The sequence below is a fragment of the Gordonia sp. NPDC127522 genome (assembly GCF_042672305.1).
GTDB lineage: Bacteria > Actinomycetota > Actinomycetes > Mycobacteriales > Mycobacteriaceae > Gordonia > Gordonia hongkongensis.
The window spans coordinates 1-55,962 of sequence record NZ_JBHXVK010000008.1; the positions used below are offsets into that span (position 1 = coordinate 1).

The 55,962-nt window shown below is 67.8% G+C and carries 54 protein-coding genes and 3 pseudogenes (1 of these 57 only partly in view); 33 read left to right on the top strand and 24 right to left on the bottom strand.

Going from position 1 to position 55,962, the window contains the following annotated elements; genetic code table 11:
- Positions 1-752 (bottom strand): annotated as a pseudogene (locus ACFVHY_RS14510) (Fe-S oxidoreductase); the annotation flags it as partial.
- Positions 753-981: 229 nt separating this feature from the next.
- Positions 982-2,355, bottom strand: a complete 1,374-nt coding sequence (locus ACFVHY_RS14515) for a wax ester/triacylglycerol synthase family O-acyltransferase (protein WP_390272884.1) — start codon at positions 2,353-2,355, stop codon at positions 982-984.
- A gap of 213 nt (positions 2,356-2,568) precedes the next feature.
- Between ACFVHY_RS14515 and ACFVHY_RS14520 the strand changes: the two genes are divergently transcribed.
- The gene (locus tag ACFVHY_RS14520) at positions 2,569-3,096 is read left to right on the top strand and encodes a vancomycin high temperature exclusion protein (protein ID WP_390273234.1); all 528 of its coding nucleotides are present in this window, start codon (positions 2,569-2,571) and stop codon (positions 3,094-3,096) included.
- A 62-nt stretch (positions 3,097-3,158) separates the two neighbouring features.
- Here ACFVHY_RS14520 and ACFVHY_RS14525 read toward each other — a convergent pair whose 3' ends face one another.
- Positions 3,159-5,390, bottom strand: coding sequence for an acyltransferase family protein (locus ACFVHY_RS14525; RefSeq protein WP_390272887.1), 2,232 nt, complete (start codon positions 5,388-5,390; stop codon positions 3,159-3,161).
- A 139-nt stretch (positions 5,391-5,529) separates the two neighbouring features.
- Here ACFVHY_RS14525 and ACFVHY_RS14530 point away from each other — a divergent pair, with 139 nt between their 5' ends.
- From ACFVHY_RS14530 to ACFVHY_RS14540, 3 genes are all read left to right on the top strand, one after another.
- Positions 5,530-6,090, top strand: coding sequence for a dihydrofolate reductase family protein (locus ACFVHY_RS14530; RefSeq protein ID WP_390272890.1), 561 nt, complete (start codon positions 5,530-5,532; stop codon positions 6,088-6,090).
- Positions 6,091-6,220: 130 nt separating this feature from the next.
- Positions 6,221-7,579, top strand: coding sequence for a styrene monooxygenase/indole monooxygenase family protein (locus tag ACFVHY_RS14535; protein ID WP_390272892.1), 1,359 nt, complete (start codon positions 6,221-6,223; stop codon positions 7,577-7,579).
- Positions 7,580-7,649: 70 nt separating this feature from the next.
- Positions 7,650-8,582 carry an oxidoreductase gene (locus ACFVHY_RS14540; protein WP_390272895.1) on the top strand — a complete coding sequence of 311 codons (933 nt, stop codon included), beginning with the start codon at positions 7,650-7,652 and terminating at the stop codon, positions 8,580-8,582.
- A gap of 188 nt (positions 8,583-8,770) precedes the next feature.
- Here ACFVHY_RS14540 and ACFVHY_RS14545 read toward each other — a convergent pair whose 3' ends face one another.
- The 4 genes from ACFVHY_RS14545 to ACFVHY_RS14560 form a co-directional block, all read right to left on the bottom strand.
- Entirely contained in the window at positions 8,771-9,856 is a 1,086-nt protein-coding gene (locus ACFVHY_RS14545; protein WP_390272897.1) for a dihydrodipicolinate reductase, read from the bottom strand.
- 27 nt (positions 9,857-9,883) lie between these two features.
- Positions 9,884-10,981, bottom strand: coding sequence for a Rieske 2Fe-2S domain-containing protein (locus tag ACFVHY_RS14550; protein ID WP_390272899.1), 1,098 nt, complete (start codon positions 10,979-10,981; stop codon positions 9,884-9,886).
- Between the two features lie 64 nt (positions 10,982-11,045).
- Positions 11,046-12,074: an alpha/beta fold hydrolase gene (locus tag ACFVHY_RS14555; protein ID WP_390272902.1), complete on the bottom strand. Its 1,029-nt coding sequence runs from the start codon at positions 12,072-12,074 to the stop codon at positions 11,046-11,048.
- Between the two features lie 73 nt (positions 12,075-12,147).
- Positions 12,148-12,315, bottom strand: a complete 168-nt coding sequence (locus tag ACFVHY_RS14560; protein WP_390272905.1) for a hypothetical protein — start codon at positions 12,313-12,315, stop codon at positions 12,148-12,150.
- A 33-nt stretch (positions 12,316-12,348) separates the two neighbouring features.
- On the opposite strand from ACFVHY_RS14560, the gene ACFVHY_RS14565 reads away from it, so the two are divergent.
- Complete coding sequence (locus ACFVHY_RS14565; protein WP_390272907.1) at positions 12,349-13,023, top strand: TetR/AcrR family transcriptional regulator; 675 nt, start codon at positions 12,349-12,351, stop codon at positions 13,021-13,023.
- A gap of 33 nt (positions 13,024-13,056) precedes the next feature.
- Here ACFVHY_RS14565 and ACFVHY_RS14570 read toward each other — a convergent pair whose 3' ends face one another.
- Entirely contained in the window at positions 13,057-13,212 is a 156-nt protein-coding gene (locus tag ACFVHY_RS14570) for a hypothetical protein (RefSeq protein WP_390272910.1), read from the bottom strand.
- 195 nt (positions 13,213-13,407) lie between these two features.
- On the opposite strand from ACFVHY_RS14570, the gene ACFVHY_RS14575 reads away from it, so the two are divergent.
- The 6 genes from ACFVHY_RS14575 to ACFVHY_RS14600 all read left to right on the top strand — a co-directional run bounded on the left by ACFVHY_RS14575 (position 13,408) and on the right by ACFVHY_RS14600 (position 17,809).
- On the top strand, positions 13,408-13,899 hold the full coding sequence (locus ACFVHY_RS14575; RefSeq protein ID WP_390272912.1) for a hypothetical protein: 492 nt from the start codon (positions 13,408-13,410) through the stop codon (positions 13,897-13,899).
- Between the two features lie 3 nt (positions 13,900-13,902).
- Positions 13,903-15,132: an Nramp family divalent metal transporter gene (locus ACFVHY_RS14580; protein WP_390272915.1), complete on the top strand. Its 1,230-nt coding sequence runs from the start codon at positions 13,903-13,905 to the stop codon at positions 15,130-15,132.
- A complete protein-coding gene (locus ACFVHY_RS14585) occupies positions 15,129-15,500 on the top strand; it encodes a PRC-barrel domain-containing protein (RefSeq protein ID WP_390272917.1) in 372 nt (123 codons plus the stop codon). The genes ACFVHY_RS14580 and ACFVHY_RS14585 overlap by 4 nt, the downstream gene beginning before the upstream one ends.
- A complete protein-coding gene (locus ACFVHY_RS14590) occupies positions 15,497-15,835 on the top strand; it encodes a PRC-barrel domain-containing protein (RefSeq protein WP_390272920.1) in 339 nt (112 codons plus the stop codon). Before ACFVHY_RS14585 ends, ACFVHY_RS14590 begins: the two co-directional genes overlap by 4 nt.
- A 168-nt stretch (positions 15,836-16,003) precedes the next feature.
- A complete protein-coding gene (locus ACFVHY_RS14595) occupies positions 16,004-17,365 on the top strand; it encodes a cytochrome P450 (RefSeq protein ID WP_390272922.1) in 1,362 nt (453 codons plus the stop codon).
- 162 nt (positions 17,366-17,527) lie between these two features.
- Entirely contained in the window at positions 17,528-17,809 is a 282-nt protein-coding gene (locus ACFVHY_RS14600; protein ID WP_390272925.1) for a hypothetical protein, read from the top strand.
- Between the two features lie 7 nt (positions 17,810-17,816).
- Here ACFVHY_RS14600 and ACFVHY_RS14605 read toward each other — a convergent pair whose 3' ends face one another.
- Positions 17,817-18,539 carry a cutinase family protein gene (locus ACFVHY_RS14605; RefSeq protein ID WP_390273235.1) on the bottom strand — a complete coding sequence of 241 codons (723 nt, stop codon included), beginning with the start codon at positions 18,537-18,539 and terminating at the stop codon, positions 17,817-17,819.
- Between the two features lie 168 nt (positions 18,540-18,707).
- Between ACFVHY_RS14605 and ACFVHY_RS14610 the strand changes: the two genes are divergently transcribed.
- The 3 genes from ACFVHY_RS14610 to ACFVHY_RS14620 are packed head-to-tail and all read left to right on the top strand — an operon-like array spanning position 18,708 to position 20,684.
- Complete coding sequence (locus tag ACFVHY_RS14610) at positions 18,708-19,433, top strand: GAF and ANTAR domain-containing protein (protein ID WP_390272927.1); 726 nt, start codon at positions 18,708-18,710, stop codon at positions 19,431-19,433.
- A gap of 38 nt (positions 19,434-19,471) precedes the next feature.
- Positions 19,472-20,266 carry a CPBP family intramembrane glutamic endopeptidase gene (locus ACFVHY_RS14615; protein ID WP_390272929.1) on the top strand — a complete coding sequence of 265 codons (795 nt, stop codon included), beginning with the start codon at positions 19,472-19,474 and terminating at the stop codon, positions 20,264-20,266.
- Positions 20,267-20,282: 16 nt separating this feature from the next.
- Positions 20,283-20,684 carry an SRPBCC family protein gene (locus ACFVHY_RS14620; RefSeq protein ID WP_390272932.1) on the top strand — a complete coding sequence of 134 codons (402 nt, stop codon included), beginning with the start codon at positions 20,283-20,285 and terminating at the stop codon, positions 20,682-20,684.
- Between the two features lie 27 nt (positions 20,685-20,711).
- On the opposite strand, the gene ACFVHY_RS14625 is transcribed toward ACFVHY_RS14620, so the two are convergent.
- Entirely contained in the window at positions 20,712-21,617 is a 906-nt protein-coding gene (locus ACFVHY_RS14625; protein WP_390272934.1) for an alpha/beta hydrolase family protein, read from the bottom strand.
- A 98-nt stretch (positions 21,618-21,715) separates the two neighbouring features.
- Here ACFVHY_RS14625 and ACFVHY_RS14630 point away from each other — a divergent pair, with 98 nt between their 5' ends.
- The 3 genes from ACFVHY_RS14630 to ACFVHY_RS14640 are packed head-to-tail and all read left to right on the top strand — an operon-like array spanning position 21,716 to position 24,296.
- Complete coding sequence (locus ACFVHY_RS14630) at positions 21,716-22,303, top strand: TetR/AcrR family transcriptional regulator (protein WP_390272937.1); 588 nt, start codon at positions 21,716-21,718, stop codon at positions 22,301-22,303.
- Positions 22,300-22,827, top strand: a complete 528-nt coding sequence (locus ACFVHY_RS14635; RefSeq protein WP_390272940.1) for an alpha/beta hydrolase — start codon at positions 22,300-22,302, stop codon at positions 22,825-22,827. The genes ACFVHY_RS14630 and ACFVHY_RS14635 overlap by 4 nt, the downstream gene beginning before the upstream one ends.
- On the top strand, positions 22,824-24,296 hold the full coding sequence (locus ACFVHY_RS14640) for an MFS transporter (RefSeq protein WP_390272943.1): 1,473 nt from the start codon (positions 22,824-22,826) through the stop codon (positions 24,294-24,296). The genes ACFVHY_RS14635 and ACFVHY_RS14640 overlap by 4 nt, the downstream gene beginning before the upstream one ends.
- Here ACFVHY_RS14640 and ACFVHY_RS14645 read toward each other — a convergent pair.
- Positions 24,293-24,712 carry a MauE/DoxX family redox-associated membrane protein gene (locus ACFVHY_RS14645; RefSeq protein WP_390272946.1) on the bottom strand — a complete coding sequence of 140 codons (420 nt, stop codon included), beginning with the start codon at positions 24,710-24,712 and terminating at the stop codon, positions 24,293-24,295. The genes ACFVHY_RS14640 and ACFVHY_RS14645 overlap by 4 nt on opposite strands.
- Positions 24,713-24,908: 196 nt before the next feature.
- On the opposite strand from ACFVHY_RS14645, the gene ACFVHY_RS14650 reads away from it, so the two are divergent.
- Both ACFVHY_RS14650 and lon read left to right on the top strand, forming a co-directional pair.
- Positions 24,909-25,091 carry a hypothetical protein gene (locus tag ACFVHY_RS14650; RefSeq protein ID WP_065632450.1) on the top strand — a complete coding sequence of 61 codons (183 nt, stop codon included), beginning with the start codon at positions 24,909-24,911 and terminating at the stop codon, positions 25,089-25,091.
- 103 nt (positions 25,092-25,194) lie between these two features.
- Positions 25,195-27,537 carry an endopeptidase La gene (lon, locus tag ACFVHY_RS14655; protein WP_390272950.1) on the top strand — a complete coding sequence of 781 codons (2,343 nt, stop codon included), beginning with the start codon at positions 25,195-25,197 and terminating at the stop codon, positions 27,535-27,537.
- A gap of 81 nt (positions 27,538-27,618) precedes the next feature.
- Here lon and ACFVHY_RS14660 read toward each other — a convergent pair.
- Together ACFVHY_RS14660 and ACFVHY_RS14665 are read right to left on the bottom strand one after the other, a co-directional pair.
- Positions 27,619-29,429: pseudogene (locus tag ACFVHY_RS14660) on the bottom strand (DUF222 domain-containing protein).
- Between the two features lie 102 nt (positions 29,430-29,531).
- Complete coding sequence (locus tag ACFVHY_RS14665; RefSeq protein WP_390272953.1) at positions 29,532-30,350, bottom strand: DUF1353 domain-containing protein; 819 nt, start codon at positions 30,348-30,350, stop codon at positions 29,532-29,534.
- Positions 30,351-30,744: 394 nt separating this feature from the next.
- On the opposite strand from ACFVHY_RS14665, the gene dnaK reads away from it, so the two are divergent.
- The 7 genes from dnaK to ACFVHY_RS14700 all read left to right on the top strand — a co-directional run bounded on the left by dnaK (position 30,745) and on the right by ACFVHY_RS14700 (position 37,793).
- Positions 30,745-32,604: a molecular chaperone DnaK gene (gene dnaK, locus ACFVHY_RS14670; RefSeq protein WP_390272956.1), complete on the top strand. Its 1,860-nt coding sequence runs from the start codon at positions 30,745-30,747 to the stop codon at positions 32,602-32,604.
- Complete coding sequence (gene grpE, locus ACFVHY_RS14675; RefSeq protein WP_390272960.1) at positions 32,601-33,251, top strand: nucleotide exchange factor GrpE; 651 nt, start codon at positions 32,601-32,603, stop codon at positions 33,249-33,251. The genes dnaK and grpE overlap by 4 nt, the downstream gene beginning before the upstream one ends.
- 126 nt (positions 33,252-33,377) lie before the next feature.
- Entirely contained in the window at positions 33,378-34,580 is a 1,203-nt protein-coding gene (gene dnaJ / locus ACFVHY_RS14680) for a molecular chaperone DnaJ (protein WP_390272963.1), read from the top strand.
- A 3-nt stretch (positions 34,581-34,583) separates the two neighbouring features.
- The gene (locus ACFVHY_RS14685; RefSeq protein WP_390272966.1) at positions 34,584-34,982 is read left to right on the top strand and encodes a heat shock protein transcriptional repressor HspR; all 399 of its coding nucleotides are present in this window, start codon (positions 34,584-34,586) and stop codon (positions 34,980-34,982) included.
- A 49-nt stretch (positions 34,983-35,031) separates the two neighbouring features.
- Positions 35,032-35,499, top strand: coding sequence for an SRPBCC family protein (locus ACFVHY_RS14690; RefSeq protein WP_065632455.1), 468 nt, complete (start codon positions 35,032-35,034; stop codon positions 35,497-35,499).
- 15 nt (positions 35,500-35,514) lie between these two features.
- Positions 35,515-36,618 (top strand): hypothetical protein, encoded by a 1,104-nt coding sequence (locus ACFVHY_RS14695; RefSeq protein ID WP_086534162.1) that lies wholly within the window; start codon positions 35,515-35,517, stop codon positions 36,616-36,618.
- Between the two features lie 98 nt (positions 36,619-36,716).
- Positions 36,717-37,793 carry a hypothetical protein gene (locus tag ACFVHY_RS14700; protein ID WP_390272970.1) on the top strand — a complete coding sequence of 359 codons (1,077 nt, stop codon included), beginning with the start codon at positions 36,717-36,719 and terminating at the stop codon, positions 37,791-37,793.
- Between the two features lie 38 nt (positions 37,794-37,831).
- On the opposite strand, the pseudogene ACFVHY_RS14705 reads toward ACFVHY_RS14700, so the two are convergent.
- Positions 37,832-38,995, bottom strand: a pseudogene (locus tag ACFVHY_RS14705) (FAD-binding oxidoreductase); the annotation flags it as partial.
- A 113-nt stretch (positions 38,996-39,108) separates the two neighbouring features.
- Here ACFVHY_RS14705 and ACFVHY_RS14710 point away from each other — a divergent pair.
- On the top strand, positions 39,109-40,242 hold the full coding sequence (locus ACFVHY_RS14710) for an amidohydrolase family protein (RefSeq protein WP_390272973.1): 1,134 nt from the start codon (positions 39,109-39,111) through the stop codon (positions 40,240-40,242).
- Between the two features lie 4 nt (positions 40,243-40,246).
- Here ACFVHY_RS14710 and ACFVHY_RS14715 read toward each other — a convergent pair whose 3' ends face one another.
- Positions 40,247-41,221 carry a serine/threonine-protein kinase gene (locus tag ACFVHY_RS14715; RefSeq protein WP_390272975.1) on the bottom strand — a complete coding sequence of 325 codons (975 nt, stop codon included), beginning with the start codon at positions 41,219-41,221 and terminating at the stop codon, positions 40,247-40,249.
- A gap of 61 nt (positions 41,222-41,282) precedes the next feature.
- Positions 41,283-41,708: a nitroreductase/quinone reductase family protein gene (locus ACFVHY_RS14720; protein WP_388028585.1), complete on the bottom strand. Its 426-nt coding sequence runs from the start codon at positions 41,706-41,708 to the stop codon at positions 41,283-41,285.
- An 85-nt stretch (positions 41,709-41,793) separates the two neighbouring features.
- On the opposite strand from ACFVHY_RS14720, the gene ACFVHY_RS14725 reads away from it, so the two are divergent.
- The gene (locus tag ACFVHY_RS14725; protein ID WP_390272978.1) at positions 41,794-43,158 is read left to right on the top strand and encodes an FAD-binding oxidoreductase; all 1,365 of its coding nucleotides are present in this window, start codon (positions 41,794-41,796) and stop codon (positions 43,156-43,158) included.
- On the opposite strand, the gene ACFVHY_RS14730 is transcribed toward ACFVHY_RS14725, so the two are convergent.
- Positions 43,106-44,404 carry a diguanylate cyclase gene (locus ACFVHY_RS14730; RefSeq protein WP_390272981.1) on the bottom strand — a complete coding sequence of 433 codons (1,299 nt, stop codon included), beginning with the start codon at positions 44,402-44,404 and terminating at the stop codon, positions 43,106-43,108. The genes ACFVHY_RS14725 and ACFVHY_RS14730 overlap by 53 nt on opposite strands.
- 368 nt (positions 44,405-44,772) lie before the next feature.
- Here ACFVHY_RS14730 and ACFVHY_RS14735 point away from each other — a divergent pair, with 368 nt between their 5' ends.
- Positions 44,773-45,684: a LysR family transcriptional regulator gene (locus ACFVHY_RS14735; protein ID WP_390272985.1), complete on the top strand. Its 912-nt coding sequence runs from the start codon at positions 44,773-44,775 to the stop codon at positions 45,682-45,684.
- A gap of 17 nt (positions 45,685-45,701) precedes the next feature.
- On the opposite strand, the gene ACFVHY_RS14740 is transcribed toward ACFVHY_RS14735, so the two are convergent.
- A complete protein-coding gene (locus ACFVHY_RS14740; protein WP_390272988.1) occupies positions 45,702-46,493 on the bottom strand; it encodes a glycoside hydrolase family 16 protein in 792 nt (263 codons plus the stop codon).
- 81 nt (positions 46,494-46,574) lie between these two features.
- Here ACFVHY_RS14740 and ACFVHY_RS14745 point away from each other — a divergent pair, with 81 nt between their 5' ends.
- Positions 46,575-47,528 carry a proline dehydrogenase family protein gene (locus ACFVHY_RS14745; protein WP_390272991.1) on the top strand — a complete coding sequence of 318 codons (954 nt, stop codon included), beginning with the start codon at positions 46,575-46,577 and terminating at the stop codon, positions 47,526-47,528.
- Here the strand turns inward: ACFVHY_RS14745 and ACFVHY_RS14750 are convergent.
- The gene (locus ACFVHY_RS14750) at positions 47,503-48,102 is read right to left on the bottom strand and encodes a TetR-like C-terminal domain-containing protein (protein ID WP_390272993.1); all 600 of its coding nucleotides are present in this window, start codon (positions 48,100-48,102) and stop codon (positions 47,503-47,505) included. The two genes, ACFVHY_RS14745 and ACFVHY_RS14750, sit on opposite strands and share 26 nt — an antisense overlap.
- A 51-nt stretch (positions 48,103-48,153) precedes the next feature.
- Here ACFVHY_RS14750 and ACFVHY_RS14755 point away from each other — a divergent pair, with 51 nt between their 5' ends.
- The 3 genes from ACFVHY_RS14755 to ACFVHY_RS14765 are packed head-to-tail and all read left to right on the top strand — an operon-like array spanning position 48,154 to position 52,646.
- Positions 48,154-49,269, top strand: coding sequence for a hypothetical protein (locus tag ACFVHY_RS14755; RefSeq protein WP_390272994.1), 1,116 nt, complete (start codon positions 48,154-48,156; stop codon positions 49,267-49,269).
- A gap of 9 nt (positions 49,270-49,278) precedes the next feature.
- Positions 49,279-50,277 (top strand): TIGR03617 family F420-dependent LLM class oxidoreductase, encoded by a 999-nt coding sequence (locus ACFVHY_RS14760; RefSeq protein ID WP_390272997.1) that lies wholly within the window; start codon positions 49,279-49,281, stop codon positions 50,275-50,277.
- Positions 50,274-52,646, top strand: a complete 2,373-nt coding sequence (locus tag ACFVHY_RS14765; RefSeq protein WP_390273000.1) for a PEP/pyruvate-binding domain-containing protein — start codon at positions 50,274-50,276, stop codon at positions 52,644-52,646. The genes ACFVHY_RS14760 and ACFVHY_RS14765 overlap by 4 nt, the downstream gene beginning before the upstream one ends.
- Positions 52,647-52,682: 36 nt before the next feature.
- Here the strand turns inward: ACFVHY_RS14765 and ACFVHY_RS14770 are convergent, their stop codons facing one another.
- From ACFVHY_RS14770 to ACFVHY_RS14790, 5 genes are all read right to left on the bottom strand, one after another.
- Positions 52,683-53,093: a globin domain-containing protein gene (locus ACFVHY_RS14770; protein WP_390273003.1), complete on the bottom strand. Its 411-nt coding sequence runs from the start codon at positions 53,091-53,093 to the stop codon at positions 52,683-52,685.
- A gap of 116 nt (positions 53,094-53,209) precedes the next feature.
- Positions 53,210-53,473 carry a hypothetical protein gene (locus tag ACFVHY_RS14775; RefSeq protein ID WP_390273005.1) on the bottom strand — a complete coding sequence of 88 codons (264 nt, stop codon included), beginning with the start codon at positions 53,471-53,473 and terminating at the stop codon, positions 53,210-53,212.
- Positions 53,474-53,629: 156 nt separating this feature from the next.
- The gene (locus ACFVHY_RS14780) at positions 53,630-54,406 is read right to left on the bottom strand and encodes an enoyl-CoA hydratase/isomerase family protein (protein WP_390273008.1); all 777 of its coding nucleotides are present in this window, start codon (positions 54,404-54,406) and stop codon (positions 53,630-53,632) included.
- The gene (locus ACFVHY_RS14785) at positions 54,406-55,674 is read right to left on the bottom strand and encodes an acetyl-CoA hydrolase/transferase family protein (protein ID WP_390273011.1); all 1,269 of its coding nucleotides are present in this window, start codon (positions 55,672-55,674) and stop codon (positions 54,406-54,408) included. Before ACFVHY_RS14785 ends, ACFVHY_RS14780 begins: the two co-directional genes overlap by 1 nt.
- On the bottom strand, positions 55,671-55,962 hold the final stretch of the coding sequence (locus ACFVHY_RS14790) for a CaiB/BaiF CoA transferase family protein (RefSeq protein ID WP_390273014.1). Its footprint extends 875 nt past the window's final position; only the last 292 of its 1,167 coding nucleotides appear in the window; the start codon falls outside the window, past its right edge; it ends in the stop codon at positions 55,671-55,673. The genes ACFVHY_RS14785 and ACFVHY_RS14790 overlap by 4 nt, the downstream gene beginning before the upstream one ends.

The following is a 55,962-nucleotide window of genomic DNA, read 5'->3' on the forward strand; positions in this document are numbered from 1 at the left end:
CCGTCCTGCTCGCGCTTGAAGTAGATGTTGAAGAAGGCCGAGAAACGGTGCCAGGCAACGCCCCAGCTGATGTTCATGCCGACCATCGCCAGCCAGACCATGCCGCTCATCAGCTTGATCACGGCGAAGATCGACACCAGGGTCGGCGAGGCCGGGAGGATCTTGGCGACCTGCATGGTGAAGAAGTCGGAGTAGGCGTTCGCGTGGCCGTAGGTCGCGATCTTCGACGCCTTGACCAGGATCATGCCCAGGCCCTCGAGCAGCACGATGACCTCGACGAAGTAGGCCGGTCCGAAGCGCGAACCGCCGAAGCGCGACAACCGCTCGGGGACGCGCGGGTGGTTGAGCTGGCGGATCACGATCAGCACGATGATGCCGACGACGGTGGCGATGCCGAGGAGTTCGTCCCAGAGGTGCCACGCGAAGGTGTCACCGAAGACGGGCCAGTGGAACTCCGGGTTGATGGACTGTCCGTAGGCCTCGAACCACAGCAGGAATCCGCCGAGGAAGCCGACCATCACGAGCCAGTGCGCCCAGCCGACGGTGCGGAACTTCACCATGCGCGTGTGGACGATGAATTCCTTCATCATCGTCACGAAGCGCGGGAGGATGGGCCAGAAGCGGGAGCTGTCGACCTTGTGCCCGAGCTTGATGGTGCGGAAGATCCGCACCACGCCACCGAGGAACAGGTACCAGCAGAGGAGGCTGATCACCGCGGCTGTCGTGCCGATGGCAATCGTCGTGGTAGTCACGGGCGCGTACCGGCCTTTCGTCTAGGTCGTCCGCCCCCGGTCGCGGAACGCGAGGCTGGGTACCACGGGGCGGTGTACTACAGGTAACCGTAATTCGTTGCGCCACCGGCGCGCTGCCAAGGCTGGCCTAATTACGCTGGTCTACCTCATATCAGATGATACTCGCCAGTAACTTACTGTCGAGTCAGGGTGTCCGAGGCCACGTCCGGGCCGCGGGCGACCGGAGGCGTCACCGCGTTCGCGCGACCTTCTCGAGTTCTTCGAGCGCCGTGTCGAGGTGCGTGAGCAGGCGTTGCAGGCTCGGGAGCTGGGCCCGGGCGCCGATCAGCCCGAAGTTGATGTGCTCGGCGGTGCTGGTCACGGTGATGTTGAGCGCCAGGCCCTGCGTGGGGATGGAGACCGGGTAGACGCCGTCGAGGCGGGCGCCGTTCCAATACAGGTGCTTCGACGGCCCGGGGACGTTGCTGATGATGATGTTGAACTGCGGGGGGACGTACTGGACGAAGCCGGGCACGGTCGCGAAGGCGAGCGTTGCGAAATTCGCCGCGCCCAGCGCGAGGGCCTGCAGCGGACGAAGACCTCGGACCACCGACTTGCTGTGGCGCGCCGACTCGACGAGTTTGTCCAGGCGGCGTTCGGGATCCGGCTCGTCGGTCGCGAGACTCACCAGGATGGCGGTCACCGCGTTGCCGTCGTCATCGCCGTCGGTGTGCATCGACACCGGCACCGCCGCGATGAGCGGGGCGTCAGGCAACGCGTCCTGGTCGATGAGGTACGACCGCAAGGCCCCCGAACACATGGCGACGATCACGTCGTTGAGGGTGATGTTCCGGGCATCGGCCACTGCCCGCAGACGGTCGATCTCCCACTGCTGCGAGGCGAATCGGCGGGCGCTCCCGATCGCGACGTCGAGAATCGTGCGCGGGGCCCGTCCCAGTGGGGCGACGAACTCCGGGTCGCGGAGACCGGCCACCGCGACCTTCGCGGCCGCGGGCCCGAGGCCGGCGACCTGGCCGGCCACGTTCGCCAGGCCGGACACCCGGCTGCGCAGACTCGGCGAGGGGCGCGGGGGTCGACGCTCGACCAGCGCCGGGTCCCAGGGTGCAGTACCCGACCGGTCGTCAGGGTCGTCGGACAAGGTCCGCTGGAGCAGGCGCAACGCGGAGACGCCGTCGACGACGGAGTGGTGGATCTTGCTGTAGAGCGCCACCCGGCCGTCGTCGAGACCCTCGATGACGTGGATCTCCCACATCGGTCGGAACCGGTCCATCAGGGCCCCATGGTTGAGGGAGACGTATCGCAGCAACTCGCGGACGCGGCCGGGGCGGGGGAGCACAGTCCGGCGGACGTGGTAGTCGAAGTCGATCTCGTCGTCGAAGGACCACGCCACGTTGCCCAGCAGGGTCACCGGTACCGCCGGCCGCTTGCGGAAGGTCGGATGGACTTCGGTGCAGCCGCAGAACGCCTCGATGATCTCCTCGGCGAGTTCGCTCGACGACTGGCCCTCGCGCGGTACGAACAGTTGGAGTCCGCCCACGTGCATGGGCTGCTCCCGCGTCTCGGCGAGGAGGAACATCGACGAGGTGACCGGCATGTACGGCATCGCACCATCACTTTCACACCACGAAATGGATGCGCGCAGGCTGAGCGCGACCGAGGTCCCCTCAGTATCACGGGGCGACCGCCGGGTCCGGGCTCGAATGGGCATGTTGGGAGTCGGTCCCCCTACGTTGTAGGGGTGAGGTCAGGTGCTCGTCTCGTCGTGCCGGTGCTGTTGGTGCTGATCGAACTGTGGATCACCCTGGCCGTCACGTGGATGTACTTCTCGTCGGTGGGCAGGATCGACGACGCGACGGCGCCCGCCCGCCGGCCCACGCTGCTGGTGTTGGGTTCCCTCGTCTACGACGACGGCTCGCCCGGCGACTACGTGCGAGGCCGGCTCGACACGGCGCTGGACCTGTACCGGTCCGGGGGAGTGGGACGGATCATCAACTCGGGCAACGGTTCCGAGGGGGCGGGAAACGAACCCGCGGTGATGCGAGGCTATCTCGAGGAACGCGGTGTCGACCCGCGGGTGATCACCGACGACCCGGCCGGCCTCGACACCGCGGCGAGCTGCCGGCGCGCCCGCAAGGTGTTCGGCGTCGACGAGGTGGTCATCGTGACGCAGGGTTTCCACCTGCGCCGTGCCATCGCGTTGTGCCGAGACCAGGGTGTCGACGCGCGCGGGGTCGCGGCCCGATGCGACTGTCCCGCCTGGACTCTCGTCCGGAACCACGTCCGCGAGACGGTGTTCGCCGGGCCGCGGGCGGTGCTGACGGCGGTCACATCTCCCGCTCCCTGAGGAGCGAGCTTGCGAGCGTCACCCTGCTCCCTGAGGAGCGAGCTTGCGAGCGTCACGAAGGGTCACCACCAGCCCAGCGACCGCTGGAGATCGGTTTCGACGGCTGGGATCAGGCTGCGGACGAAGGTCGCCGAGAGGTGGTGGAAGTCGTGCCACACCAGGATGTTCCCGACAACCGCGGGGCAGTATTCGTCGTCGCACATGGCGTCGGTGTAGTCGAGGAAGCTCATGTTGGGGAACTCGCCGGCGAGCGCGGCGGCGGGGTCGGCCGGCGCCATAGCCTGAGCGCGGGGCACGCCGCACACCTCGGGTTTGCGACCGCTGGCGAGGCACTCCGGCGGCTTGAGTTGTCCGGTGGCCCAGGGGTTGTCGCGGACCGCGACGACCCGCTGCCCGCGGTCGCGGAACTCGGCGAAGATCTCTTCGTAGTCCTTGGGGACGTAGTCGCCGTCGCCCGACTCGACGGGCCGGGTGCTGTTGGTGAACACGACATCCGGCTTGTCGACGGCGAGCCGCTCCATGACGCGACGCGACCAGTCGTTGCACTGGTAGTACTTCTGGCCGAACCACGTGAACACGTGCTCGGTCGTGAGGGCGCACCCGACCTTGAGGTAGGTGGTCACGCGGAAGTCGTGGCGCTTGCCGATGGCGTCGAGCGCGGTGATCCACTGTTCCGCATGCGAACCGCCGACCAGCGCGATGGTTCGGGTGGCGTTCACGTTGCCGTAGTACCCGACCTTGATGGATGGGTCCTTCCAACCGCTGATGATCGAGTCGTAGGAGGTGATCGGCCAGTCCATGTCGACGACGTCCGGGCTCGGTTGTGCGGCCACGTTCGGTACCGGCGCGCCGTCGAGGAAGGCCCGCGCACCCGGGTACAGCCGCGGGTCGAGGTTTTGGGTGTCGAGGGTGGCGTTGGCGGCGTCGCGCTGCCAGGTCACCGCGGCGGCGCCGGCCGCGACGCTGATGACGACCAGCACCGCGACGAGCGCGCGCCGGTAGCCCCTGGTCTTCTCGAACGGCGGCCGCGTCACCGCGCCATCGGCATCGGGCGGCACCGGGGACTGCTTCCGCTTCGCCGACCCGGCACGCAGCGGTGCCTCGACGTACTTCGTCGTGAGCCAGGCGAGCAGCACGGACACGGCCAGGATGGCGGCGCCCTCGAACCACGAGACGTCGTCCTGATAGCGCCACGCCAGATAGAAGATGAGCAGCGGCCAGTGCCACAGGTACAGCGCGTAGGCGATCGAGCCCAGCCACACCAGCCGGGGATGGGCGAGACCGCGGCTCACCCCGGATCGGATCGAGGTCTGGCCGGACGCCGTCTTCTGATCGACGGGGGCCTGATCGATGGGGGCGGTCTGCGACGAGCCGACCCAGATGAGGATCAGCGTCGCGCCCACGGGGACGAGCGCCCACGCCGCGGGGTATTCCTGGACGCCGGCGATCCACCAGCCACACGTCACGATGAGGCCCAGGGCCACGATTCCCAGTAGGTCACGCACCCGCTGCGACAGCGCGATCCGCGGCATCCACACCGCGAGGAGTCCGCCCACGAGCGGTTCCCACAGACGGGCCACGGTGTCGTAGTAGGTGAAGGGCTGGTTGATCCCGTGGCGGTAGTTGGCCCACGCGAAGGAGCCCAATGCGACGACGCCGAGCGCGATCCCGACGACTCCACGGACCACCTTGGGGTCGGCGAAGAACGCGGATCGCCGGCCGAGGGCACGCAGCACCGCGCCCAGTGCCAGCGCGCAGACGAGGGTGAGGACGAAGAACTGGCCCTGCATCGACATCGACCAGAGATGCTGCATCGGGCTGTTCGCGGAGTCGGCGGCCGCGTAGTCCTGCGACTCGAACGCGAGGTGCCAGTTCTGGTAGTACAGCGCGCTGGCCTGCAGTTCGGCCCCGAGCGGTCCCCAACGCGTCGTCGGCATGATCAGCGCGATCAGTCCGGCGGTGACCGCGAGCACCAGCAGCAGAGCGGGCAGCAACCGGCGCAGGAGTCGGGAGAACCGAGGCCACGGATTGATCGCCGCGCCCCAGGAACTCGTCGCGGGTTGGGTCGCCAGGACGTGCTTGAGCAGAGACGCGACGAAGAAGTAGCCGGACAGGGTCAGGAAGACGTCGACGCCGCCGGACACCCGGCCGAACCAGACATGGAAGATCGCCACCAGCGCGATCGCGATGCCGCGCAACCCGTCGAGGTCCAACCGGTACCCGGACGTGTTGCCGGTCGCGGCGTCCTCGTTCGGGGTTGCGACGGGTGTCGCATCGGTCAGGGGCGTACGCACAGAGGGGGATGGTACTTGCCCGCACCTGAGGGAAGCCTGGCACGAGCGGGGTGTCGTCGGACCTCACCGCAGACTCGTGTGTTCACCTGCTGCGTCGGAGTCCGCGACTCTGTCGGCGCGGCGTCGTAGCATCCCTCACATGTTGCTTCTGTCGATGGGCGTCTCGGTGGACGGCTTCATCTCCGACCGCGACGGCAACTTCAACTGGTCGGTCCCCGCCGACGATCTGTTCGCCTTCCACACCGAACGGGTCGGCGAGCTCGGCGCGTTCGTGTGCGGCCGCCGGCTCTACGAGACGATGCTGGTCTGGGAGACCGACCCGCGGATGCGGGAGAACGACGCGGATGCCGCGTTCGCCGACATCTGGTCTGCGCTGCCCAAGGTGGTCTTCAGCCGCACCCTCACGTCGATCGAGGGCAACGCCAGGCTGGCGCAGGGATCGCTGGCCGACGAGCTCACCGCAGTGCTGGACTCGACCGACGGCGACGTGGAGATCGGCGGCGCCGACCTGGCCCGGCAGGCCATCGAACTCGGATTCGTCGACGAGTTCCGCATCTTCCGCTACCCGGTCATCGTCGGTGGCGGTACCCCGTTGCTGCCGCCGGTCGCCGACACGATCCGGCTGTCGCTCGCCGAGACCCGGACCTACGGGGGACAGGTGATCTACGAGCGGTACCGCCGAGTTCGCGACGACGCGTAGCGCGTTCCCCACCCGAGCCGGCACCGAAGCGCCGATTCGTTCTCGGTGCGTCTAACCCTTCAGCCACACCGATCGCCCCGGCACCCTGTCGAGCAGCCATTACACGCCGACAACCAGGGGAGATCCATTCATGACAGCACGACGATCGGTCGCGATCATCGGGGCCGGGCTGGCCGGGACCAGCGCCGCCCTCGGCTTCCTCGACGCCGGGTTCGACGTCACGCTCCACAGCGACCGGGACCGCGAGTCGTTGCGCGACAAGGTGCCGCCGACCGGTGTCGGTGTCCTGTTCGGCAAGTCCCGCGAGTGGGATGCCGAGATCATCGAGGACCTGTACGAGGTCAGCAACACCACCGGCATCAGCGCCCGGCTGTACTCCGGCAGCGGCGACGATCGCGCCGCGGTCCTCGAGTTCAACCCGGACTACGGCTACGTCGCCCAGGCCGTCGACCTCCGCCTCCGCGCCGACGACCGACTCGCCCGCTTCCTCGACCGCGGCGGCCGATTCGAGGTCGGGCACGTAGACCTCGACCGTCTCGACGCCATCGCCGCCGACGCTGACATCACCCTCGTCGCCACCGGCAAGGGTGGACTGTCGACGCTGTTCCCGGTCGACGAGTCGCGCACGCATTACCGGGAACCGCAGCGTCGGCTGCTGCAGGTCACCCTGACCGGCGTCGACCACGGCCCGGAGTCCTTTTCCTACCGCAGCAGCGCGGGCGGCGACCACTCGCTGTTCAACCTGGATGCGCAGAACGGTGAGATCTTCGTCGGACCGTTCCTGCACAAGGACGCCGGCCCGACGTGGTCGTTCATCGTCTTCGCCAAGCCCGACGGGGCGTGGGCCGCCCGGATCGATGACGTCCACGACGCGGTCTCGGCCCGGCAGACCATCTCCGGCATCTTCGCCGAATACTTCCCGGAGGATGCGCCGGTCATCGACCGGTTGCAGGTCATCGAGTCCGATCCGGTGTCGTGGCTCGAGGGTGCGGTCACCCCGACCGTGCGGCAGGCCGTCGCCACCACCGCGGGCGGGCATCCGGTAGCGGCGATCGGTGATACCGCGATCGCCGTCGACCCGGTCGCGGGGCAGGGTGCGCAGAACTCGCTGATCCAGGTCGCCGAACTGGTCAAGGCCGCTCGCGACCACGAGGGCGAATTCACCGCCGAATGGCTGTCGGCGGAGTTCGAGAAGCATTGGGAGCGACGCGGACGGGCCGCCGTCGAGGTCACCCGGCTCTACCTGGGCGACCCCGACTACGCGACCCACCTGGAGTTGTCGTTTCCGGCTGCCGCCGTCAGTCCCGCCATCGCGTCGGCCCTGTTCGGTCTCCTCTCCGAACCGAATCCGCTGCTCGGTCTGCGGACCCGCGAGGACGTGGAGGGCTTCATCGCCGCGGTGGCCGGAGAGCCGCACGACGAGGTCCTCGCCCGCTTCGCGCCGGCCGGACAATTCAGCAGCGCCGCCCCGGAGGCCGTGAGCGCCTGACTCTCGCCCCCTCCGGCGCCATGTGATACGAACGACATCGTCGTTCGAGCCGGCGCCGGAGGGGGCAGATGTGAAGTCGGGGTGGACGTTGGCCGACGCGCCTCCGCAAACCGGACGGGTCGCGGTGGTGACCGGCGCGAACTCGGGGATCGGGCGCGAGATCGCGCTCGGGCTGGCGACGCTGGGCGCTCGCGTCGTGCTGGCGTGCCGCAATCCTCAAACGTCTGCGGAGGCCCGCGACGACATCGTCGCGAAGGTTCCGGGCGCCGAGGTGGAGATCGTCGATCTCGATCTGGCGAGTCTGGATTCCGTGCGATCCGCGGCCGAGGAGATCCGACGCCGGCATGCGACCGTCGATCTGCTGGTGAACAATGCCGGCGTCATGCGGGCGCGGCACGAACTCACCCCGGACGGGTTCGAGATGGACTTAGGGACCAACTATCTCGGTCATTACGCGCTGACCGGCCGGCTGATGGATCTGATCCTGGCAGCCGACGCCGGGCGGGTGGTCACCGTCGGCAGTCAGGCGCACCGAGCCGGGAACATCGACTTCACGGACCTCCCGATGGACCGTGCGTTCACCAGTGCCGGTGCCTACTCGCGGGCGAAGCTCGCCCAGATGCTGTTCGCCCTCGAACTCGATCGTCGGATGAGAAGCGCGGAGGAATCGGCGATCTCGCTCGCCGCGCACCCGGGCGGAACCCGCACCGGCGTGATGCGCGAGCAGAGCCGGTTCCTGCAGTGGGCCTATCACGCGTCCTCGCTGCGATGGCTCACCGACCGATTCATCATGGACCCGCCCGACGGGGCGTTGTCGGTCCTCCGCGCGGGCACCGACCCGAAGGCGCAGGGCGGCGAATACTACGGCCCGGTGGGCGGTTTCGGGCTCGCCGGCCCTCCGGTGCTGGTGGAGCCGTCGGCGAAGGCGAAGGACCGCGACGTTGCAGCGCGGTTGTGGGACATCGGTGCCGAACTCACCGGGGTGACGATCGACCTCGGTTGACCTCCCCCCGGTCCCTGAGGAGCGCCCGGAGCTTGCGGAGGGCGCGTCGACCCCCGCTCCCTGAGGAGCGCCCGGAGCTTGCGGAGGGCGCGTCACGAAGGGTCTTGGCGCGGGAGTTGCGAAGACCCTTCGTGACGCTCGCAAGCTCGCTCCTCAGGGAGCAAGGGGTGCGTCACAGCCCCGTTCCGTCAGATCGCGAACCGCCCGGCGAACGACCGCAGCGGGAGGTCGGCGCTCGTCACGATGCCCGGCGCGGCCGCGACGACCGACGTGATCGAGTTGAGGGCCGGGAGTCCGGTGACGGTCATGCCGATGGATGCGAAGTTCTCCGGCTTGCTGAGGTCGAAACCCTTGCGCGGGAAGATCATGTGCTTGGAGTAGATGTTCGGGTCGCCGGTGACCTGGGTGATGTAGCAGGCCTGGATGTTCCACGACGGATCGGTGTGCGGTGTCATCTGCCATTCGAGGTGGGATTCGACGCGCGCCACACCGTCGACCATGCCCTGGTACTTGATGTAGCTGCCGCCCAGCGAACCCTCCGGGAGCTGATACCAGCCGAGGTCGACGTCCTTGGTGCAGGCGCCCAATTCGTAGGAAAAGGCCACCTCGTCGAGTTCGAGGTCGAAGGCGTCGGCCATCAGATAGACCGAGTCCGCGAAGACCGCGGTGTACTTGTAGAGCGAGTCGGGGATGCTCGGATCGTCCACGGGTAGGCCGTATCCGACGGCCTTCCAGGTGTCCACGGAGTGGTGGCAGGAGACGTCGACGGATTCGATGACCGTGACGTTCTCGATGTCGGCCACATCGGCGGTGTGCACGATGCCGAGGATCTGCGCCAGACCGGGGTTCATACCCGTGCCGTAGAAGGTCGCGCCGCCGCGCTCGCAGGCCTCGGCGATCACCTCGCTGACCTTGCGTCCCGAATGGTGCGGGTGATTGGTGTCGCGATGGAATCCGGTGATCCAATCCGCGGTGGTCACGACGTTGATCCCGGCTTCGAGAACCTGGACGTAGAGGTCCTCGTCGGGGAAGACGCCGTGGAAGGTGAGGACATCCGGACGGGCGGCGATGATCTCCTCGACCGTGCCGGTGGCCGTCACCCCGATCGGGTCGAGGCCGACGATCTCACCGGCGTCGCGGCCGATCTTGTCTGGCGTATAACAATGCAGCCCAACCAGTTCCAGGTCGGGATGCGACTGGATGCGCCCGATCATCTCGGTGCCCAGATTGCCGGTGGCGACCTGGAAGACCCGAACTTGTTCGGTGGTGGTCATGACAGATCCTCTCGGGCTGAATGTATGTCAGGACTGCGTGGCGGCGCGTAGCGCCTCGAGCTCGGAACGGCGGATGCGGACGAAGTCATCGCCTTGTGGCAGCACCGCTCCACTCGACGACGACGGATCGGCATCGTCGGGCCCGCCGTCGGGGTAGAACTGGCGCGCCCACTTGCGGAGAGCGGTGAATCCCTCGAACTCCTTGCGGGACAACGCGGGTGGATCGGAGTACCGCTGGTGTGCCCAGATGTCGATGTCGGCGGCGAACTGCTCGATGACGAGGTCGGCCATGACGGTCCCGTAGCGGGTGATCTCGCCGGTCTCTTCACCGGGCTTGCGTCCGATCCACACGGTGAACCGCACGTCGGAGGTGTGCTCGTCGACCGGGGTGACCGCCGGCATCGTGCGGTTGTCGACCATGCCCCAGCTCTTGGTGACCGAACAGCCCAACCCGGCGTTGATCGATTCGACGCCGCTGGTGGCGTTCTCGAGTGTTGCGCCCTCCTCGAAGGCGATCGTGAAGTCGACATGCGACACCGGCCCGTCGAAGTCGTGCCGGGTGAACTCGGGCATGAACGGTGTCTTGTGGACGAACTTGAAGTGGGCGAAGTCGACGCCGTTCTCCATGATGTACTGCGGGTGGATCTCGAGTCCCGGCCGGAAGAGGGTGGCTGCGGGCACCGGTGGGTAGTAATCGGCGGCGGTGCGGTCGTCGTCGAAGTCGCCGAAGATGTCGGGAACATCGAAATGCGGCGGCCGACCCTCCATGTCGTGCCAGATCCAGATGGCCTCGTTGCGCTCGACGACCGGATGGCTGCGGATCCGACGCCCCCGGTTGGGATGTTTCTCGTACGGGATGCAGACGTTGCGACCATCGCGATTCCACTCCCAGCCGTGGAACGGGCACACCAGGTTCTCACCCTCGACGTGGCCGCCGTGACCGAGGTGGGCGCCGAGATGTTCGCAATAGGCGTCGAACACAGAGACCTGGCCCGACCGCGACCGCCAGGCGACCATCTCGCGCCCGAAGTACTTCATCGTGTGGACCGCCCCGACCGGGATCTCCGAGCACCAGGCGACCTGGAACCAACCGGTGGGTGTCATCGACAGCGGCGTTCTCGCCATGCGGCAACCGTAGGTCCCGCGGGACCAGAATGCAAGAGGGCTCTATGAAAAAGGCTGTGCCTGGTCAGCTGGCGGTTTCGGCGAGCTCCGGACTCGGTGACGCGGAATGCATGACCCGATGGATCTCGGCCGTGAAGTCCTCGGCGGCCTCGATGTTCGACGCGTGGCCGGTGTCGAGGACCACGAGGCGATCGAGGTAGCCGCGAATCGACAGGGCATGCGCGATGCGCTGGGTCATCGCGTGCGGGAGAAGGAGGTCGTGCCGACCGCCGATGACCGTTGTCGGCACGGTGATGGCGTCGGCGCCTGCGGGTCCCATCGCCAACTGGAGAAGGGCCACGGCGGACTTCGCGCGGGAACTGGGCGAGCACGAGCGGGTCATCGCGAGAACGAATGCGGCGTGATCGACGGTCGCCGACCGGCCGTTCAGGATGCGATGCCGGATGACGCTCCGTGTGAACCGATCTCCCGGGAAGGGAACCGGTATCGACAGCGCCATCTGCAGCAGCCACAGCGGCGCCTTGATCGGGCCGTTGACGAGCGGCAGCACCCGGCTCTCGGTGGCGACCCCGCCCCACGTGGTGTTGGCGAGAACCATGGCGGTGGCTCGCGACTCGGCCTGATCGCGATGTCGGTGAGCCCAGGCCTGCAGGGTGATGCCGCCCATGCTGTGCCCGACGAACACTGCTGTGGACGCTTCCGGGAGTGCCTGGGAGACAACGGTGGACAGATCGTCGGCCAGGACGTCGGTGTCGAATGCGCGACGGCCCCAGGTGCTCTCGCCGTGGCCGCGCTGGTCGTAGGCGATGACGTGGTAGCGCTCGGCCAGCGCATTGATCTGCGGATTCCAGTACTCGACACAACACGACCAACCATGCACAAGAACGAGTACGGGGGCGTCCGCCGGCCCGTGGTGGGCGACGCGCAACCGCGCGCCGTCGTCGGTCACCGCCCATGAGGTCCGTTCGGGTTCGCGGCTGTTGAAGAGCGTGTCCACGTAGACGCGGTTACGGAGCCGGCGTCGCGCCTCTGCTGGTAGGAGGCCGGACAGCGCGTGACGGGCGGCTCCGATGCCGGCGGCTGCTGCACTCATGTCGTCCTCCTCGAACCGCCAGTGACTCGTGTCACATCGGCTGCACAATGATACAAATATCGCCTGTCTGTATCTACCGCTTCAGGTAACGGTTTGTGCCATTTGTCGGGTTGCGCCTGAACCGGTCGGCTGCCTGCACGGATGATGGTCGTCCGTTCTTCGTCGCCATCGGTTCGGCGGACGGGTAGCCGAGTGAATGATCGCCAAACATCGTGCCGGTCAACGCGTCGTCGGAGGCCATGACCAAGACCGACAGCCGCTACGATCGGCAGCCATGGTTTCCGGCGAATCCCGCACCTCCGACGCCCGCGCCGAGACCGACGGATCCGCTGAGGGTGGAACCGGCAGTGTCACCCGGCGGGTGAACCGACGCGGCCAGGCGACGCGCGAGGCGATGCTCGACGCCGCGCTCGCGTCGTTGGCCACCGGCGATCCCGCGTCCGTGTCGGGCAATCGGATCGCCAAGGACATCGGGGCGACGTGGGGCGCGGTCAAGTACCAGTTCGACGACATCGACGGTCTGTGGGCGGCGGTGCTGCACCGGACCGCAGAGCATCGTGGCGACCTCCCGATGAATGTCAAACCTGAAGCGCCGCTGGCAGAGCGGGTCGCAGCCATAGTCGACCTCATGTACGACGGGCTGACCGCGCCAGAGTCACGCGCCATCGAGACCCTGCGGGCGGCCCTGCCGCGCGATCCGGACGAGTTGCGCCGGCTGTTCCCGAAGACCGCCGCCGAGTTCGCGTCGTGGGGGCCGTCGTGGGTCGAATCGTGCCAGCGCGCTTTCGCCGACCTCGACGTCGATCCGGAGCGGGTACGCGAGGTCGCGGCGTTCCTGCCCGGGGCCATGCGAGGCTTGGTGTCGGAGAAGCAACTCGGCACCTTCCAGGATCAGCAGTTGGCGCGCCGGGGCCTGGCCAGGGCCATCGTCGCCCTGCTCGCGGGCTGAGGAACCGCCCGGCGGGTGTCGCGCGAACGCGAATCAGTCCGCGTCGCGACCGTCGGAGTCGGTCTCGCTGCCGGTCTCGGCCGGGTCGTCTTCGCCCTCTGCCTGGTCCGGCTGCGAGGCGTTCGACGTGAGCATGTCCGGGTCGGCGTCGGGGTCGTACGGCTGGTCGTGCTGCTCACCTGAGGTCATGGTGCACTCCTTCGTGTCGAGCGGTGCGTTCCCCTCACGCCGACGTGCCAAACTCCGCGCTCGGGGGCATCGCCGACCCGTGGATTTCGCATGACCGGTGCCGGTTTCGCTCGCTGTCCCGCGGGCTATTCCATGAGGCGGCCCGTCCCGGACGCGGACCGCCGCGACGCGCCAGGACACGAGAAAGAGACGGTGATGCTGCAGCCGACCGAGCCGAGGGCCGCGGCGTACACGCTGCGCGCGGTTCTCGCGTGCGGACTGTGTCTGCTCCTCCTCGTCGGATGCGCTCGGCAACCCGGCGGCGTGACGGCCGAGCTGTCGCATTCGTCCGGCGACGTGGTGAGCTCGGTCGCCTCCGGACAGGAGGGCCTGCGCCTGTGGGCCGAGGACCGGGCACCGCGACAGTATGTGCGCGTCCTCTTCGACGATCTCATCGAGCAGTCACTGTCCGCCTACGGGGCGGTCGTCAACCTCGACATCGACAACGTGGCCGATGAACCGATGCGGGCGGGCGTCGAGGACGCCATGGGCGAGGCCACCCGGGTCCTCGTCTCCGCCCGCTCGGTGACGCTGCTCGACCGCGAGGACCCGCGGGTCGCGCAGTCACTCGACGCCCTGACCAAGGTCGGCGAGCGGCTGCAACAGATCGTCGACGACCCCCGTTCCGCAGCCGGCGGGAGGGGATGAACGGTGAAGACGATCTTCGGCGTCGCACTCGGCATCCTGACCGCCATCGGCGGCTTCCTCGACATCGGTGACATCGTCACCAACGCGGTGGTCGGCTCCCGGTTCGGCTTCGGTCTGGTGTGGGTCGTCGTGGTCGGCGTCATCGGCATCTGTCTGTTCGCCGAGATGTCCGGGCGGGTCGCCGCGGTGAGCGGACGCAGCACCTTCGAGATCATCCGGGAACGACTCGGCCCGCGGATGGGTGCGGCCAACCTCGTCGCCTCGTTGTTCGTCACCGGCCTGACCCTCACCGCGGAGATCGGCGGCATTGCGCTCGCGCTGCAACTGGCGAGCGGGGTCGCGCCGCTGCTGTGGGTGCCGGTCGCGGCATTCGGTGTGTGGATCATCCTGTGGCGGGCCAACTTCAAGATCATGGAGAACGTGACCGGCCTGCTCGGCCTGTGCCTGGCCGTGTTCGGCGTGGTCTTCTTCCTGTTGCAACCGTCCTGGGGTGAGGTGTGGAGTCAGATGACAGCGCCCTCGATCCCGTCACAGGAGTCGGTACCCACGTACTGGTACTACGCCATCGCGCTGTTCGGTGCGGCGATGACACCGTACGAGGTCTTCTTCTTCTCCTCGGGCGGCATCGAGGAGGGCTGGCGGCGTAAGGATCTCGCCCGCGAGCGATGGAATGTGCTGGTCGGATTCCCCCTCGGCGGCCTGGGTTCGATCGCGATCGCCGGCGCCGCAGCGCTCTACCTGATGCCCGCCGACATCTCGGTGGATTCGCTGTCGCAGGTCGTCTTACCCGTGGCGCAGGCCGGCGGACAGCTGGCACTCGCCTTCGCGATCATCGGGCTGGTCGCGGCGACGACCGGCGCGGCTCTGGAGACGGCGCTGTCGACCGGCTACACCATCGCCCAGTACGCCGGATGGCCTTGGGGCGCAGCCAAGAAGCCGTTCCAAGCGGCACGGTTCCACCTCGTGATCATCGTGTTCCTCCTCGGGGGAGTGCTGATCCTGCTGACCGGCGTCGATCCGATCATGGTCACCGAGTATTCGGTCGTGTTCTCCGCGGTCGCCCTGCCGTTGACCTATCTACCGATCCTCGTGGTGGCGAATGATCGAGAATACATGGGAGACAGAGTGAACGGGCGAGTGATGAACTTCTTCGGAACCATCTATCTGGGCATCATCGTGGTCGCCTCGGTGGCTGCGATACCGCTGCTGATCGTGACGGGGGCGGGGCGGTGAGTGCGCGGGACGACGACCGCGGGTTGTCGCGCCGGGCCACGATCGATCTCCGACTCCATCTGCTGGACAGGCAGATCCATGACCGGGATGGGGTGCCGCTCGGCGTCGTCGACGACGTCGAGATCGAGATGCCGGAGGATGGCCCGCCGCGGGTCTCCGCCCTGCTCACCGGCCGCGCGCTCTTCTACCGACTCATCGGCGGCGGGCCGCACATCAGCGAACTCGACCGCATCCCCTTCGACCGCGTGCGGGACATCGATGTGCGCGTCGCGGTCGACGACGCGCAGGAGGAACTCGAACTCGCGTGGCCGGAACGGTGGTGCCGGGATCACATCGTCGCGCGCATCCCCGGGAGCGGGAAGCGATGATTGCCAGCGACCTGTTGAGCTGCACCGTCCGAGGATCGGACGGCGATCACGTCGGCCACGTGATCGACCTGCGCTTCGAGGTGGAGGACGACGAACTGAGGCTTGTCGGGTTGCTCGTCAACCGCCGGAATCGCGTGTCCTTCCTCGGGTACGAACGTCAGGGGGTCGCGCGGCCATGGGCGCTGAACCGGTTCTTCGCGTGGTTGCACCGCGGCACCGTGCTCATCCCATGGGACGACGTGGAGACCGTCGAGGACGGGACGGTCTACCTCCGGGACGGCTTCCATCGCCTCGACGCCTCGCTCGACACCGCCGGCGACCGCGGGGCATCCTGACGCTTCGGAGGTCCGGTGCGCCCAGTCGACGCCGTGATACGCACAGACGACGGTTTGGTCAGCACGGTCGAAGGGTAGACCGGGGGCAGCCGACGCCGCGGTCCGCCCGGCGTGAATCCGCTGTGGTGAGGAGAGTCGTCGCAGATGTCCCGGGGACCCGATGATGACGTGCAGGAAAGCACAGGCCAGGCGACCACGACGCCGCGGCTGGCGCGAGCAGGACTCCTCGACACCGGCCGCATCCTGGGCGGTGTGCTGGCCCCGGTGATCGCCGAAGGTGTTGTGGCGCGACGCAAGTCGATGGTCCGCCTCGGTGGGCGACTGGACACCCACGGTCGCGCGGCGCGGGTGCTGAACGGTCTGCGGTCCAGGTACGACGCCGACGCGCTGGCCCTCACCTTCCCGCGGTCGATGGTGCTCGCGTTGCGGCCTCCGGCGGTGACGGCGACGCTCGACGGAACGCCGGATCCGTTCACCCCGGCGTCGAAGGAGAAGGTCGCGGCGCTGTCGCGCTTCCAGCCGACGGGCGTGTTGATCTCGGACGACCGGCATCGCCGGGCCCGTCGTGAACTGAACGAGCTGGCGCTGCAGACCTCCTCCGACGTGCACTCCCTGCACCGACGATGCGGACAGATCGTCGAATCCGAGATCGCGGAGCTGCTCGCGACCCTCACCGACGGCCGTCTGACGTGGGATGCCTACGCCGTCGCGCACTGGCGCATGGTGCGCCGCTTCGTCTTCGGTGACGCGGCCCGCGACGACGAGAAGGTGACCGACCTCCTGACGGCGCTGCGTCGGGATGCCAACTGGGGCCCGGTCTTCCCGTATCGGTCCACCACCTACAACAACTTCCGGCGGCGTCTCGACCACCTGGTGGCCGCCGCGCCCGGCGACTCGCTCGCCGGGGTCACCAGAGACGCACTGGACAATCCGGGTTCGCTGGACCCGACCGGTCAGATCCCGCACTGGCTGTTCGCATTCGACGCGGTCGCGGTGGCCGTCCACCGCTCGCTCGCACTGCTGGCCGCCCACCCCGCGACCGTGACGGCGGCACGGACCGAGGTCGCCGGCGTGGACCCAGGGGAGGCGCGACTGCTGCCGACGCTCCGTGCGACTGTCCTGGAGTCGCTGCGTCTGTGGCCGACGACCCTCGCCATCCTTCGCGAGGCGAGCAGGGACGTCCCCTGGGACGGTGGCACCGTCCCCGAAGGCGCGACCACGATCGTGATCGGGGAGTTCTTCCAACGTGACGACGACGCAATGGACTTCGCCCAGCGCTTCACCCCCGACGCCTGGGCCGACGGACGCGCTCAGAGACTCGCCGGTGTCGTCCCGTTCAGCGACGGCCGGGGCGAATGCCCGGGACGCAACGTGGTCCTGATGTTCAGCACGGCGGTGCTCGCGGCGATCTGCGAGGGCCACGAACTCGACGACAACGTGCTCGCGCCACGTGTGCGCGGCGGCGTCGCCGAGATGCCACGCGCCTTCGACCATTTCGATCTCACCGTCTCGCTCCGAGCCGCGCCCTGACATCCCGGCTCACGCAGGATTGACGAGAGCCTGTCCTGGGTATGAACAGCGCACCGATCGGCGGTTGACGTCGGACGCCCGGACGCCGAGACAAGGACAGGGCGGTCCACGAACCGCGATGCCCAATGGTGGGTTTCGGTGCGGCACGATAGGAGACGACCGATGGGGTCTCACTGCAGGACGACGCGCGATCACGACGAGATCCGGGAGTGGGCGACCACCCACCGGGGTGTGCCCGCCCGGGTTCGCGGCATCCGGAGCGTCGGCGGAACAGGAATGCTCCGCATCGACTTCGACGGTGCGGTCGACGGCGACCTCGAGCCCATCACCTGGGACGAGTGGTTCCAGAACTTCGAGCGGGCCGAACTGGCTCTCGTCTACGAAGCGGAGAAGTCCGACGCCAGCAGGACCTTCGCGAAAGTCGTGCCTGCGCCGGACTTCTGAGCCGAGCTCAGACCCGCCGGGCCGCGTACCGGGCGCCCTCGAGCGTCATGCCGTTGACCGAGTAGAGCACGTGCAGGGCATTCGGGCCGCCGACGGGCGCCCCGTCGCAGATGGTGTCGCCGGGGATGCAGTAGCGGACGGTGCGGCTGCGGTACGGCGCGGCCACCTTGACCGGGGGCGCGCCGATGTCGTCGATGAACCGATCCGACGGCGCACCGTAGAGCACGATCGCGGCGACGTTGCGCGCCATGTTCGCCGGCAGCGGCGGCGGGACGAACCGGTCGTACGCGGCGTACCGGGCGGGCAGGTCCAGTCCGGCGTGGACGGCGTAGCCGGCGACCACGGCACCCTGGGAGTAGCCGCCGAGGACGACCTTGGTGTCCGGGCACTTCGCGGCCAGGTACTTGATGCGGTTCTGGGTGGTGCGGACGCCGTCGGCCACCGTGCGGGCGAACTTCAACCGGTTGTTGAACTGGTCGCTGGCCGGGTACTTGACGCCGTAGGCGCTGACGGACCGGCCCGGCAGCTGCGAGCGAACGGCCTCGACGAAGGAGATCCCGGTGAGGCCCAGCGGCGGAGAGGTCTCGACGGTGCCGCGTGCGAACACGACCTCGACGTCGGAGCACGACGGTGCGGCCTGCGCCGTGGGCGAGCCGACGGCCACCGCCCCCGTGATCGCCGCGATGACACAGAGGACGGAGACACTGAACCGTTTGATCACCAGGCCAATGGTAGAGATCACGTTCGACGGAGATAAGAGCTTGATCGTCCCAAAGATTGAGCCGATCCAGGGCCATCCGGACGACAGTCCGGCACGAACAACAAGCTTGGACTGACACATAAGTACGATCAGGTAATCGTCGGGCACGCCGGCGGTTGATGATGAGGATGAGTGCCCGTGGAGACAGACGTTCATTTCAAGATCGCGGAGCTGGCGCGGCAGATGCACGCCGTCCCCGAGTCCAGCGAGGACACCGCGGCCGAGGTCTTGCCGTCGATCACCGCGGGTGCCGTCGAGTACGTTCCCGGAGCGCAGTACGCGGGCGTCCTGCTGGTCGATCAGAAGAAGAACTTCGACACGCTCGCGCCCACCGACCCGCTGATGAACCTGGCCGATCGGATCCAGAAGGAGACGGGCGAGGGACCGTGCCTGCAGGCGGCATGGGAACACCACACCGTCCTCGTGAACGACATCGCCCGCGACGAGCGATTCCCTGCCTTCTCCGCCCGCATCCTCGACGAGAGTCCGCTGCGGTCCAGCCTGTCGTTCAAGCTGTTCACCGACAAGGGGACCATCGGCGCGCTCAACGTGTTCGCTGATACGCCGGACGCCTTCGGCGACGAGTCCCTGGAAGTCGGCCTGTTGTTCGCGACCCACGCCGCCCTGGCGTTGCGCGCCGCGCGGCAGCAACAACACTTCCGCAGTGCGTTGGCCAGCCGGGACATCATCGGTCAGGCCAAGGGCATGATCATGTACCGCTTCCGCATCGATTCGGTCGCCGCCTTCGCTCTGCTCCGACGCCTGTCCCAGGACACCAACACGCCGCTGGCCAAGGTCGCCGAACAGCTCATCGAGAGGGAACTGGCCGAGCCCACCGACGGGGGCGCGGAGTCGCTCTCCTGACCGGGCAGGTCGGCGTCGGGGGCTGTTAGATTCCCCGGGTGAACCTCGAGCAACTGGGGCCCGGAGCCCGTCGGCGTCTCGGCTATGCCGGTTTCGCCGGAATCGTCGTCGTCTACCTGGCCATCATCCAGCTCGGGGGCCTGGCGATCGCGCGCTTCGCGGACGAGAACGAGCCGGTCACCACCGCGGGCGTGGTCTTCGGGATGATCCTCCCGCTCGGGGCGGCGCTCGTGTTCACGATCGTCGTCATCGTCGTCCTGGGATGGCGCAAGCCCGTGCTGCGCGACGACCGGCCCGTCCGGCGCTGGGTCTGGATCGTCCCGGCGGTTTTCGTCATGGCCATCCTGGTCGGCATCGACTACAGCTCGCTGGCCCAGAAGGACCTCCTGTTCATCCTGACCCTGTTGATCGCGACGCAGTTCGTCGGCTGGGGCGAGGAGGCGATGTTCCGGGGCATCGGTGTCACCACATTGCGCGATCACGGGCTCAGCGAGGGCAAGGTGGCGCTGTGGTCCAGCGTCATCTTCGGCGCGGTGCACCTCACCAACGTGATCGGCCACGGGTTGAGTGCCATCCCGCAGGCGGTGGTGGTCAGCCTGGCGGGCTACTTCTTCTATCTCATCCGGCGGGTGTCGGGCGGCAACGTCCTCAACTCGGTCATCCACGGACTCTTCGACTTCACGCTCATCTCGGGCACCATGATCCTGGTCGATCAAAGGGGCTATGTCGGTGCGTTCGCGCCGGTCCTGGTCTACGTCGTGCTCGGCATCGTGTTGTTCCTGGCCCGCCACCACATCGAGCCGGCGAACACGGTCGGCAGGCGTCTGCGGTAGCGACTACGTTGGCCACATGCGCAGCCGGCACCTGAGTGTGGTCATCAACGCCGAACCTGCGAAGGTCTACGACTTCGCGGCCGAGCCCGACAATCTGCCGCGCTGGGCCGCGGGGCTGGCGAAGTCGGAGGTGGTCCGGCGGGGTGACGAGTTGCTCGTGGAATCGCCGATGGGCACCGTGACCGTCCGGTTCGTCCCGCGGAACGGTCTCGGCGTCGTCGACCACGAGGTGGTGCTTCCCACCGGGGACACCGTGCTCAATCCGCTTCGGGTGCTGGCACATCCAGAAGGTGCCGAAGTCGTCTTCACGATCCGGCAGCTGGCCATGTCCGACGACGAGTTCGACCGCGACACCCAGATGGTGGAAAAAGATCTCGCACAACTGAAATCCCTGCTGGAGGCGGCCGGCCCGGCCTAGTATCCAACCGGGCCGAACCGGCCGGCGTCACTTCCGCTGAACCGTGAAGTCCACGGAGTCCGAGTTCCGCAGAGCTTCCCACGCGGCCGAACTGACGCCGAGTGCGTCGAGTAGGTAGGCCGCGACGGCGTCGGCCACCAGCGCGACCCGGGCCGGGTTCTCATCGGTGGTTTCCCGGACCGCCTCACCGGCGATGCCGCCGAGAGTGTGTTCGCCGTCCGGAATCCACATCAGGTCCGTCGCGCCGGGGGAGAGGTGGAAGGCATCGGTCAGCCACTCCGGGCCTCGTGTCGACAGTGCCGAGTCGTCCTTGCCGCCGGCGACGACGAGCGCCGGGGTGGACATCGTCGAGAAGTCCGGCCGCATGAACGGCAGGTGTTCGCGCGCGTACTCGCTCAGGCTGTCGCCGGTCCCGGCCGTCGCGATCAGTGCGCCCGCTCGCACGGCGGGGTGTGCGAGATCCGGGCCGACGACCCCGTCCGGCCCGATCACACGCGCGCCGAGGAGCGTGCCGACGGTCTGACCGCCCCACGAGTGGCCGGCCGCGGCGAGCAGGCCGATGTCGACGCGCGGGCGCAGGTCCCCGCCGGCCGCGATCAGGATCTCGTCGAGATGGTCGATCACCGCGTGCGCGTCCTGCACTCGCGTGCGCCAGATGGACGCGAATCGCGGGTCGTCGAATCCGATCCCGTGGCGCCGGGAATCGAGATGCGTCGGCTGTACGACGACGAAACCTGATGCGGCCCAACGATCGACGAGTGGCGTGTAACCGTCCATCGACCAGGCGTTGCCGTGGGAGAACACGAGGACCGGGAGCCGGTCCCCGGTGGCCGGTGCGGTGACTCTCGCCGTCAACGGGAACGGACGGTCCGAGGTGGGGACGACGATGGGCTTGACGGAGACGATCTGACGAACGAGCACTTCCGTGGACATGAGAGTTCCCTTCGGGACGGGGCGGGTGCGCGATAAGCTGGACGGAACGATGTTCCGCCAAACTAGCGGAACAGTGTTCCGCGAGCAAGGGGTGGACGGTGTCCGCAGGAAGAACAGCACGTCAGATGCAGGCCGAACGGAGCCGTACGGCACTTCTCGAGGCGGCGGCCGCGGCCTTCGTCGATGCGGGCGTGCAGGCCCCGGTGCGGGAGATCGCCACGCGTGCCGGTGTCGGCGTCGGCACCGTGTACCGGCATTTCCCGACCCGGGCGGAACTGGTCACCGCGGTCTACCGGCACCAGGTCGACGAATGTGCGGCACTGGCGGAACAGCTTCTGGCCGAACAGGTCCCGCCGCGTGCCGCGCTGTGCCGGTGGACGTCGGCGTTCACCGACTTCCTCGTGACCAAACACGGCTTGAGTGACGCGCTCAGCTCCGACGACCCGAGCCTCGTCGATCTGCACGCGCTCATCTTCGACACCCTCGTGCCGGCGTTCGCCTCGCTACTCGAACCGGCGCAGGCCACGGGAGAGGTCAGCCGGGACATCTGCGCGCTGACCTTCCTACGGGCGATCGGCAACCTGTGCATCATGGGACCCGGGTACACCGACGCCGACGCCAGGGCGATGGTCGGTCTGTTGTTGATCGGCTCCGGTGCATCGTCGGCAGGGAGTGAGTACGCATGACGCAGCCTCGGCTGTTCTTCATCCACGGCGCGGGCGGATACGCCGACGACGGCCCGCTCGCCGATGCGCTGGCCGCGGCACTCGACGTGGCGCTGGACATGCCTCGGTTCTCCGACGATGACATGTCGATCGAGGCGTGGGCCCGACCGATCCGCGAGCGTCTCGCGGGGCTGGACGCCGACGATCACGTCGTCGCGCACTCGTTCGGGGCGACGGTGCTGATGCATGTCTTCGCCGACGCCGATGTCGCCTCGAGAAGTGCTGTGCTGCTTGCGATGCCGAATTGGGGACCGGACGGCTGGGATGTTCCGCAGTACGTGCTCCCCCACCACCTGCCCGCCGAAGGGCTCGTCGCTTCGGTCCACCACTGCGTCGACGACGACGTGGTGCCCGTCGAGCACCTGGACCTGAACGCGGCGTTCTTGCCGTCGGCGCCGGTGCATCGTCACCCGGTGGGCGGTCACCAGTTCGACGGGCTCGCCGACGTCCTCGCCGCCGAGCTCATCACCGCCGAGAACCGATGAGCGAGAACAGCATGGCCGACGCCGGGTCCCGCGGGGTGCCGGCCGCGTCGGCGGCGGGGCGGTGGCTGATCGTCGCCGCGGTCCTCGGTTCGGGTGTCGCCTTCATCGACGGCACCGTCGTCAACGTCGCGCTGCCCGCCATCGCGCGCGACCTCGACACGGGGCTGCGCGGCCAGCAGTGGGTGCTCGACGGGTATCTGCTGACCCTGAGCGCGCTGTTGTTGATCGGCGGCGTCGCCGGTGACCGGTACGGACGGCGGTTGGTGTTCGCCGGAGGTCTGGCGGTGTTCGCGGTGGCGACCGTCGCGTGCGGGCTGGCGCCGACCGTCGAACTCCTCGTCGCCGCGCGGATCGTGCAGGGGATCGCCGCGGCCGCGGTGGTTCCGGGCAGTCTCGCTCTGATCAACGCCGAGATCCGGCCGTCGGACCGCGGTGCGGCGGTCGGTCTGTGGGCCGGGATGTCCGGCGCGACCACGGCCCTCGGACCGTTCCTCGGTGGTTGGCTCGTCGACGCGGCGTCGTGGCGGTGGACATTCCTGCTCAGCGTGCCGCTCGCGCTGGGCGCCCTGTGGATCGCGATCCGGCACGTGCCCGAATCGCGAGGCACGCCGTCGAACGCCCGTCTGGACGTGGCGGGTGCCCTGGCGATGACCGTCGGGCTCGCGGGCGTGATCTACGCACTCATCGAGGGGCCGTCGAACGGGTGGAACGGGGTAACGGTTGCGGCGGGGGTGGTCGGAGTCGTCGCGCTGGTGGGCTTCGTGGTGATCGAGTCGCGGGTGTCGGCGCCGCTGCTGCCGCTCGGGCTGTTCCGGTCGTCGCAGTTCACCGGCGCCAATCTGACGACACTGCTGGTCTATGCGGCGCTGGGCGGTGCGCTGTTCCTGCTGGCCCTGCAGTTGCAGCAGAGCCTCGGTTACTCGGCGTTCGAGGCCGGCGCGGCGATGTTCCCGAGCACGTTCATCATGCTGTTCGGGTCGCCCTTGGTCGGCAAGCTGGCGCAGCGCACGGGGCCACGGCTGCCGATGACGGTCGGCCCGCTCATCGCGGCCGGTGGTTTCGCGCTGATGTCCCGGGTCGAGCCCGGCTCGGGCTACGTCGACTCCGTGCTGCCCGGGGTGCTGCTGTTCGGCCTCGGCATGACGGTGACGGTCGCGCCGCTCACCTCCGCCGCGCTCGCCGCCGTCGACGACGAGCTCGCCGGCACCGCGTCGGGCGTGAACAATGCGGTGGCGCGGCTCGCGGGGTTGCTCGCGGTGGCGGTGCTGCCCGCCGTGGCGGGGATCGATGCGGGTCCCGGCGATCCGCTCGGCGACGGCTTCCGGACGGCCATGTACATCTGCGCGGCATGCTGCGCAATCGGCGGGCTGGTGGCGGCGTGCACGATCCGCTCGAGCACGGACGTGCGACCGCAGGTCCGGGCGGGTGTGGACACCGCCTGCCAGGATGCGGCGACCCGGGCAGGTTAGGCCCGGCGTTCGCCCGTGCCGGCCGCGATGGCCCAGAGCACGAGGACGGGCTGGAAGAACAGTCGAGTGAGCCGCTTCTGGTCGGTGTCGAGGCCGAAGGCGTCGATGTGCTCGACGTACTGGTTGATGTTGCCGGGGAAGATGACCACGAAGAACGCGGCCACGATCCACGACACCACCTTGCGGTGGCGGGGCAGCGCGATCAGCGCGGCGCCCAGGGCGATCTCGACGCCGCCGGAGGCCAGCACCACGAAGTCCTTGCTGAATGGCACCCAGTCGGGGACCTGTGCCTGGAACTCCTCGCGCTGGGCGGTGAGGTGGCCGACGCCGGCGATCACCAATACCGCGCCCAGGGCGATCCGGGCGATGGCCCGGCCCAGCGGCTGACGAGTGGTGGTCGGCGCGACGATCGACATGTGGGCTCCTCGGGTGGGTGTCGGTTCGGTTCTACCGCACTTCGTGGCGGGCGGGGTTTCGGACGGTCAGCGCTGGGAAGTTCGGGTCAGCATGAGTCTTGATGACGATTTCTGGCACAGAAGTACTTACTTGTGATTGAGTGTTGTGATTGCGACCACAACGGTGTGGTCGCTCGTTGTATGTAGAGGACCGCCCATGACCCCCGATGTCGCACCCGCACACCGACTCTCCGTGTCCTGGCTGCAGGCTGTGCCGAGTGCGCTGCGCGGGGCGGCCGGTGTCGTCGTGACCACCGCGGCGTTCTTCGTCGCGGTCGCGGTTCTGGTGATCGCCCAGATCGTCGTCCTCGCCACCCGCGCCGCGGTCGACCTCACCTGAGGTTCATCGGGAGCCGCACCCCGTTCGCTCCTGGCATAAATCGCCCGGGAACAAGATTCCTGCCACCTGGGTTGAGTCGGTCAGACTTAACTCTGGAGGTTTCATGTCGCAGACATATTCACTGCCGGTTCTCTTCGTTCCCGACGTCGTCGTCCTGCCCGGCATGGTCGTGCCCATCCCGCTCGACGATGCCGCGCAAGCCACGGTCGACGCCGCCCGGGCGAGCGAGACCGGAAAACTGCTGGTCGCCCCACGTCTGGACGACCGGTACCCCACCTACGGTGTCATCGCGTCGATCGTGCAGGTCGGCCGCATCCCGGGCGGCGGCATGGCAGCCGTCGTCAAGGGCGAGCAGCGCGCGCAGATCGGCACCGGGACACCCGGCCACGGTGCCGCGCTGTGGGTCGAGGTGACCGAGGTCGACGCCGTTGACGTCACCGACGAGGACCGTGAACTCGCCGGCGAGTACAAGAAGCTCGTGCTGGCGATGCTGCAGCGCCGCGAGGCATGGCAGCTCATCGACGCCGTCAACAAGATGTCCGATCCGGCGGATCTCGCCGACACCTCGGGCTATGCGTCGTGGCTGTCCGACGAGCAGAAGCGTGAGCTGCTCGAGACGCCGGTGACCGCGGCGCGGTTGCGGCTGCTCATCGAGTGGACCGGCGATCATCTGGCCGAGTCCGAGGTGACCGAGAAGATCGCCGAGGACGTCCGCGCGGGCATGGACAAGCAGCAGAAGGAATTCCTGCTTCGCCAGCAGCTCGCCGCCATCCGCAAGGAGCTCGGCGAGGACGAGCCCGAGGGCGCCGACGACTACCGCGGCCGCGTCGAGGAAGCCGACCTGCCCGAGAAGGTGCGCGAGGCCGCGCTCCGCGAGGTGGGCAAGCTCGAGCGTGCCAGCGACCAGTCGCCGGAGACCGGATGGATCCGCACCTGGCTCGACACCGTCCTCGACCTGCCGTGGAACACCCGGACCGAGGACTCGACCGACGTCAAGGGCGCGCGCGAAATCCTCGACGCCGACCACCACGGCCTCGACGACGTGAAGGACCGCATCGTCGAGTACCTCGCGGTGCGTGCCCGTCGCGCCGAACGCGGCCTGCAGGTCGTCGGCGGACGCGGGTCGGGCGCCGTGATGGTGCTCGCCGGTCCTCCCGGGGTCGGCAAGACGTCGCTCGGTGAGAGCGTCGCCCGGGCGCTGGGCCGCAAGTTCGTGCGCGTCGCCCTCGGCGGTGTGCGCGACGAGTCGGAGATCCGCGGCCACCGGCGTACCTACGTCGGCGCGCTGCCCGGCCGGATCGTACGGGCGATCGGTGAGGCGGGATCGATGAATCCCGTCGTGCTGCTGGACGAGATCGACAAGGTGGGCTCGGACTACCGGGGCGACCCGGCCGCCGCGCTGCTCGAGGTCCTCGACCCCGCGCAGAATCACACCTTCCGCGATCACTATCTCGATCTCGATCTCGACCTGTCCGATGTGCTGTTCCTCGCGACCGCCAACGTCATCGAGAACATCCCGTCGGCCCTGCTCGACCGGATGGAGCTGGTCACGCTCGACGGGTACACCGAGGACGACAAGGTCGCCATCGCCCGCGATTACCTGCTGCCCCGGCAGGCCGAGCGGGCGGCGCTGACACCCGACGAGGTGACCGTCACCGATGCGGCGCTGCGGGAGATCGCGGCCAACTACACCCGCGAACCCGGTGTGCGGCAGTTCGAACGGCTGCTGGCGAAGGCGCTTCGTAAGGCCGCGACCAACCTCGCGGTCGAATCGGGAGACGGGGGAACCGCGACGGCGCCCGTCATCATCGACGAGCCCGATCTGCGCGACTACCTGGGGCGTCCGCGCTTCACGCCGGAATCGGCGGAGCGGACGGCGGTCCCCGGTGTCGCAACCGGTCTCGCGGTCACGGGCATGGGCGGCGACGTCCTGTTCATCGAGGTGAACGCCACCGAGGGTGAGCCGGGTCTGAAGTTGACCGGCCAGCTCGGCGACGTGATGAAGGAGTCGGCGCAGATCGCACTGTCGTACGTGCGGGCGCACGCCGAGCAGCTCGGCGTCGACCCGAAAGCGCTCGACAAGGCCATCCACGTGCACGTTCCGGCCGGGGCCGTGCCGAAGGACGGTCCGAGCGCCGGCGTCACCATGGTCACCGCACTGGTGTCGATGGCGACGGGACGTCAGGTGCGCAGCGATGTCGGGATGACCGGCGAGGTCACGCTCAACGGGCGGGTCCTGCCAATCGGTGGGGTCAAGCAGAAACTGCTTGCCGCACAACGCAACGGGCTGAAGACCATCTTCATCCCGCAGCGCAACGAGCCCGACCTCGACGACGTGCCGGCCGAGGTGCTCGACGCCCTCGACGTGCGGCCGATGACCGATGTCGCCGAGATCATCGCGCAGGCGCTGGAAGTCGCCGTCGACGCGCAGGTGTCCGCGGCCTGATTCCGCGCGCTGTAGCCCAGGCCCAGCCCAACACCCCGGTGGTTCGTGGACGATCACGTTCCGCCGGGGTGTTGGCGTCTGTCAGAAGGGTGGCGGGTCGTCGGGCGTGCCAGGTTGATGGCTGGCGGCCTCGGCTCGGGCGAGTCGATCCGCTTCGCGTTGTGCCTTGTTGCGGGCACGTTCTTCTCGCCGCTTCGCGTGTTTGGCGGCGGTGCGTTCGGTGATCGTGCGCGGTGGTCGGCCTTGCTGTTGTCTGCCTTGCCGTTCGGGCACGATGATCCGCGGACTGGGTGGTGCTTTCGCGGCTTGTTCGAATCGGATGCGACGCAGGTTGGGGAAGAGGTCTTCGAGGGTTTCGGCCTCGCCGGGGATCACAAAGCCCTCGGGCGTGACGTATTCGGTGACCAGACGGCCCTCGTCGTCGCGGTACTGCACATCGGTCCAGTCGCTGTGCGTCTTGTGCAGATGACCGGGACGGCATTTGGCGTTGAGGTTCTCACTCGAGGTCGCACCCCCGCGGGCGGGTCGGGCGTGGTCGTACTCGGCGACGTGATCGACATCGGCGGTGAATGCCGAACGCGTGCACCCCGGCTCGGTGCAGTAACCGTCGCGCACCCGCACGAACTCCGCACACGCACTCGTCGGACGATACGGGTCACCAGGCAGGGCGCCCGGGTAGACCACCACGACCTCCGACGACGGCGGCTCCGTCGACGGTGTGGCCGAAGTCGGGGGTGTCGACGCGTCACCCGCGCCGTCGGCGTCGGTGACGGTGTTGTCCGTATCCTGCGGTGGCGCGGCGATGTTCGCGTCCGCGTGGTGTCGTCGTCGTATCTCTCCTCGCCGGTCGCGGCTGGACTGCCGGCGACGACCTGCGTGGGTGGTGTGCGGATGGGGGTGACCGGCCTGATCGTCGCGTCGGGCCGGGCGGCGAGGTCGCGCACATGCTCGTCGGAGATCACTCCGTGCCCGTCGATCCAGCCGGGTCCGGACCCGCCGGCCAGGGTGTCGGCGTCGGTCACCACGTGGATCACGATCTCGGTACTCGCCGCCGAACCTCCAGGATCGACAGGTGTTGCGGTGCAGTCGGTTTGTCCGCACGCGCACGTGAACGCTGTTCGGGTGAGCAACGCGTACATGGCGTCGGAGTTGCGTTGCTGGCGAGGGCGTCCGTCCCGGTCGCAGACGGATGCGGCCAACTCCCGTACCGAGGCGTTGGAAGCCCGGATGTTCTCGGCGGCCATGACCGCGGTGATCTCACCGGTGCCGTCACCGTGGTTCTCGGTCCACACCCCTCGTTTGTCGAGCGCTTCGCGGCGCCGTTCCCGGACGGCGTCGGCGTCGTGACCGAAGACCAGGCGGTCGATCATGTCGCGCAAACCCGACGTCGACCACGACCCGGACCGAGAGCGCAGCAGGTCGGCGATCGATTCGTCGAGCACCTCGATGATCCGACGGCTGTCGGGGTCGTCGGGGTCGTCGGGGTCGAAAAGGTGATCATCGGACACCAAGTGCGTGCGGCCGATGATCTCCCGGATGTGGTGCGGCCCGATGACACCGTCGCGCAACGTCTCCAACACCCGCGGCAACCGATCACGCAGGCACAGCGCCTCGTCGACCAGCATCCCCGCCCGGTAGCGGGTGATCCCGGCCTCCCGCGAGACCCGGGCGACGACGTCACCGAAACCGTCGGACACGTAACTGTTGCCGACCGTGGTCAACAGCCGATCACACAACACCAGGATCGTCTGATAGCGGCACCACGCCAGATACGACTCGCCCGCGCGGATCGACCCCAGACGCTGCATATGAGTGGCGGTGTCGGCATCGGCCGGACGCGCAGGATCGACCCCGGCGAGGAACTCGCCCGGCAGATCCGTCCATGCCCCCACAGTGACTCCCCCCGAAGTCGTTGCCGCCCGGCCCGGTTGACCGGTCCACCTGACACATCCAAGGTAGACCCGACCACCGACAAGAATGCTCGGCCCGCATCGCTACGTGAGCCCGACGGTGCGAGCGACCCTCTCCGACAACAGATACAGCGCATAGGCGAAGTAGGCCACGATCGCGGCGGGCAGGAGCCACAAGGCGGCCACGGCCGCAACGAGACTCGCCGCCCACTGGCGCCCCCACAGCGGCGCGGCGACGAAGATCATCAGCAGGGAGAGCAGGAGAGAGACCGCCGGCGATGATGTCGGCCACGACCAATCGAACAGCAGCGCCCCGCTCGAACCGACCGCCGCGCAGATGCCGACGACGCTCAGCACCAGCCACGCGATCACACTGAGACGTCGCCATCCGCCGGCGACCCATCGCGTGCGAAGTGCCACTGCCGACCACATGATCCACCGCTTGAGCCAGGGGACGCCGGACGCCCGCATCATCTCGCGGAAGAACCGGTCGGACAGGGTGTCACTCCCGAGCGCGCCGGAGTTGACGGTGCCCGTGATGAGCTCGTCGTGGATGAGCGCCGCGAGTGAGTGTCTGCCGTAGGGGTTCTCGAACCAGCGCAGGAACCGGGGGATCGAGGCGAGATCGGTGGGGTTGTCGTCGCCGGGCACAAACGTGCGGGCCGCGTCGACGGCGCCCCGCGCATCGGCTTCCGTCTGTCCTCGCTCGACCAGTTGTGTGACGAGGTACTTCTCGACCGCGGGATCGGAGAAACGAAAGGCGTTGCGCACGAGGAACTGCCGTTCGTCGATCTGCGCGATCTCGACCTCGCCACGTCCGGTCGGGTCGTCGACCTCGAAGCCCGACTTCGGTGCCACCCGCCACGGCACCCATCGCGGTTCGTCCGGCGTGGTCTCGTTCATCGCCACCTCCGCGTCGAGGGGATGTCTCGACCGTAGCCCCCACGTGACCGGGACCGATGGGTAACGGGGGCGCAGCGTGTTGGGTGATGACGTTGTGCCCGGAAACCGGGCGCAACGTCATACGCGTTTTCGGCCCCCGGCTGACATTGAGCGAGATCCACTCAACTTTTTTGCTCGATCCGGGAACAACCCTTCGGGCATCCCCGTTACACACTTCGAGAAACCTGAGCGACGAAGACTCAAGTCGGTTTGACTCGGATCTACTTTTTCAGTAGGACATGAGTCGGACGCACTGAAGTCCGGTCCCGCAGAGTTTCGCCACGACATCCCCGCGGTCGCGAGACCCCGGGACAAGGACTCGGGTGCACACCCGCAAACTAGGAGGAAGCCAAACATGTCTCGTGCTGTTGGAATCGACCTCGGTACCACCAACTCGGTGGTGGCCGTGCTCGAAGGCGGCGAAGCCGCCGTCATCGCCAACGCCGAAGGCGCACGGACCACCCCGTCGGTGGTCGCGTTCGCCCGTAACGGCGAGGTGCTGGTCGGCCAGCCCGCCAAGAACCAGGCGGTCACCAACGTCGACCGCACCATCCGCTCCGTCAAGCGCCACATGGGCGAAGGCGACTGGACCGTCGAGATCGACGACAAGAAGTACACCCCGCAGGAGATCAGCGCGCGCACGCTCATGAAGCTCAAGCGCGACGCCGAGTCGTACCTGGGCGAGGACGTGACCGACGCGGTCATCACCGTCCCGGCCTACTTCAACGACGCGCAGCGTCAAGCCACCAAGGAAGCCGGCCAGATCGCCGGCCTCAACGTGCTCCGCATCGTCAACGAGCCGACCGCGGCCGCCCTGGCCTACGGACTCGACAAGGGTGAGAAGGAACAGACCATCCTGGTCTTCGACCTCGGTGGCGGTACCTTCGACGTCTCGTTGCTCGAGATCGGCGACGGCGTGGTCGAGGTCCGTGCGACCTCCGGCGACAACCACCTCGGTGGTGACGACTGGGATCAGCGCGTCGTCGACTGGCTCGTCGAGAAGTTCAAGAGCCAGAACGGCATCGACCTGACCAAGGACAAGATGGCCCTGCAGCGTCTCCGCGAGGCCGCCGAGAAGGCCAAGATCGAACTCTCGAGCTCGCAGAGCACCTCGATCAACCTGCCCTACATCACCGTCGACGCCGACAAGAACCCGCTGTTCCTCGACGAGCAGCTCTCGCGCAGCGAGTTCCAGAAGATCACCTCTGATCTGCTGGAGCGCACCCGCGCACCGTTCCAGGCCGTCATCAAGGACGCGGGCATCTCCGTCGGCGACATCGACCACGTCGTGCTCGTCGGTGGTTCGACCCGTATGCCGGCCGTCACCGACCTGGTGAAGGAACTGACCGGTGGCCGCGAGCCCAACAAGGGCGTCAACCCGGACGAGGTCGTCGCCGTCGGCGCCGCACTGCAGGCCGGTGTGCTCCGCGGTGAGGTCAAGGACGTGCTGCTGCTCGACGTCACCCCGCTCTCCCTCGGTATCGAGACCAAGGGCGGCGTGATGCACAAGCTGATCGAGCGCAACACCACCATCCCGACCAAGCGGTCGGAGACCTACACGACCGCCGAGGACAACCAGCCGTCGGTGCAGATCCAGGTCTATCAGGGGGAGCGCGAGATCGCCTCGCACAACAAGCTGCTCGGCAGCTTCGAGCTCGGCGGCATCGCTCCGGCCCCGCAGGGTGTCCCGCAGATCGAGGTGACCTTCGACATCGACGCCAACGGCATCGTGCACGTCACCGCGAAGGACAAGGGCACCGGCAAGGAGAACTCGATCCGCATCCAGGACGGTTCCGGCCTGAGCAAGGACGAGATCGACCGCATGATCAAGGACGCGGAGGCGCACGCCGACGAGGACCGCAAGCGCCGTGAGGAGGCCGAAACCCGCAACCAGGCGGAGTCGCTGGTCCACCAGACCGAGAAGTTCCTCAAGGAGAACGAGGACAAGGTCCCGGCGGAGCTGAAGGAGAAGGTCGAGGCGGCCGTCGCCGGGGCGCAGGAAGCGCTCAAGGGCAACGACACCGCGGCGATCAAATCCGCGATCGAGAAGCTGTCCGAGGAGTCGCAGGCCCTCGGCCAGGCGATCTACGCCAACGCCGCTGCGGAGTCCCCCAACGGTGAGTCCGCCGCGGCCGACAGCGATCCCGACGTCGTCGACGCCGAGGTCGTCGACGACGCAGATTCGAATGCTGCCGACTCGAAGGAGAACAAGTGACCGCAGGAGCCCATTCGTCGAATGGGTCCGGCGAGGAGCCGGTGACGGTGACCGACCGTCGTCGTATCGACCCGGAGACGGGTGAGGTGCGCGACGAGCCGGCCGCCGGCCCCGGCCCGGCCGACGCCGGACCGGTCGCAGAGGAGTCCCAGACCGACGAGTCACAGTCAACCGACGAGCCGCAGGCCGACACCGCAGCCGACGAGCCGGATGCCCGCGTCGCCGAGCTGACGGCCGACCTGCAGCGCGAACGCGCCCAGTTCGCCAACTTCCGGCGGCGTGCCGCCGAGGAGAAGCAGGGTTCGGTCGCCTACGGCAAGCAGATCCTGATCGACAAACTGCTGCCGATCGTCGACGACCTCGACCGTGCCCGTGAACACGGCGACCTCGACAGCGGTCCGCTGCGTGCGGTCGCCGACAAGCTGACCGGTGTGCTGGCCGCCGAAGGTCTCGTGGCCTTCGGTGCGGCGGGTGACGAGTTCGATCCCGAACTCCACGAAGCCGTGCAGCACGACGGCACCGGCGCGAACCCGGTGATCGGATCGGTGTACCGATGCGGCTACCGCCTGGGCGAGAAGGTGATCCGCACCGCGATGGTGACGGTCACCGATCCCGCTCCCGCGGGCGACGCGCCCGGTGCACAATAGAACGACCGTCGACCCTGAGGTGCGAGGAGCGCAGTCCGCGAGCCTCGCACCTCAGGTTCTTCCCAAGACATTCATCAAGAGACAAGACATTCATCCAGACAACAGAACTCAAGGAGGTGACGTCTGGTGGCACCACAACGTGAGTGGTTAGAACACGACTTCTACAAGGACCTGGGCGTTGCTTCTGACGCTTCGGCTGAAGAGATCAAGAAGGCCTACCGCAAGCTCGCGCGCGAGCTGCATCCGGATGCGAATCCGGGTGACAGCGCGGCCGAAGAGCGCTTCAAGCGGGTGTCCGAAGCCCACAGCGTCCTCGGGGATGCCGAGAAGCGCAAGGAGTACGACGAGACACGCGCCATGTTCGCCGGCGGACGATTCCGCGGCGGCGGCAATGGCTTCCCGGGTGGCTTCCCCGGCGGGGGAACCACCTACACCACCGGCGGCGGTAGCGATTTCGACCTCGGCGACCTGTTCGGCGGGGCGCAGACCGGCGGCGGCGGTGGCGGTTTCGGCGACATCTTCGACGGCCTGTTCAACCGCGGTGGCGGAACGCAACGTACTTCGACGGCGAGCCGGCCGCGTCGAGGCAAGGACCTCGAGACCGAGACGACGCTCTCGTTCTCCGACGCCGCGCTCGGCACGACCGTCCCCCTGCGGGTGACGAGTCCGTCGCCCTGCACCACCTGCCACGGCTCGGGCGCCAAGCCCGGGACCAGTCCGCGGGTGTGCGCGAACTGCAACGGTTCCGGCTTCGTGAGCCGCAACCAGGGCGCGTTCGGATTCAGCGAGCCCTGCCAGGACTGCCAGGGCACCGGATCGCGGATCGATGACCCGTGCACCGATTGCGACGGCAGCGGCGTGAAGGTCCGCGCGCGCACCATCAACGTCCGGATCCCCGCCGGCGTCGAGGACGGTCAACGCATCCGGCTCGCCGGGCAGGGCGAGGCCGGCCGTCGTGGCGCCCCGTCGGGTGACCTCTACGTCGTCGTGCACGTGACCCCGCACAAGCAGTTCACCCGTAGCGGCAACGACCTTCGGGTGCAGCTGCCGGTGCGGATCTCCGAACTCGTTCTCGGAGCGACGGTGTCGGTTCCGACCCTGGAGGGTTCGGTCGGGGTGAAGATCCCGCCGAACACCACCGACGGCCGCACGCTGCGCGTGCGCGGTCGTGGAGTGCCCAAGCGCTCCGGCGGGGCGGGCGACCTGCTCGTCACCGTCAAGGTCGCGGTTCCGAACAAGCTCGACGAGGCCGCGGTCGAGGCGATGCGCGCCTACGACCAGGCCGAGCGGGCAAGCGGTTTCGACCCGCGGGCGGACTGGGGGCGATGAGTCATGGCCGGTGCGAGCAACTTCGACGGCGACGGTGCGACCTTCCTGATCTCGGTGGCCGCCGAACTCGCCGGCATGCACGCCCAGACCCTGCGGACGTATGACCGCCTGGGCCTGGTCACCCCGCAACGGACGAGTGGCGGCGGTCGCCGCTACTCGTCCCGCGACGTCGAGCTCCTGCGCGAGATCCAGCGTCTCTCGCAGGAGGAAGGCGTCAACCTCGCGGGCATCAAACGCATCATCGACCTGAGCAATCAGGTCGAGGCGCTCCAGCACCGCGTGCGGGAGCTGACCGACGAGGTGCAGAGGTCGCGGACCCGCCGCGGCGGCGAACTCGTCCCCGTGCCGCGCACCAACGCCCTGGTCGTCTGGCAGCCGCGACGCAATCGCACCACCGACTGACCACCTGCTTGGTTTCGCCGAGCCCACGGACGTGCGTACCGTTGAGCGTATGGCTTCTGAACCCGTCACCACCGTCGACTCCGGCCCGCACAAGGTCTCGCGCCGGGTCGTCGTGAACGCCCCGGTCGCCGATGTGTTCGCGCTCGTGTCGAACCCCCATCGGCATCCGGAGCTCGACGGTTCCGGCACCGTCCGCGACACCCCCGTGGACGGGCCCGAGACGCTGACCCGCGGGGCGCGTTTCAGTGTCGGGATGAAGCAGTACGGCGTGCCGTACAAGATCACCTCGACCGTCACCGACTTCGAACCCGGCCGGGTCGTCGAATGGCAGCACCCGATGGGGCACCGCTGGCGGTGGGAGCTCGAGTCGACCTCGCCGACCACCACGGCCGTCACCGAGACCTTCGACTACTCGACGCTCCGGGTACCGAAGATCATGGAGCTCATCGGCTACGACAAGAAGAACGGCAAGGGGATAGAGGGCACCCTCCGGGCGCTCGCGGCCCGGTTCGCCTGAACGCGCCGACCGCCGATGGACTCCTCCGCCGGTCACACACCCGAACCCGGTTCCCCGGATGAACCCGTCGTCGTCCTCGGCGTCGTCGCCGCGCCGGGCCAGGCGATCGGTCTCGCCCGCAAGCTGGTCGAGGCCGATCTGACCGACCACATCCAGACGACCTTTCCCGGCGCCCGCTGGCAGCTCGAGCTCCTCGAGGCCGGCGTCGTCCAACCACCGGCCGGTGACGCCGAGATCGTCGACGCCACCAGAGACCTTCTGCTCGAACACGAATGGGATCTGGTGCTCTGTCTGACCGACCTGCCGCTGCACGTCGGCAAACGCCCGGTCGTGGCGCATGCCAACGCGGTGCACGGCGTCGCGGTCCTCTCGGTGCCGGCACTCGGCGCGACCGGTGTACGGCAACGGGCACGCGGCATCATCACCGGACTCGTCGGGCAACTCCTCGGCGCCGACGCCGACGACCTCCGCGAACACCAGAAGTCGCCGGCGCGGTCGGCGCTCCGCCATCGCGTCCGGCAGCTCGGGACCGACGTCGACGAGGCGGGCACCGCCTTCACCGCACGTGTGCTGACCGGGAACCTGCGTCTGCTCACCGGCATGGTGCGCGCCAACCGCCCGTGGCGGCTGGCGCTCGGCCTCAGCCGCGCACTCACCGGGGCGATCGCGGCCGGGGTATTCGCGCTGGTGACCGCCGACATCTGGTTGCTCGCAGACACTTTCGGCGGGATCCGGCTGACCGGGGTCGCGCTCGGCTCGATCATCGCCATCACCGCGACGCTGATCATCGGGGCCGACCTCTGGGAACGGGGGAGTTCCCGTCAGACGCGAGAACAGGTGGCGCTGTTCAACATCGTCACCGTGATCACGGTGGTGCTCGGCGTCGCCGCCTTCTACGCGGCGCTGTTCGTCCTGTCCGCCATCGGCGCGCTCTGCCTGGTGGTGCCGCAGGTCTTCGGTGCGACGCTCGACCACCCGGCCGGCTTCACCGATTACCTGGAGGTCGCCTGGCTGACCTGTTCACTCGCCACCGTCGGCGGAGCACTGGGCGCGGGCCTGGAAACCGACGAGGCGGTCCGCGACGCGGCCTACACCCAGCATCCCGCCGAACCGATCTGAGCGGTCCACCGGGCACAACCGGGTGTACGGTGTCCGCCACCCAGCCGCTAGGCTTGCGGGTCAGAACGCCACAGCAGGTCGGCGACGGGAGGTGAACCATGTCCGAGGTACCGGGGAACGGTCCGATGCCGGGGTTCGTGGTCCTGGGTATCTCCGTCGTCGACGACCAGATCAGTTCGGTGGTCCGGGACGCGGACGGACACATCCTGGCGAGCAACCTCGTCGATCTCCCCGATGCATCGGCCGCCGGTGCCGAGGCCGCGATCGTCGAACTCGTCGATTCGGTCCCGGTCGAGGTCGACCGGATCGGCATCTCGGCGTCGCGCGCCGACGTCCGCGACCACCTGGCCCGCGTCTTCGCGGCGGGCGCGGGCACCGGGCCGTCCTGGTCGGGCAAGGTCGTCGTCACCGGGTACGCCGCTGCTCTCGCCGAGATCGCGTGCACCCATTCGACGCGCGGTGGGGTGGTGGCCGTCGTCGACCTGGATCGCGATGCCGCGCCGGCCGCCGGCACGACCCTCGCCACCGTCGACACGTCCTCCGGCGCCGTCCTCGGCACGACCGACTTCTCGCCGGGCGAGGTCGCCTCGGTCACCGACCCCGACGCGGCGACCCGACTCGCGTCGGCGGTCACCCGCCTGCCGCGCGGGCGTGACATCACGTCGGTCATCGTGGTCGGCCCCGGCGCGCAACTACCCGGCATCGCGCCGGCCTTCGAGTACGCGGCGCAACGCCCGGTCACGGTCGCGGACAACCCGGCGCTGGCCTCGGCCCTCGGTGCGGCCGACGCCGCGGTGGTAGCCGCGGCAGCACCCCCCGTCGCCCCGCGGACGTCGACGGGACGTCGCTGGTGGTTCGTCGGCGCCGCCATCGGCGCGGCCGTGTTCCTGGCCGCCGTCGGGATGACGCTGATTCTCACCGCCGAGTCGACGGTCGCCGAACCGGCGCCCGTCACCGTGACCGAGACACCGGCAGCGGTCACCTCGACCGAGGAGGCGACGGTTACCGAGACCGCAACGGAAACCTCCGTCCGCACGACGACGGTCACCAGCACCCCGCGTCCGGTCACTCGAACGGAGACGGTGACCGAGTCGGCTCCCGAGACGTACACCGTGACCGAGACCGAAACGGTCACGGCTCCGGCCGGCGGCGAGCCGAGCCTCGAAGTCCCCTGAGTCGCAACCGGTTCGGGGGAGTCAACGCTGGTGCCGGGTCAGAACACCGGGTCGTGCTGGATGCGGCTGGCCCGGACGCCCGCGATGATCAGCGTGCGTCGGGTGTTCTCGATCATCTGCGGTGATCCCGCGATGAGCACCTGGCGGTCCTGCCAGTCACCGGACCGGGCCACGACGTCGGCGAGGGTGCCGATCTCGTGGTCGATGCCGAGCTCGGCGGGTGTCGCCACCGCGTTGATCCACCACGGATCGCTCTCCTCCTGGGACACGGCGGTGACCCGCAGCCAGGGATTGGTCGACGCGATGCGGCGCAGGACGGTCAGGTCGTAGAGCTCGCCCGGGTAGCGCATGCCGTAGAAGATGTGCGTCTCCGGCGAATCCGCGCGCATGGACATCTCGATCAACAACGCCCGCAGCGGTGCGAGCCCGGTCCCGCCCGCCACCATGAGGACCTTGCTGTCGCGGTCGACGTGAAGCGTCCCGTGCCCCTGGGCGAGGGTCCACACATCGCCGATGCTGGTCTCGCTCACGATCGCGGTGCTGACCGTTCCACGGGGGATCGCACGCACGTGGAACTCCAGTTCACCGGCCGGGTTGGGCGGGATGGCGGGGGAGAGATTGCGCCACTGCTTGGGCCATTGCGGGGTGTGCACCTCGAGGTACTGGCCCGTGTTGAACGTGAGCGGCGAGTGGGCGAGGAGTCGGACGACCGCGAGGTCCCGGGTGATCCGGTATTTCTCGACGACCTCGGCGGTCCAGCGCGCGGGATGGGTCGCGCTCTCGGCCGCGCCCCGCATGACCCCGGTGACCAGCATCATCGCCTGCGAGACGGTCTGTTCGGTCTCGGCGTCCCAGTAACCGGCCATGAGGCTGCCGAACTCGCCCATCAGGGCGGCGTACATCACGTGGTAATGCTCGGGCTCGACCCCGAACTTGCGATGGTCGCGTCCGAGCTGCGCGAGGAACTCCACGAGTTCGGCGTGACCCGACTCGGCCGGGATCGCTTCCAGCACATGGTCGATGACCCGATGGAAGGCCACTCGCTGGGCCGCCATCGATACCCCGAACAGGTCACGCAGGTCGGGATCGATCGCGAACATCCGGGTGTAGACGTTGGTGACGAACCGGTCGGGTTGCCGATTGACAGCCGTCCGCAGCTGATGCAGCGCGTGGCGCGTATGTGTCGCCATCTCGAAAAGATCACACCTCCGTCGCGGCTCGTCTCCCCGCCCGGTTCAAGATAGTCCTCAACACGGCACAATTCATGATCCGGCATCCCATGTCGGACAGTGATGAGGTATGGCAAGGTACGGGGATGACGTCCCTCGAAGGGGTCCTCACGGGCATCGTTGATGCCCATGTGCAGCACTGGAACCCGCGGCGCACCCCGTGGGCGGCCACGCGGGCGTCGCGGATGTACGGGTTCGTCCCCACCTTGGGTGACCGGGTGTTCCCGCTCGTGGTCTCGCGCGCCGACCGCGAGTACATCCTGACCCCGCGCACCGTGGCCCGGACCTACGAGCCGCGTCAGTACGCCACGGATGCGGCGCTGGTGCCGACCGTGGTGGGGGTACCGATCGACACGGTGGTGCACGTCGAGTCGCATTGGCGCCGCGAGGTCGCCGACGCCGCGGAGCCCCCGGTGGACAGCACCGCCGTCGAGGAGACCCGATATCTCGAGAGCCTGCCGTTCGGCCAGGCCGGCACCCCCCGCCTCGGCGCCGTCATCTCGCACGGCGATCCGCGGACCCGCACGTTCGCGACCATGCTCGACGAACAGTTCGCGGCCTCCCCGCGGTTCCGCGGCATCCGCATCGTCGCGTCCCGACATCCTGATCCGCGCGTCCGCGATGGCGGGGACACCGACAACCTGCTGTCCTCGACGGCGTTCCTCGAGGGGTTCGCCGAACTCGCGAGCCGCGATCTGGTCTTCGAGGCGTCGGTGTACTCCCATCAGCTGTACGACGTCATCCTGCTGGCCCGGGAGTACCCGGACACGACGATCGTCCTCGACCACTTCGGCATCCCGGCGGGGGTCTTCGGTCCCGTCGGTGTCCGCACCGGCGCGACAGCCGCTGCGCGCGCGGACATCTGGCGATTGTGGCGAGAACGGATGACGACCCTCGCGAACCACCGCAACGTCGTCGTCAAGCTGTCGGGTCTGGCGATGCCGATACTGGGTTACGGTCACGAACGGTGGGGCAACATCGGCGGTCAGGCCACGCTCGCCGAGATGATCGGTCCCTTCGTCGAGCACATCGTCACCCATTTCGGGTCGGACCGCATCATGTTCGGGTCCAACTATCCGATCGATCGGCCGAACGCCGCGGTCGACGTGCTGGTCGGCGCGCTCGTCGACTGTGTGTCCCAGTGGGGTTCGGAGGCTCTGCGGAAGATCTTCCGCGACACCGCTGTTCGTGTCTATACGATCGATGACGCGGCGGGTTGACCGCTCACCGGCCGCGGGGCCACCAGGTCGAGCGTTGCGGCGACTCCGGCACGGGCACGTCCCGCATGAGCCGGGTCAGGATCTCGACGAGGGCGGTGCACGAGGGATACCGGTCCTCCGGTGACTTCGCCAGCGCCTTGGCGAAGATCGAGTTCATCGCCGACGGCAGCCAGGGGCGGCGTCGGGTGAGTTTCGGCGGGTCGTCGTTGAGGTGGGCATAGGTGATCGCGAAAGCGGTGTTCCGCGGATACGGCGGTGTGCCCGTGATGAGTTCGACGAGCGTGCACGCGAATGCGTAGAAATCGGTTGCCGGGGTGAGCTTCTGGGCCTGCAGTAGTTCGGGCGAGGCGTAGCCGATGGAACCCTGCACACGACCGTTGCGCGCGAGTGGACGGGTGTCGTCGAGGAACTGGGCGATCCCGAAGTCCGAGAGGTAGGCGTCGGGGGGATCGGTACCGGCGGGGCCGGCACCGTCCGATCGCGGCCCGGGGTTGCAGGAGAGCAGGATGTTCGCGGGTTTGACGTCCCGGTGCAGGATGTCCTGGGCGTGTGCGTAATCGAGCGCATCGGCGATCTGCATCGCCACCCGCAGGATGGTGTCCATGTCCGGCTCGTCGCCGCGCTCGGGGACGAGGGCGGTCGCCGCGGGGCCGCCGATGTACTGCATGGTCAGCCACATCGACGGCAGGTGCCGCGGCCCGAGCGACCCGCGCGGCGAGGCGATCTCGCCGTGCTCGATCATGCGCACGATGTGCGGATGGTCGAGCAGCGACGCGATCCCGAATTCCCGTTCGAAGCGCTCCCGGACCCGCGCGTGGTCGGACGCGTTCGGGTGCAGGACCTTCAGGGCCAGCGGCCCATCGCACGACGGGCCCCCGTCGTCGCCGGTGCGATGGACCCGGAACACATCTGCGCTCGCCCCGCCACCGAGGAAGTCGTCGATGGTGAAGCCGGCCACGCTCTCGCCAACCTCGAACACCCTGCCAGGGTAGTGGCGTTCGAGGGCCGGCCGCGGTAACCGCGGTGCCCGCGAGCCGGGGTCAGCGAGCCGGTGTCAGCTTGAAGATCGGGAACCGCCGGCCCTGCGCGGTCTCGGTGTACTTCAGGAACTGCTCGGATGCCGAGATGAACTTCTGCCACGCGGGTTCCCAGTCGTCACCCTCGACTTCGGTCACCGCGGTGTCGAGCCGTTCGACGCCGTTCTCCGCCGGTGCCTCCACGGCGACCGATTCGGGATGGGCCCGCAGGTTGTGCACCCACGCCGGGGCCTTCGGCGAACCGGCGTACGAGCCGATCACCAGCCAGCTGTCGGCGTCGGGCAGGGCGAACAGGGGACTGATCCGCGGCTCGCCGGACTTGGCGCCCAGCGTGTGCAGGAGCACCAGGTTCTTGCCGAAGCCGGCGGTGTCCACATGCCCGTTGTTGGAGCGGAACTCGTTGATGACGGTCGCGTTGAAATCGTTCACGTTGCTCATTGTCGCGGTGCCCGGCGTTTCCGGCCATGTATCAATCTGAAACCGTGGTCGTTCGGTCTGCGAATACTCTGAACAGATGAGTGTCGACCCGAGTTCGCTGGCCGCTTCCCTCCCCAACGGCATGGTGGTCACCGACGCCGACATCCTGGCCGGCTACCGGCAGGACCGTGCCGCCGATCCGACGGCCGGCACCCCGCTCGCGCTGGTTCGGCCGACCACCACCGCCGAAGTGCAGGACACCGTCCGCTGGTGTGCCGCCAACGGTGTCCCGGTCATCACGCGGGGTGCGGGTACCAGTCTGTCGGGCGGGTCGACGGCCGTCGACGGCGCGATCATGCTCTCCACCGAGAAGATGCGGGACATCGACGTCGACCCGGCGACGCGCACCGCGGTCGTGCAACCCGGACTGTTCAACTCGGAGGTGAAGGCCGCGGCCGCCGCGTCGGGTCTGTGGTATCCGCCGGACCCGTCGTCGTTCGAGATCTGCTCGATCGGGGGGAACGTCGCCACCAACGCCGGCGGGCTGTGCTGCGTCAAGTACGGCGTCACCACGGACTACGTCCTGGGCCTCGAGGTGGTGCTGGCCGACGGCCGGGCGGTACGCGTCGGCGGCAAGCAGCTCAAGGACTCCGCGGGCCTGCCGCTGACCAAGCTGTTCGTGGGCAGCGAGGGGCTTCTCGGGATCATCACTGAGGTCACCTTGCGGCTGTTGCCACCGCAGGGCCCGGCCAGCACCGTCGTCGGTGTGTTCGGTTCGGTGCACGACGCCAGCCGGGCGGTGTTGGCGGTGACCGGGGACATGCGTCCTGCGATGCTCGAGTTCATGGACTCGGTCGCGATCAACGCCGTCGAGGACCTGTTGCGGATGGGCCTCGACCGGAAGGCCGGCGCGCTCCTCGTCGCCCAGTCCGACGCCCCTGGTGCGGCCGGTGCGGCCGAGGTCGAGTTCATCCGGAAGGCGTTTGAGACGAACGGCGCCGGCGAGGTCTTCGCGACCGACGACCCCGTCGAGGGCGAGGCGTTCACCGCGGCCCGCCGTGCGGCGATCCCGGCGGTGGAGAAGCTGGGATCGTTGCTGCTCGAGGACGTCGGCGTACCGCTGCCCTCGTTGCCCGACCTCATCGACGGTGTCGCCGAGATCGCGGCCGGGAACCGGGTGATGATCTCGGTGATCGCCCACGCCGGCGACGGCAACACGCACCCGCTGATCGTCTTCGACCCCGCCGATGTGGACGAGGCGAAGCGCGCCCAGGTGGCCTTCGGTCAGATCATGGACCTCGCGATCGAGTTGGGCGGCACCATCACCGGCGAGCACGGGGTGGGACGACTGAAGAAGGGCTGGCTGCCCGACCAGGTGGGGCCCGACGTCATGGAACTGACGGCTCGGATCAAGCAGGCTCTCGACCCCGACGGTCTGCTGAACCCGGGCGTGCTGTTGTAGCCTGGCGTCCTCCGGTGGACCGGGAGGCCGCGGTGCGCCCCGCCACCACATAGGCGTCGCGGCCTGCGGCCTTGGCGTGGAAGAGCGCTTCATCGGCGACATCGAACTCGTGCCGGATGAAGGCGTCGGCGTCGTCGGCGGACATGTGGCCGCCCGGAGTGACCCCCACGGCGATCCCCAGGCTCATCGTCGCGGTCGCGCCACTGGGGATCGTGATGCGCCGCGCACGGATGCGTTCGGCGAGCGCGCGCACCGAGGTCTCGTCGGCGAGCGTCGCGATCGCGAACTCGTCACCGCCGAGCCGCGCGACGATGGCCTTCTCGTCCGTGGCCCCTTGCAGAATCGCCGCGACCCGCTCCAGGACGTCATCACCCATCGCGTGACCGTGTTCGTCGTTGATGGCCTTGAACCGGTCGACATCCGCGGTGACCAATGCGAACGGGTGGGCGGGGCTGCGACGGAGCATTGTCGTCGTCGCGTAGATGAAGCCGCGACGATTCAGCAATCCGGTGAGCGGATCGGTATTCGCCATGATGAGCTGATGTTTCAGCGATCGCTGGAAATCAGATGTGTAACTGCGATGAAGGGCCGTTGTGCCATTGGTGACGACCAACAATGCGAGTGTGGTGAACAGGACGTTCAACACCGGAGTGCCGTCTGCCCAGGACATGAGGCCCATCGCGCAGACCGCGATGCTCGAGTAGATCATGTGGGCGTACGCGACCGGGGACCGGACGAAATGCGCCACATATGACCCGATGACGGCGAAGATCACGGCGCAGAACTGGGCCAGGATGATGTCGGAGATGGCGAGTATCGCGACGGTCAGCACAGCGTCGGCCCATAGGACGAACAGGGTGTTGAACCCCCTGATCGACGACTGTTTGGTCCACCAGATCACGCCGAGGTGGACCCGGCTGACCGCGAGAGCCATCGGGATCGTGGTGGCGACGACGATGCCGAGGGCGATCGAGCGCGGGACGGATCCCTGTGTGCCACTCGGCGTGAAGAGGGCGATCGTGCCGAGCGCCCCGCACACCGCGACCAGTACGGCGATGGTGACGCGGACATACCATTCGCGCATCCGGACCTGTTTGAGGACGTGATCGGCGTTGTCGTAGAAAAGGTGATGATGGCCGGAGATCTCACCGGTGGCCGGCCCGTGGCGAAGAGCCCGGAAACGAGCGGCGGGCCGTTCCTCGTGGTCTCCGCGTTGTCGGTGCTCGATGGCCGCATCCTCTTTCACTCGTGACGCGCGTGACGCGCGTGACGCGCATGCATGTCGCGACGACGAATCGTCGAACACACATTACGGAGTTTAGAGGACGATTAAAGATCGTTTCTTCTCGAAATCCGCGATATGACCCAACAGAGCGAAAGATGTAAGAATCGGCAGAATCGCCGTCGATCTGATGCGCGCTGAGACGGTCGTGCCGATCGGGCCCGATCAGCCGCCTCCTGCTGGGGTCCTCCCGTCCCCTCCGCGGGAGGGACCCCAGCAGGTAGTCCGAATGCGATGTGGCCGGCGCGAACCTGGCCTCGCGGAATTCAGCATATTGGCTCGATGGTCAACCTACAATCACATCAATCGGGATAACTGACAGGAGATCGTTGATGAATGGTCCCGGGGAGCCCGGACTACGTGATATCGACCTCCGACGACTGCGGATGTTCGTCGTCGTGATGGAGGCGCCCAGCCTTCGTGTCGCCGCGGATGACCTGTTCATCAGCCAGCAAGCGCTCTCCTCGGCGATCCGCGAACTCGAGCGACACCTGGGGGTGGAGCTCTTCTCGCGGTCGCGCCGAAGCCTCACGCCGACGCCTGCCGGTGAGGCGCTCTACCGTGGTGCAGTGCCGTTGCTGGCCGGTGGCGAACAGCTCGCGACGCAGGTACGACGGGTGGACGCCGGCTCGCCTGCGCCGTTCGTGATCGGTCACGCCCCGGACCTCGCCTCCTCCGAGGTCTTCCGGATCATCGAGCCGGTGGTGCTCGCCGACTCGTCGGTGCCGATCACGGTACGACCGGTCTTCGCCGAACTCATTCGCGACGAGTTGCTGTCGGGAGCCATCGACATGGCTCTCGGACGAGGCGTGGCGGCCCCGCCGGACATGGCCACCACCATCGCGACACAACACGAACTGCGTCTCGCGGTGCGAGCCGATCACCCGCTGGCCGCGCACGACCGGGTCGACATGGCCGACCTCGCCGGCTACGAGATCGTCGTCTGGGGTCCCGAGCACGAGTACGAGTACACCGACATCCTCGTCGGCATGTGCCGGCGCGCCGGATTCGAACCGAAGATCATCCTGTCGACCCTGTTGGGTACGCCCCCGCACACGGCGGTGATCGCACACCCCGAGGCGTGCGCCTTCGTCACCAATGAACCCGGCTGGATCTACGTCAACCGCATCCGGATCGTCGAGTTCACGGATCCGCCGTTCGCGCCCGTCCGTGCGATGTGGCTGCCCAACACCTCGTCGACCCTGCGGCGTCAGATCCTCGCCGCGGCCGAGAACTCGCTCTGAGGATCCGGCCGCAGGCCTCAGTTGCCGTCGAGTCTGCTGACCTGCACCGCGGCCACGTCGAAGATCCGCGGGTACCCGATCGTCGAGTCGGGGACGGCGCGGTCCGGGAAGTCGAAGACGCTCAGCATCAACTGCATCGGGTAGTCGATGGACTGGTCGACCGTCTTGAACGGGTGTCCGTCGACGCTGAACACGAGCCGGTGAGGTTCCCAGTCGACGGCGTACTCGTGCAGGTCGGCGAGATCGTGCGGGATCTCGATGACCGAGAAGTCGTCGACGATCCGGGGGTCACGGTGCGGATGGACGCCCACCCCGACCGTCCAGGGCTCGCCGGGCCGCGGGCCGAAGATCTCGGCGACGCAGATCTCGCCGGACTCGTCGGGGCGCTCCTCGGTGCCGAGAAGCCAGAACGCCACCATCGATGCCGGATCACGGATCGCGCGCATGGTCACCTCGAACCGGCCGTGGGCTTGGGCGAAGCGGACTTCCGAGGCGCGATCGGTGGTGACGGTCAGTCCGTCGCGGTGGGCGTGCTGACCGACCGGGCTGCCGACCGGGCCGGCGCGATGCCCGGTCTGCAGGCTCGAGACCCGCATCCCCGACTCGGACGGTCGCCACGCGGGCTGGTCGTCGTCGATGCACAGCCGCGAACGTCCCTCCGATGTGCTCCACCGGGCGGCGGAGTTCTCGGGTGTCGACCAGTGCGGCAGATATGCGGCGATCCACGTCCGGGGGTCGAAACCATCGCCGGTGAAGTCGTCGTGGAGGGTCGTCGTCAGGCCCGTCAGATCCGCGGTGGGTCGGTCCATGGGATTACGGTACAACGACTTTCGTGGGCCACACGCGTAGTGTGTGCGGGTCAGCACATGCGTGATCAGAGGTGGGATGACTTGGAGACGACAACTGCGGCCGACACTCTCCGGCGATGGGCGCTCGACGAAGACCTGAAGTCCCGGGTCATGGCCGACCCCGCGCTCGCCGACTGTGCGCGGCGAGTCGCCGACCGCTACACCGCGGGAGAAGTTGTCGAGTCCGCGATCCGCGCCGGAGCGCGCGCCGTGGAACGCGGGCACCGGGTGAGCATCGAGTACACGGGGGAGAGCGTTCGCGATGCCGCCGAAGCGACCGCGGCCACGGACGTGTTCGTGTCCGTCGCCGAACACATCGGCCGGACCGGACTGCCGTCGACGGTCTCCGGCGATCTGTCGCACATCGGCCTCCTCGTCTCGGAGGAACTGGTGCGCGACAACGCTTCCCGCCTGGCACAGGCGTGTGCCGCGGTGGACTCGGTCTTCATGATCTCGGCCGAGGGATCGGACCGGGCCGACCAGGTTCTGGAGGTCTACGATTGGTTGTCGCAGCGATTCGACAATGTGGGCGTCACACTCCAGGCACGGCTCCACCGCTCGGAGGGCGACGTCGAACGCCTCCTCGCGATCGGTGGCCGCATCCGGCTCGTCAAAGGCGCGTTCTACGAATCGGATTCGACCGCGCTGTCGCGAGAGGATCCGGAATTGGCGGAGCGCTTCGGAAGTCTCGCACGGCGCATCGTCGACGGCGGCGGCTCCCTCACACTCGCGACCCACGACGAGGTGCTGCTGACGCGCGTCCTCGACTCGGTCGGCGCCGCCGACGCCCTCGAGGTCGAGATGCTGATGGGTCTCGGAACCGATCTCCTCGATCGGTTGGCGGCGAACGGGGTTGCCACGCGCGAATACTGCATCTTCGGCTCGGAATGGTGGTTGTACGTGCTCAACCGCATCGCCGAAGACCCGACGAGGGTGTTCCAGGCCATCGTCGACCTGGGGCGCGGGCCGATCAGCCCGCCGGCCACCGCTCGGTGATCAGCTCGACCATCTCCTCGACCCACGCGTCGTCGAGTGCGGCGTCGCTGCGGATGAGGATGCGGAAGATCGCGGTACCGGCGACGACCTCCGCGAGCATGGGCAACCGGTCGTCGCCCCGGCGTTCCTGACCGAACCGGCGTTCGAAGGCGGTGAGGTCGCCGGCGAGCCGGGCGATCATCTGACTGTGCAGCTCGGGTGAGGCCACGGTGTCGGCGATGAGACCCGGAAGCGCCACGCGCACCTCGGGTCGGTTGAACATGGCACGCACGATCTCGACAAGGGCCCGGATGTCCTGTCGGGCGTCACCCGAACCCGTTGGCGGTTCCAGGGTTTCGGCTGCCAGCACCGCTTCGTGGACGAGTTGGGCCTTGCCGGACCAGCGCCGGTAGATGGCCGCGGTGGTGGTGCCCGCGCGGGCCGCGATCGCCGAGAGGGACAGCGCCGGGTAGCCCGTCTCGAGGATGAGTTCGCGGGTGGCCGCGATGATCGCGGAATCGATCCGCCCGTCGCGGGGCCGTCCGGGCGACGCAGGGTTCGACCTCTTGTGTTCCCTTCGGCCATCTGCTGTCATGAGTCCCAGCATAGTTGCAATACGGTGTGCATCGTATTTATGGGAGGGTCCGTGGAACTCAGTCCACTCGACGAATATCCGATCCATCAGGCCCCGGCGCCGATCACCTGGCCGGCGACCTCCGACCGGAACTTCTACGACCGTTCGTACTTCAACGTCCTCGACCGCGAGGGCCGGTTCATGGCGCTGACCGGCATCGGCTACTACCCGCGGCTCGGGGTCAAGGACGCCTACTTCGTCGTCCGGCGCGGCGACACCCAGACCGCGGTGCACCTGAGCGACGCCATCGACGACGACCGCCTGCGGCAGAACGTCAACGGCTACCGCCTGGATGTGCTGGAGCCGTTGCAGGAACTACATCTGACGCTGGCCGAGACCGAGGGGATCTCCGCCGATCTGACCTGGCGCGGTCTCTTCCCCGCGGCGCTGGAGAAGCCGCACGACATGCTCACCGAACGGCGGGTCACCCTGCAGGCGTGCCGGTTTGCGCAAGTGGGCAGCTGGCAGGGATGGATCGATGTCGACGGGGAGCGGTTGACGGTCGAGCACGACACCAGCGTGGCGAGTCGTGACCGGTCGTGGGGCATCCGCCCCGTCGGTGAGTCCGAACCCGCGGGCCGGCCCGACACCGCCTTCCGCGGTATGTGGTGGCTGTACCTGCCGTTGGCCTTCGACGACTTCCAGTTGTTCCTGATCCTGCAAGAGGATCCCGACGGTCATCGCAGTCTCTACGACTGCACGCGGCGCTGGCGGGACGGTCGTGTCGAGCAACTCGACGGTGTGCGCGTCGCCATCGACTACACGCCGGGCACACGGATTCCCCGGGGCGCGCACGTCGAGTTCCTGACCCGTGCCGGTGACCGGGTGGTTCTCGATGTCGAGTCGAAACTGTTCGCTCCCATCGCGTTCGGATCGGGGTACGGCGGCGACTCGTCGTGGGGACACGGCACATGGAGAGACGGACCGTTCGCCGAACGCGTCAGCTTCGACCTCACCGACCCGGAGGTGATGGCGCGGGCGCCCTTCAGTCTGATCGACCACGTCGGGTCGGCCGTCTGTACGGAACCGGACGGCACCGTCCGGCATGGTGCCGGTCTGTTCGAGCACGGCGTCATCGGTCCTCATCACCCGTCGGGATTCTCCGACTGGACCGATGTGATCGGCTAGGACATCGACATGAAGATCATGACGGCGTTGTTCGATCCGGTCGGAGCGGTCGATCGCGCGCGTGCGTTGCAGGAGGCCGGCGCGTCGGGGGTGTTCACCTTCGAAGGTCCGCACGACGTGTTCACGCCGCTCGCGCTCGCGACAGCGGTCGACGGGCTCGACATCATGTCGAATGTGGCGATCGCGCTCCCGCGCAACCCGATTCAACTGGCTCATCAGGCGAACGACCTGCAGCTGCTCAGCGAGGGACGGTTCATTCTCGGACTGGGTACTCAGGTGCGCGCCCAGATCGAGAAGCGGTACGGCGCCGAGTTCGACCGTCCCGTCGAGCGGATGAAGGAGATGGTCGGCGCCCTGCGGGCCATCTTCGCGACGTGGAACGACGGTGAACGTCTGGACTTCCGGGGCGAGTATCACCGGCACACCCTGATGACGCCGACCTTCGTACCCGGCCCGAATCCGTACGGGCCGCCGCCGATCTACCTGGGCGCGTTGGGCCCTCGGCTCACCCGTGCCACCGCCGAGGTCGCCGACGGTCTGCTGGTGATGCCGTTCGGGTCGAAGCGGTTCCTGCACGGCACGACCCTGCCCGCGGTCCGCGACGGTCTCGCGGCAGCCGGTCGGAGCGAGGACGACTTCGAGGTGGTGCCCGAGATCATCGTCTCGGTCGGCACGGGCGACGACGACCATGCCTCGACGCGAATGCTGTTGGCGTTCTACGGTTCCACTCCCGCATACCGGCCCGTGCTTGACGCGCACGGATGGGGCGACCTGCAGCCGGAACTCAACACGATGTCCAAACAGGGCCGCTGGCAGGAGATGGCCGGACTCATCGACGACGAGATCCTCCACACCATCGCCGCCTGCGGCACTCCGGCCGAGATCGCCGCACACATCCGCGACCGCGTCGACGGTGTGTCCGACCGCATCTGCCTCTACCAACCGGGACCCATCGGTGTCGAACCGCTGGCCGAGATCGTCGATTCCCTGACCGGTGACGCGAGATGAGCGCGAAGACAGTCGAATTCGAGGAGATCACTGACGGCCGTTACGGCGGCAAGGCGGCCGGGCTCGCACGTCTGCGGCGCCTGGGTCTCCCGGTGCCGCCCGGGTATGTCATCGCCGGCGTGTCGGGGGTTTCCGACGCTGCGACAGCACGATTCGACGAGATGGCCGCCGCCGGACTGACGCCGGTCGCGGTCCGGTCTTCGGCCGTGGGGGAGGACGGGGACGACCAGTCCTTCGCCGGACAGTACGACACCGTGCTGGGGGTCGATTCGGTCGACGACTTCGTCGCCGCGGTCCGCGCCTGCGCCGACTCCGTGCACTCGCGACGAGCGTCGTCATATTCTGGAAACGGCGCGGCCACCATGAATGTGGTGGTCCAGCGGATGGTCGATGCGCGCGCCGCGGGCGTGGTGTTCACCGCGGACCCGGTCTCAGGTCGACGGGACCTGACGGTGATCGACGTCGTCTCCGGACTCGGCGAATCGCTCGTCGACGGGACGGCTGCTCCCGATCACGTCGTGCTCGATGCCGACGGAACCGCGGTGGTCAACGAAACCGTTGCGGCGCCGGTTCTGTCCCCGGTCGAGGTCGCGGCGATCCAGTCCGGCGCCCGCCGGGCTGAGCAGGAGTGGGGCCGGCCGATGGACCTCGAATGGGCCATCGACAAATCCGGTGAACTCTGGTGGTTGCAGGCCCGGCCGATCACCACGCTGCCCGGTGACCTCAACGAGATGGACTCGCCGGTGGCCGGCGCCGACCATGTCTACACACGATGCAACATCGGCGAGATGATGCCGGGCGCGTTCTGTCCGCTGACCGCATCGGTCTCCGGATTCGCGATCGACTACGCGATGCAGATGGTGCAGGTGGTCGCCCGGGCACAGGAGCGATACGAGAAGCCCTGGCTGCAGGTGGGTTACTTCTACGGGCACATGTTCCTGAACCTGACCGAGGGCACGGCACTGAGTTCCGGCATCCTCGGGAACTCGCTGGAACAGTTCTCGACCTCGATCTGCGGGCGGGTCATCGACGAACTCGAACCCAAGCCGCCACAACCGTTCCGGCGCAAGCTCGGGAACACCATCCGGCTGACCTCGCACGCGCTGTCGGTCGGTCCGGCCATCCGTCGACTGCCCGGTGAGATCGCCGGGTTCGCGGTGCCGACGAGCCGCGACCCCCGGATCGTATGGCAGGAGCTGGAAGCCGGGGTCGCCCAGTACTGCGACGTCACCCTCATCCATGTGCGGTCGTCCTCACGTGCTGCCGTCGCGGCGAATGTGCTCGAGAGCGTGCTGGTCCGGCGCGCGGAGAAGGACGGCCGCACCGAGGACGACGGCAAGGCCGAGGCCGCCCGGCTCATGGCCGGCGCCTCGGAGGTGGAGAGCGCACTGATGCTCGCCGAACTCGATGCCGTCGTACGGACGATCGCCGCCGATTCCGCGGTCGCCGACGCGTTCCTCGATGCACCGCCCAACGATGCGGTCACGACGTTGCAGTCGTCCGACGGAAGTGTCGGCTCGGCCCTGCGGAGATTCCTCGGGCGCCACGGACATCGCGGGTACCGCGAACTGTGCATGCGCGACCCGTCCTGGGCCGATGACCCCGGTGGTCTGGGGGCGATGATGCAGGTGATGCTGCGTTCGGTCGGGACCCGGACCGTCGCGCGACCTGACCGTGCGCCCGCCGACCCGCACCCCGCTCGGGCGATCCGAGTCCTGGCCCGCCTGGCGCAGGGCGGCGCGCGCGGGCGCGAGGAGACGAAGTCGCGGATGGCGCTGATGGCCCATCGGCTCAAGCGCGGTTACCGGCACCTCGGCGAGGTGTTGGTCGAGACCGGGCGGCTTCCCGACGCCGATCTCGTCTTCTTCTTCGACCGTGCGGAGCTGCAACGGATCGTCGGCGCCGGCGACGTCACCGACCTCGTCGAGAGCGCGCGGAAGCGTCGAGAAGCGTTGTCGTACCAGGATCGGCTCGAGTTCGACGATGTGTCGGTCGGCCGCCCGTCCCCGCGCGTCGTGGCTCCTGAGCGGAATGTCGGCGATGGCCGGATCGTGGGTCGCCCGGCGGGCCGGGGAACCGTCGAAGGCGTGGTGCGCGTGGCGAAGTCGATCGTGGAGGCGCGTGATGTCCAGCGCGGTGAGATCCTCGTGGCACCCGTCACCGACGTCGGCTGGACGCCGTACTTCACCGTCATCGGTGCGCTGGTCACCGACATCGGCAGTTCGGTCTCGCACGGTGCGGTGGTCGCCCGCGAGTACGGGCTGCCGTGCGTCGTGAACACCCTGGTGGGCACCCAGGTGTTGCGGACCGGAGACCGCGTGCGGGTCGATGGAGATCGCGGGATCGTCGAACGGCTCGAGAGTCGTTGACGGGACCGGCCCTGGGCCGAGTCCGGCCGTCCCGGTTCAGTCGGCGACGGCCGGATACGCGTCGAGCATGAGGCCGGCGACCGCGCCCAGAGCATCGGTCCAAGCGGCGGTCATCTCGTCGGTCCACTCCTCACCCCCGCGCTCGGCCATCGTCGCGATGAGCGCACCGGCCACCCAGCCGTACATCTCGGGCGTCACGCCGAGGTCGTTGTGCCGCCGTCCCAGCGCGCCGAGCGTGCGTCCGAGCCACTCGGCGTCGTCGAGGTGGTCGAGGACCGCCGCGATGGCCTGCTGGAGCATCGTGGCCTGTGGCCGCAGATCGGCGCCGAACATCGGCCGGACCTCCGGATGTTCGGCGAACAATCGGTCGTAGAAGTCGAGCATCAACTTCTGTTCGTCGTCAATGACCAGGGAAAGGCTGTCCTGCAATACTTCTGGGTTCAACATGGTGGGGCTGCACCTCGTCGGAGTCGAGCGATGTGACAATGACACAGTGTCTGTATCTCTGTAACACCTAGCACGACGCCGGGCCTTGCACAGCGGAATGGCCGGACCGGTACAGATCAGGCTGACGTGGCTCGAAAGCCGGCGACCTCGCTGGCCGCATAGGAAGCGAGCAATCGAAGGCGTTCCGCGCTGGGGAAGCCGGGTTCAGCCGTGTAGATGTAGAGGACTGCGCCGGGGTCGGCGGTGACGGCGAGCTCTTCATAGGCCAGCGTCAGTTCGCCGACCACCGAGATCCCTGCCTTCTTGTGCTGCGTGGATCTGTTCTGCGGAACTCGCACGTCGGCTAGTTCACGACCGCCGGGCACCCTGGGTGGCAGCATGTGTCGACACGCCAAGGTCCCGCAACCGCCGGGTAGTACCCCTCCTAGTTCCTCCTATCCCTTTGAGGTGTGTTGTCACCCGACAACCGCCGTCGCCAGAACTACTATCGATCCCCTAAGAGGGTTGCCGAACAACAGGCTGGGCGCGAGGTGTTCTTAACGTCCTTCCCACAGTGGTGTTCTTCTCTCGGAAAAGGCTCGCGGTCCCTCCTGTGCATCGCGGCTCTCGTAGCACGCGACGGACGCATGCCGGGCGGCTATCAGGGCCGCCGATCTGCCCATCTCGGTCGAGAGCATCACAGTTTCCCGCCCGGCAGCGACCGATAGGGGAGCGTTATCGAGGATCGTGCGCGCCAGCCCGAGTGCGTGTTCCAAGAGTAGTTCGGGATCGACGACAGCGTTGACAAGCCCGATCTCGTAGGCGCGCTCTGCGGTGATCGGCCGTCCGGTGAGTAGGACTTCCATCATGATTCGCTGTGGGATCATGTGGATCAAAGGGGTTGCCCAGGGCGAACTGCGTCCGACGCGGGCTTCGGTGACGGCGAAGTTGGCAGTCGTGCTGGCGACGCACAGATCGCATGACTGCGCCAGCATCCAACCACCGGCATAGGCGATTCCGTTGACGGCCGCAATTGTTGGTTTGGTGAGTTCAATGGTGTCGTATGGCACGGGGAACATGTCGCGTGGTGGTATTGCCATCTCGGTGCGCACCATCTCGGTGAGGTCACCACCTGCGCAGAATGCCTTCCCGGCGCCGGTCAATATCGCGACCCGCAGTGACGCGTCATTCTCGAACCTGGTCCATGCCTCGAAGAGGCCGGCACGGATATCGGCGTCGAGGCAGTTGCGCGTCGCCGGACGATTGAGCGTGATGATCGCCAGACCGTCGACCGACGTGTCGAACAAGACTGCGTCGTCTGAGTGCTTGTCCATCAGTAACCTCGGCTCGCGATTTGGGCAGCGTGCCTTTCCAGATCTTCACGGAAGGCCGGGTGAGCAATCGCCGCTAGCAGTCTCGCGCGTTCGGCGAGAGTGCGGCCACGCAGGCAGGCGGCGCCGTACTCCGTGATAATCACATCGGCATCGCTTCGTGGCGTGGTGACGGGGCCCGTGAGTTGGGTTGTGATTCGACTGACGGTTCCGCGCTTCGCCGTTGATGGAAGTACGATGAGCCCCCGACCGGATTGTGATCGCGACCCGGACCGGGCATAGTCACCCTGTCCTCCGTTTCCGCCGACGTACAGGGTGCCGGTCTGTTCTGCATTGACCTGGCCGGTGAGATCGACCTGAAGTGCCGAATTGACTGTGACGAGCCGGGTCAACGCGCCTAAAGGCGCTGCCCCGTGGGTGTAGTCCGAGCTGCACATGCGTACGGATCTATTGCGGTGTGCGTACGTGTACAGGCGATCGGTTCCGATGAGAGCACCGGTAACCGTCACGCCCGTGTCGATCTCCTTGTACGCATTTGTGATCACGCCGCTTTCGATCAGATCGACGACGCCGTCGCCGATCATCCCCGAATGGACTCCCAGATCACGTCGATCGGACACCATCCGTAGGATGGCGTCGGGAACAGCCCCGACGCCGATCTGCAACACCGAACGGTCCTGTACGAACGAAGCTGCATGGGTTGCGATCGCCCGCTCGGTATCGGAGATCTGATTGGAGATCACCTGAACCGGTTGACGAGAACTCCGGACGGCGTGGTCGATAACGTCGGCGTGCAAATACTGTCCGAAGGTGAATGGCACCTGGTCGTTGACCTCGGCAACCACGGTGCGTGCTGTCCGCGTGGTCGCCGCAACATGGTCACTGACGAGTCCGAAGCTGTGTCGTCCGTCGGCATCAGATGGACTCACCTGGACGAAGGCGACATCGCATCTGATCGCGCCGCTCTCGATCAGTGGACCGATCTGACTTACATGGCACGGCACGATCTGAAGTCTGTGGGCGGCGGCGAGAGAGCGTAGCTCACCGATGGCTCCCATGCTCGACATCGCCAGCGACGTCGGCATTGACGGCGAGAACACTCCAGAGAAGCTGGTGGCAACGAAGATCGACACACCGTCAAGCAAGTGGTGCTGTTGGAACAGGGCTTCGATAAGAGTGCTGGGTTCGCCACATGCTTGGCCCACGACGATCTGGTCACCTGGTCTCAGGATCTCCTGCAGGTCAAGCTCTTCGACGGCTGATGGGCTCATCGTGACGGGGGATTTGTCGGCTCGTTCACGGAGAGGTCCGCCAAGACTTCGGTGGTGTGAGCACCCAGCCTGGGTGCCGGCCCTGAAACGGCCCCTGCCGTTAGAGAGAACCATGTCGGTGGGCCGGGATAGCGGATTGGGCCGTAAGGGCTGTCTACTGTGTGAAAGAAGCCCACGGCGTCGAGATGATCGTCTTGGAACAACTCGTCGAGGGAGAGAACGGGCGCCGCTGGAACCCCCAACGAGCGCAACAGTTCCAACCAGTCGTCGGTGTGGCGCTCCGCGAAG

Excerpts from the sequence above, each read along its gene's own strand:
- ACFVHY_RS14515 (WP_390272884.1), bottom strand. The coding sequence starts at position 2,355 with ATGCCGTACATGCCGGTCACCTCGTCGATGTTCCTCCTCGCCGAGACG.
- ACFVHY_RS14520 (WP_390273234.1), top strand. The coding sequence starts at position 2,569 with ATGTACTTCTCGTCGGTGGGCAGGATCGACGACGCGACGGCGCCCGCC.
- ACFVHY_RS14530 (WP_390272890.1), top strand. The coding sequence starts at position 5,530 with ATGTTGCTTCTGTCGATGGGCGTCTCGGTGGACGGCTTCATCTCCGAC.
- ACFVHY_RS14535 (WP_390272892.1), top strand. The coding sequence starts at position 6,221 with ATGACAGCACGACGATCGGTCGCGATCATCGGGGCCGGGCTGGCCGGG.
- ACFVHY_RS14545 (WP_390272897.1), bottom strand. The coding sequence starts at position 9,856 with ATGACCACCACCGAACAAGTTCGGGTCTTCCAGGTCGCCACCGGCAAT.
- ACFVHY_RS14550 (WP_390272899.1), bottom strand. The coding sequence starts at position 10,981 with ATGGCGAGAACGCCGCTGTCGATGACACCCACCGGTTGGTTCCAGGTC.
- ACFVHY_RS14555 (WP_390272902.1), bottom strand. The coding sequence starts at position 12,074 with ATGAGTGCAGCAGCCGCCGGCATCGGAGCCGCCCGTCACGCGCTGTCC.
- ACFVHY_RS14560 (WP_390272905.1), bottom strand. The coding sequence starts at position 12,315 with ATGGCCTCCGACGACGCGTTGACCGGCACGATGTTTGGCGATCATTCA.
- ACFVHY_RS14565 (WP_390272907.1), top strand. The coding sequence starts at position 12,349 with ATGGTTTCCGGCGAATCCCGCACCTCCGACGCCCGCGCCGAGACCGAC.
- ACFVHY_RS14570 (WP_390272910.1), bottom strand. The coding sequence starts at position 13,212 with ATGACCTCAGGTGAGCAGCACGACCAGCCGTACGACCCCGACGCCGAC.
- ACFVHY_RS14575 (WP_390272912.1), top strand. The coding sequence starts at position 13,408 with ATGCTGCAGCCGACCGAGCCGAGGGCCGCGGCGTACACGCTGCGCGCG.
- ACFVHY_RS14590 (WP_390272920.1), top strand. The coding sequence starts at position 15,497 with ATGATTGCCAGCGACCTGTTGAGCTGCACCGTCCGAGGATCGGACGGC.
- ACFVHY_RS14600 (WP_390272925.1), top strand. The coding sequence starts at position 17,528 with ATGGGGTCTCACTGCAGGACGACGCGCGATCACGACGAGATCCGGGAG.
- ACFVHY_RS14620 (WP_390272932.1), top strand. The coding sequence starts at position 20,283 with ATGCGCAGCCGGCACCTGAGTGTGGTCATCAACGCCGAACCTGCGAAG.
- ACFVHY_RS14625 (WP_390272934.1), bottom strand. The coding sequence starts at position 21,617 with ATGTCCACGGAAGTGCTCGTTCGTCAGATCGTCTCCGTCAAGCCCATC.
- ACFVHY_RS14635 (WP_390272940.1), top strand. The coding sequence starts at position 22,300 with ATGACGCAGCCTCGGCTGTTCTTCATCCACGGCGCGGGCGGATACGCC.
- ACFVHY_RS14640 (WP_390272943.1), top strand. The coding sequence starts at position 22,824 with ATGAGCGAGAACAGCATGGCCGACGCCGGGTCCCGCGGGGTGCCGGCC.
- ACFVHY_RS14645 (WP_390272946.1), bottom strand. The coding sequence starts at position 24,712 with ATGTCGATCGTCGCGCCGACCACCACTCGTCAGCCGCTGGGCCGGGCC.
- ACFVHY_RS14650 (WP_065632450.1), top strand. The coding sequence starts at position 24,909 with ATGACCCCCGATGTCGCACCCGCACACCGACTCTCCGTGTCCTGGCTG.
- lon (WP_390272950.1), top strand. The coding sequence starts at position 25,195 with ATGTCGCAGACATATTCACTGCCGGTTCTCTTCGTTCCCGACGTCGTC.
- ACFVHY_RS14665 (WP_390272953.1), bottom strand. The coding sequence starts at position 30,350 with ATGAACGAGACCACGCCGGACGAACCGCGATGGGTGCCGTGGCGGGTG.
- dnaK (WP_390272956.1), top strand. The coding sequence starts at position 30,745 with ATGTCTCGTGCTGTTGGAATCGACCTCGGTACCACCAACTCGGTGGTG.
- ACFVHY_RS14685 (WP_390272966.1), top strand. The coding sequence starts at position 34,584 with ATGGCCGGTGCGAGCAACTTCGACGGCGACGGTGCGACCTTCCTGATC.
- ACFVHY_RS14690 (WP_065632455.1), top strand. The coding sequence starts at position 35,032 with ATGGCTTCTGAACCCGTCACCACCGTCGACTCCGGCCCGCACAAGGTC.
- ACFVHY_RS14695 (WP_086534162.1), top strand. The coding sequence starts at position 35,515 with ATGGACTCCTCCGCCGGTCACACACCCGAACCCGGTTCCCCGGATGAA.
- ACFVHY_RS14700 (WP_390272970.1), top strand. The coding sequence starts at position 36,717 with ATGTCCGAGGTACCGGGGAACGGTCCGATGCCGGGGTTCGTGGTCCTG.
- ACFVHY_RS14710 (WP_390272973.1), top strand. The coding sequence starts at position 39,109 with ATGACGTCCCTCGAAGGGGTCCTCACGGGCATCGTTGATGCCCATGTG.
- ACFVHY_RS14725 (WP_390272978.1), top strand. The coding sequence starts at position 41,794 with ATGAGTGTCGACCCGAGTTCGCTGGCCGCTTCCCTCCCCAACGGCATG.
- ACFVHY_RS14735 (WP_390272985.1), top strand. The coding sequence starts at position 44,773 with ATGAATGGTCCCGGGGAGCCCGGACTACGTGATATCGACCTCCGACGA.
- ACFVHY_RS14740 (WP_390272988.1), bottom strand. The coding sequence starts at position 46,493 with ATGGACCGACCCACCGCGGATCTGACGGGCCTGACGACGACCCTCCAC.
- ACFVHY_RS14750 (WP_390272993.1), bottom strand. The coding sequence starts at position 48,102 with ATGACAGCAGATGGCCGAAGGGAACACAAGAGGTCGAACCCTGCGTCG.
- ACFVHY_RS14760 (WP_390272997.1), top strand. The coding sequence starts at position 49,279 with ATGAAGATCATGACGGCGTTGTTCGATCCGGTCGGAGCGGTCGATCGC.
- ACFVHY_RS14765 (WP_390273000.1), top strand. The coding sequence starts at position 50,274 with ATGAGCGCGAAGACAGTCGAATTCGAGGAGATCACTGACGGCCGTTAC.
- ACFVHY_RS14770 (WP_390273003.1), bottom strand. The coding sequence starts at position 53,093 with ATGTTGAACCCAGAAGTATTGCAGGACAGCCTTTCCCTGGTCATTGAC.
- ACFVHY_RS14775 (WP_390273005.1), bottom strand. The coding sequence starts at position 53,473 with ATGCTGCCACCCAGGGTGCCCGGCGGTCGTGAACTAGCCGACGTGCGA.
- ACFVHY_RS14780 (WP_390273008.1), bottom strand. The coding sequence starts at position 54,406 with ATGGACAAGCACTCAGACGACGCAGTCTTGTTCGACACGTCGGTCGAC.
- ACFVHY_RS14785 (WP_390273011.1), bottom strand. The coding sequence starts at position 55,674 with ATGAGCCCATCAGCCGTCGAAGAGCTTGACCTGCAGGAGATCCTGAGA.